General features: G+C 75.1%; 54 protein-coding genes and 1 tRNA gene (2 of these 55 cut by a window edge). 22 read left to right on the top strand and 33 right to left on the bottom strand.

Going from position 1 to position 56,313, the window contains the following annotated elements:
* The 5 genes from B8281_RS10560 to B8281_RS10540 form a co-directional block, all read left to right on the top strand.
* Nucleotides 1-2,477, top strand: partial view of an ATP-dependent DNA ligase gene (locus tag B8281_RS10560; RefSeq protein ID WP_085387687.1) — the 3' portion only. 208 nt of this gene lie to the left of the window's left edge; only the last 2,477 of its 2,685 coding nucleotides appear in the window; its start codon lies beyond the left edge, outside the window; its stop codon occupies nt 2,475-2,477.
* 73 nt (nt 2,478-2,550) lie between these two features.
* Complete coding sequence (locus B8281_RS10555; protein WP_157446614.1) at nt 2,551-3,801, top strand: YncE family protein; 1,251 nt, start codon at nt 2,551-2,553, stop codon at nt 3,799-3,801.
* The gene (locus B8281_RS10550) at nt 3,798-5,015 is read left to right on the top strand and encodes an amidohydrolase (protein ID WP_085387685.1); all 1,218 of its coding nucleotides are present in this window, start codon (nt 3,798-3,800) and stop codon (nt 5,013-5,015) included. The genes B8281_RS10555 and B8281_RS10550 overlap by 4 nt, the downstream gene beginning before the upstream one ends.
* Nucleotides 5,016-5,143: 128 nt before the next feature.
* Complete coding sequence (locus B8281_RS10545; RefSeq protein ID WP_021482782.1) at nt 5,144-5,551, top strand: VOC family protein; 408 nt, start codon at nt 5,144-5,146, stop codon at nt 5,549-5,551.
* Between the two features lie 45 nt (nt 5,552-5,596).
* Nucleotides 5,597-6,532 (top strand): NADP-dependent oxidoreductase, encoded by a 936-nt coding sequence (locus B8281_RS10540; RefSeq protein ID WP_085387684.1) that lies wholly within the window; start codon nt 5,597-5,599, stop codon nt 6,530-6,532.
* An 82-nt stretch (nt 6,533-6,614) separates the two neighbouring features.
* Here the strand turns inward: B8281_RS10540 and B8281_RS10535 are convergent, their stop codons facing one another.
* Nucleotides 6,615-7,007, bottom strand: a complete 393-nt coding sequence (locus B8281_RS10535) for a cupin domain-containing protein (protein WP_085387683.1) — start codon at nt 7,005-7,007, stop codon at nt 6,615-6,617.
* A 146-nt stretch (nt 7,008-7,153) separates the two neighbouring features.
* Between B8281_RS10535 and B8281_RS10530 the strand changes: the two genes are divergently transcribed.
* Nucleotides 7,154-8,332 carry an aminopeptidase P family protein gene (locus tag B8281_RS10530; RefSeq protein WP_085387682.1) on the top strand — a complete coding sequence of 393 codons (1,179 nt, stop codon included), beginning with the start codon at nt 7,154-7,156 and terminating at the stop codon, nt 8,330-8,332.
* 43 nt (nt 8,333-8,375) lie between these two features.
* Here the strand turns inward: B8281_RS10530 and B8281_RS10525 are convergent, their stop codons facing one another.
* Entirely contained in the window at nt 8,376-9,788 is a 1,413-nt protein-coding gene (locus B8281_RS10525) for an MFS transporter (RefSeq protein WP_043656825.1), read from the bottom strand.
* 27 nt (nt 9,789-9,815) lie between these two features.
* Complete coding sequence (gene bioB, locus B8281_RS10520) at nt 9,816-10,889, bottom strand: biotin synthase BioB (protein ID WP_085387681.1); 1,074 nt, start codon at nt 10,887-10,889, stop codon at nt 9,816-9,818.
* Between the two features lie 220 nt (nt 10,890-11,109).
* On the opposite strand from bioB, the gene B8281_RS10515 reads away from it, so the two are divergent.
* From B8281_RS10515 to mqo, 4 genes are all read left to right on the top strand, one after another.
* A complete protein-coding gene (locus tag B8281_RS10515; RefSeq protein ID WP_085387680.1) occupies nt 11,110-11,715 on the top strand; it encodes a TetR/AcrR family transcriptional regulator in 606 nt (201 codons plus the stop codon).
* Complete coding sequence (locus tag B8281_RS10510) at nt 11,712-12,386, top strand: pyridoxal 5'-phosphate synthase (RefSeq protein ID WP_085387679.1); 675 nt, start codon at nt 11,712-11,714, stop codon at nt 12,384-12,386. The genes B8281_RS10515 and B8281_RS10510 overlap by 4 nt, the downstream gene beginning before the upstream one ends.
* The gene (locus B8281_RS10505) at nt 12,377-13,312 is read left to right on the top strand and encodes a maleylpyruvate isomerase family mycothiol-dependent enzyme (protein WP_198163050.1); all 936 of its coding nucleotides are present in this window, start codon (nt 12,377-12,379) and stop codon (nt 13,310-13,312) included. Before B8281_RS10510 ends, B8281_RS10505 begins: the two co-directional genes overlap by 10 nt.
* Before the next feature lie 315 nt (nt 13,313-13,627).
* A complete protein-coding gene (mqo, locus tag B8281_RS10500) occupies nt 13,628-15,148 on the top strand; it encodes a malate dehydrogenase (quinone) (RefSeq protein WP_085387677.1) in 1,521 nt (506 codons plus the stop codon).
* A 166-nt stretch (nt 15,149-15,314) separates the two neighbouring features.
* Here the strand turns inward: mqo and B8281_RS10495 are convergent, their stop codons facing one another.
* A complete protein-coding gene (locus tag B8281_RS10495; RefSeq protein ID WP_085387676.1) occupies nt 15,315-15,737 on the bottom strand; it encodes a hypothetical protein in 423 nt (140 codons plus the stop codon).
* Between the two features lie 90 nt (nt 15,738-15,827).
* Here B8281_RS10495 and B8281_RS10490 point away from each other — a divergent pair, with 90 nt between their 5' ends.
* The gene (locus B8281_RS10490) at nt 15,828-16,781 is read left to right on the top strand and encodes a helix-turn-helix domain-containing protein (RefSeq protein ID WP_085387675.1); all 954 of its coding nucleotides are present in this window, start codon (nt 15,828-15,830) and stop codon (nt 16,779-16,781) included.
* Between the two features lie 153 nt (nt 16,782-16,934).
* Nucleotides 16,935-18,044, top strand: a complete 1,110-nt coding sequence (locus tag B8281_RS10485) for an acyl-CoA desaturase (protein ID WP_085387674.1) — start codon at nt 16,935-16,937, stop codon at nt 18,042-18,044.
* 82 nt (nt 18,045-18,126) lie between these two features.
* Here the strand turns inward: B8281_RS10485 and B8281_RS10480 are convergent, their stop codons facing one another.
* Nucleotides 18,127-18,954 carry a siderophore-interacting protein gene (locus B8281_RS10480; protein ID WP_232322538.1) on the bottom strand — a complete coding sequence of 276 codons (828 nt, stop codon included), beginning with the start codon at nt 18,952-18,954 and terminating at the stop codon, nt 18,127-18,129.
* Nucleotides 18,955-19,126: 172 nt separating this feature from the next.
* On the opposite strand from B8281_RS10480, the gene B8281_RS10475 reads away from it, so the two are divergent.
* Nucleotides 19,127-19,345 (top strand): SCO4848 family membrane protein, encoded by a 219-nt coding sequence (locus B8281_RS10475; RefSeq protein ID WP_085387673.1) that lies wholly within the window; start codon nt 19,127-19,129, stop codon nt 19,343-19,345.
* Between the two features lie 58 nt (nt 19,346-19,403).
* Here B8281_RS10475 and B8281_RS10470 read toward each other — a convergent pair whose 3' ends face one another.
* Complete coding sequence (locus B8281_RS10470) at nt 19,404-20,636, bottom strand: MFS transporter (protein ID WP_085387672.1); 1,233 nt, start codon at nt 20,634-20,636, stop codon at nt 19,404-19,406.
* Nucleotides 20,633-21,598 carry a LysR family transcriptional regulator gene (locus tag B8281_RS10465; protein WP_198163223.1) on the bottom strand — a complete coding sequence of 322 codons (966 nt, stop codon included), beginning with the start codon at nt 21,596-21,598 and terminating at the stop codon, nt 20,633-20,635. The genes B8281_RS10470 and B8281_RS10465 overlap by 4 nt, the downstream gene beginning before the upstream one ends.
* Before the next feature lie 258 nt (nt 21,599-21,856).
* On the opposite strand from B8281_RS10465, the gene B8281_RS10460 reads away from it, so the two are divergent.
* Complete coding sequence (locus B8281_RS10460; protein WP_085387670.1) at nt 21,857-22,789, top strand: aldo/keto reductase family oxidoreductase; 933 nt, start codon at nt 21,857-21,859, stop codon at nt 22,787-22,789.
* A gap of 91 nt (nt 22,790-22,880) precedes the next feature.
* A complete protein-coding gene (locus B8281_RS10455; RefSeq protein ID WP_085387669.1) occupies nt 22,881-23,327 on the top strand; it encodes a hypothetical protein in 447 nt (148 codons plus the stop codon).
* 96 nt (nt 23,328-23,423) lie between these two features.
* Here the strand turns inward: B8281_RS10455 and B8281_RS10450 are convergent, their stop codons facing one another.
* Nucleotides 23,424-24,269, bottom strand: a complete 846-nt coding sequence (locus B8281_RS10450; protein WP_034651123.1) for an aldo/keto reductase — start codon at nt 24,267-24,269, stop codon at nt 23,424-23,426.
* 171 nt (nt 24,270-24,440) lie between these two features.
* Between B8281_RS10450 and B8281_RS10445 the strand changes: the two genes are divergently transcribed.
* Nucleotides 24,441-25,409: an SH3 domain-containing protein gene (locus tag B8281_RS10445; protein ID WP_085387668.1), complete on the top strand. Its 969-nt coding sequence runs from the start codon at nt 24,441-24,443 to the stop codon at nt 25,407-25,409.
* Between the two features lie 63 nt (nt 25,410-25,472).
* Here the strand turns inward: B8281_RS10445 and B8281_RS10440 are convergent, their stop codons facing one another.
* The 13 genes from B8281_RS10440 to B8281_RS10385 all read right to left on the bottom strand — a co-directional run bounded on the left by B8281_RS10440 (nt 25,473) and on the right by B8281_RS10385 (nt 35,067).
* Nucleotides 25,473-26,042, bottom strand: coding sequence for a dihydrofolate reductase family protein (locus tag B8281_RS10440; RefSeq protein ID WP_085387667.1), 570 nt, complete (start codon nt 26,040-26,042; stop codon nt 25,473-25,475).
* Between the two features lie 183 nt (nt 26,043-26,225).
* Nucleotides 26,226-26,298, bottom strand: a tRNA-Ala gene (locus tag B8281_RS10435).
* 68 nt (nt 26,299-26,366) lie between these two features.
* The gene (locus tag B8281_RS10430) at nt 26,367-27,047 is read right to left on the bottom strand and encodes a histidine phosphatase family protein (protein WP_085387666.1); all 681 of its coding nucleotides are present in this window, start codon (nt 27,045-27,047) and stop codon (nt 26,367-26,369) included.
* A complete protein-coding gene (gene rsfS / locus B8281_RS10425; RefSeq protein ID WP_021482244.1) occupies nt 27,044-27,490 on the bottom strand; it encodes a ribosome silencing factor in 447 nt (148 codons plus the stop codon). Before rsfS ends, B8281_RS10430 begins: the two co-directional genes overlap by 4 nt.
* Before the next feature lie 25 nt (nt 27,491-27,515).
* A complete protein-coding gene (locus B8281_RS10420) occupies nt 27,516-28,565 on the bottom strand; it encodes a hypothetical protein (protein ID WP_157446613.1) in 1,050 nt (349 codons plus the stop codon).
* On the bottom strand, nt 28,558-29,163 hold the full coding sequence (gene nadD, locus B8281_RS10415; RefSeq protein ID WP_031316993.1) for a nicotinate-nucleotide adenylyltransferase: 606 nt from the start codon (nt 29,161-29,163) through the stop codon (nt 28,558-28,560). Before nadD ends, B8281_RS10420 begins: the two co-directional genes overlap by 8 nt.
* A 43-nt stretch (nt 29,164-29,206) precedes the next feature.
* On the bottom strand, nt 29,207-29,362 hold the full coding sequence (locus B8281_RS19535) for a hypothetical protein (RefSeq protein ID WP_021483496.1): 156 nt from the start codon (nt 29,360-29,362) through the stop codon (nt 29,207-29,209).
* 190 nt (nt 29,363-29,552) lie between these two features.
* Nucleotides 29,553-30,905, bottom strand: coding sequence for a glutamate-5-semialdehyde dehydrogenase (locus tag B8281_RS10410; RefSeq protein ID WP_085387664.1), 1,353 nt, complete (start codon nt 30,903-30,905; stop codon nt 29,553-29,555).
* A 53-nt stretch (nt 30,906-30,958) separates the two neighbouring features.
* Nucleotides 30,959-32,086: a glutamate 5-kinase gene (gene proB, locus B8281_RS10405; protein ID WP_034651801.1), complete on the bottom strand. Its 1,128-nt coding sequence runs from the start codon at nt 32,084-32,086 to the stop codon at nt 30,959-30,961.
* A gap of 183 nt (nt 32,087-32,269) precedes the next feature.
* Nucleotides 32,270-33,790, bottom strand: coding sequence for a GTPase ObgE (obgE, locus tag B8281_RS10400; RefSeq protein ID WP_043658397.1), 1,521 nt, complete (start codon nt 33,788-33,790; stop codon nt 32,270-32,272).
* Between the two features lie 141 nt (nt 33,791-33,931).
* Nucleotides 33,932-34,189: a 50S ribosomal protein L27 gene (gene rpmA / locus B8281_RS10395; RefSeq protein WP_021482383.1), complete on the bottom strand. Its 258-nt coding sequence runs from the start codon at nt 34,187-34,189 to the stop codon at nt 33,932-33,934.
* A gap of 86 nt (nt 34,190-34,275) precedes the next feature.
* Nucleotides 34,276-34,584, bottom strand: a complete 309-nt coding sequence (gene rplU, locus B8281_RS10390) for a 50S ribosomal protein L21 (protein ID WP_198163222.1) — start codon at nt 34,582-34,584, stop codon at nt 34,276-34,278.
* Nucleotides 34,585-34,860: 276 nt separating this feature from the next.
* Complete coding sequence (locus B8281_RS10385; RefSeq protein ID WP_021482381.1) at nt 34,861-35,067, bottom strand: dodecin family protein; 207 nt, start codon at nt 35,065-35,067, stop codon at nt 34,861-34,863.
* Between the two features lie 169 nt (nt 35,068-35,236).
* Between B8281_RS10385 and B8281_RS10380 the strand changes: the two genes are divergently transcribed.
* The gene (locus tag B8281_RS10380; RefSeq protein WP_085387663.1) at nt 35,237-35,869 is read left to right on the top strand and encodes a protein-L-isoaspartate O-methyltransferase; all 633 of its coding nucleotides are present in this window, start codon (nt 35,237-35,239) and stop codon (nt 35,867-35,869) included.
* Here B8281_RS10380 and B8281_RS10375 read toward each other — a convergent pair.
* From B8281_RS10375 to B8281_RS19975, 4 genes are all read right to left on the bottom strand, one after another.
* Nucleotides 35,812-36,537, bottom strand: a complete 726-nt coding sequence (locus B8281_RS10375; protein ID WP_085387662.1) for a thymidine kinase — start codon at nt 36,535-36,537, stop codon at nt 35,812-35,814. The two genes, B8281_RS10380 and B8281_RS10375, sit on opposite strands and share 58 nt — an antisense overlap.
* 20 nt (nt 36,538-36,557) lie before the next feature.
* Complete coding sequence (locus tag B8281_RS10370; RefSeq protein WP_085387661.1) at nt 36,558-38,057, bottom strand: 5'-nucleotidase; 1,500 nt, start codon at nt 38,055-38,057, stop codon at nt 36,558-36,560.
* 95 nt (nt 38,058-38,152) lie between these two features.
* Nucleotides 38,153-41,821 carry an Rne/Rng family ribonuclease gene (locus tag B8281_RS10365; RefSeq protein ID WP_085387660.1) on the bottom strand — a complete coding sequence of 1,223 codons (3,669 nt, stop codon included), beginning with the start codon at nt 41,819-41,821 and terminating at the stop codon, nt 38,153-38,155.
* Nucleotides 41,818-41,940: a hypothetical protein gene (locus tag B8281_RS19975; protein ID WP_255181389.1), complete on the bottom strand. Its 123-nt coding sequence runs from the start codon at nt 41,938-41,940 to the stop codon at nt 41,818-41,820. The genes B8281_RS10365 and B8281_RS19975 overlap by 4 nt, the downstream gene beginning before the upstream one ends.
* A 409-nt stretch (nt 41,941-42,349) precedes the next feature.
* Here B8281_RS19975 and B8281_RS10360 point away from each other — a divergent pair, with 409 nt between their 5' ends.
* From B8281_RS10360 to cydC, 4 genes are read left to right on the top strand one after another with little or no spacing between them, the layout of a single operon-like run.
* Entirely contained in the window at nt 42,350-43,864 is a 1,515-nt protein-coding gene (locus B8281_RS10360) for a cytochrome ubiquinol oxidase subunit I (RefSeq protein ID WP_061266797.1), read from the top strand.
* A gap of 41 nt (nt 43,865-43,905) precedes the next feature.
* On the top strand, nt 43,906-45,018 hold the full coding sequence (gene cydB / locus B8281_RS10355) for a cytochrome d ubiquinol oxidase subunit II (RefSeq protein ID WP_085387659.1): 1,113 nt from the start codon (nt 43,906-43,908) through the stop codon (nt 45,016-45,018).
* Nucleotides 45,015-46,799 (top strand): thiol reductant ABC exporter subunit CydD, encoded by a 1,785-nt coding sequence (gene cydD, locus B8281_RS10350; protein ID WP_085387658.1) that lies wholly within the window; start codon nt 45,015-45,017, stop codon nt 46,797-46,799. The genes cydB and cydD overlap by 4 nt, the downstream gene beginning before the upstream one ends.
* Nucleotides 46,796-48,610 (top strand): thiol reductant ABC exporter subunit CydC, encoded by a 1,815-nt coding sequence (gene cydC / locus B8281_RS10345; protein ID WP_085387657.1) that lies wholly within the window; start codon nt 46,796-46,798, stop codon nt 48,608-48,610. The genes cydD and cydC overlap by 4 nt, the downstream gene beginning before the upstream one ends.
* Nucleotides 48,611-48,620: 10 nt before the next feature.
* Here cydC and B8281_RS10340 read toward each other — a convergent pair whose 3' ends face one another.
* The 3 genes from B8281_RS10340 to B8281_RS10330 are packed head-to-tail and all read right to left on the bottom strand — an operon-like array spanning nt 48,621 to nt 52,038.
* The gene (locus tag B8281_RS10340; protein WP_085387656.1) at nt 48,621-50,024 is read right to left on the bottom strand and encodes a dipeptidase; all 1,404 of its coding nucleotides are present in this window, start codon (nt 50,022-50,024) and stop codon (nt 48,621-48,623) included.
* The gene (locus B8281_RS10335) at nt 50,021-50,554 is read right to left on the bottom strand and encodes a hypothetical protein (protein WP_051028284.1); all 534 of its coding nucleotides are present in this window, start codon (nt 50,552-50,554) and stop codon (nt 50,021-50,023) included. Before B8281_RS10335 ends, B8281_RS10340 begins: the two co-directional genes overlap by 4 nt.
* On the bottom strand, nt 50,551-52,038 hold the full coding sequence (locus B8281_RS10330; RefSeq protein ID WP_085387655.1) for an APC family permease: 1,488 nt from the start codon (nt 52,036-52,038) through the stop codon (nt 50,551-50,553). The genes B8281_RS10335 and B8281_RS10330 overlap by 4 nt, the downstream gene beginning before the upstream one ends.
* 319 nt (nt 52,039-52,357) lie before the next feature.
* Here B8281_RS10330 and B8281_RS10325 point away from each other — a divergent pair, with 319 nt between their 5' ends.
* The gene (locus tag B8281_RS10325; protein WP_085387654.1) at nt 52,358-53,299 is read left to right on the top strand and encodes an NAD(P)-dependent oxidoreductase; all 942 of its coding nucleotides are present in this window, start codon (nt 52,358-52,360) and stop codon (nt 53,297-53,299) included.
* Between the two features lie 16 nt (nt 53,300-53,315).
* On the opposite strand, the gene mutM is transcribed toward B8281_RS10325, so the two are convergent.
* The 5 genes from mutM to B8281_RS10300 form a co-directional block, all read right to left on the bottom strand.
* Nucleotides 53,316-54,260: a bifunctional DNA-formamidopyrimidine glycosylase/DNA-(apurinic or apyrimidinic site) lyase gene (gene mutM / locus B8281_RS10320; RefSeq protein WP_085387653.1), complete on the bottom strand. Its 945-nt coding sequence runs from the start codon at nt 54,258-54,260 to the stop codon at nt 53,316-53,318.
* Nucleotides 54,253-55,002, bottom strand: a complete 750-nt coding sequence (rnc, locus tag B8281_RS10315; protein ID WP_051028283.1) for a ribonuclease III — start codon at nt 55,000-55,002, stop codon at nt 54,253-54,255. The genes mutM and rnc overlap by 8 nt, the downstream gene beginning before the upstream one ends.
* A 5-nt stretch (nt 55,003-55,007) precedes the next feature.
* Nucleotides 55,008-55,202, bottom strand: coding sequence for a 50S ribosomal protein L32 (gene rpmF / locus B8281_RS10310; protein ID WP_021482203.1), 195 nt, complete (start codon nt 55,200-55,202; stop codon nt 55,008-55,010).
* Between the two features lie 2 nt (nt 55,203-55,204).
* On the bottom strand, nt 55,205-55,723 hold the full coding sequence (locus B8281_RS10305; protein WP_163187270.1) for a DUF177 domain-containing protein: 519 nt from the start codon (nt 55,721-55,723) through the stop codon (nt 55,205-55,207).
* Between the two features lie 280 nt (nt 55,724-56,003).
* Nucleotides 56,004-56,313: the 3' portion of a hypothetical protein gene (locus tag B8281_RS10300; protein WP_081600119.1), read on the bottom strand. Its footprint extends 275 nt past the window's final position; only the last 310 of its 585 coding nucleotides appear in the window; its start codon lies off the right edge, out of view; it ends in the stop codon at nt 56,004-56,006.

The raw sequence follows: 56,313 nt of genomic DNA, 5'->3' as shown, positions 1-56,313 counted from the left end.
GCCAGGTGTTCTTCCAGAAGAACGCGGGCCAGGGCGTCCCGTCCTGGGTGCGCACGCGACGCATCCAGCACAAGAGCAGCGCCAACGACTACGTGCTGGTGAACGACCTCGCGACCCTCACGTGGCTCGGCCAGACGGCGTCGCTCGAGCTCCACGTCCCGCAGTGGCAGTTCGGTCGCACCGGGGCGCACCTCGACCCCGACCGCCTCGTCCTCGACCTCGACCCCGGCCCGGGGGCCGGGCTGGCCGAGTGCGCGGAGGTCGCGCGCCAGGCGCGGCAGATCCTCCAGGGCATGGGCCTCGAACCCCTGCCCGTGACGAGCGGGTCCAAGGGCATCCACCTGTACGCCGCGCTCGACGGCAAGCAGGACGCGGCGGCCGTCTCCGCCGTCGCGCACGAGCTCGCCCGCTACCTCGAGGCCGAGCACCCCGACCTCGTCGTGAGCGACATGAAGAAGTCGCTGCGCGGCGGCAAGGTGCTCGTGGACTGGAGCCAGAACAACGGCAACAAGACGACGATCGCGCCCTACTCGCTGCGCGGGCGCGAGCACCCCACCGTCGCAGCGCCCCGCACCTGGGAGGAGCTCGACGACCCGGACCTGCGCCACCTCGACCTCGACGAGGTCGTCGAGCGCGTGCGCACCCTGGGCGACCCGCTCGCCGCGCTCACGCAGGGGCACCTCTCCGCGCTCGAGCCCACGCCCGCGCGCATGGCGACGTTCGAGCGCAAGGGGGGTGCGGCGTCGGGCGGCGACGCCGCGGACGGCGGGACGGACGACGAGCGGCCCGACCGCCTGCACCGGTACCGCTCCATGCGCGACGCCGGGCGCACGCCCGAGCCCGTCCCGGACGAGGCGCCGCCGCCGAGCGCGGGCAACAGCTTCGTCATCCAGGAGCACCACGCCCGCCGCCTGCACTGGGACTTCCGGCTGGAGCACGACGGCGTGCTCGTGAGCTGGGCGCTCCCGCGCGGCGAGCCGACCGACCCGAAGAAGAACCACCTCGCCGTCCAGACCGAGGACCACCCGCTCGCCTACGGCTCGTTCGAGGGCACGATCCCGAAGGGCGAGTACGGCGCCGGCGAGGTGACCATCTGGGACGCCGGCACGTACGAGCTCGAGAAGTGGCGCGACGGCGAGGAGGTCATCGTCACGCTCCACGGCGAGCAGCACGGCACCCGCCGCCTCGCACTCATCCACACGGGCGGCCGCGACGGCCGCGACGAGGACAACTGGCTGATCCACCTCATGGCGCCGAGGCCGAGCCGTCCGGGCGAGAGCGCGCGGGGTCGGGGCGCCGGGGGTGGGGAGGAGGCGCCGGGTCTACCATCCGCGGCTCGTCCCTCGCCGCTCCCGCCAGACCCGCCACGACCCGGCACCTCCTCCCCACCCCCGGCTTCGCGGTCGGCTCGCGGCGCGTCCTCGCCCGACCACGACGACACGCCGGAGCCACGGCCCGCGCGGACGGACTGGCGGCCGATGCTCGCGTCGCCCGCGTCGGCGGGCGACCTGCACGACGGCGACGCGTGGGCGTTCGAGATGAAGTGGGACGGGTTCCGGACGCTCGCGCACGTGTCCGAGGGGCGCGTGCGGCTCGTGAGCCGCTCGGGCAAGGACATGTCGGTGACGTACCCGGAGCTGCAGGCGCTCGCGGAGCAGGTCCCGGCCGAGGCGCTGCCGGTGGTGCTGGACGGGGAGATCGTCGCGCTCGACGCGCGGGGGCGGCCGAGCTTCCGGCGTCTCCAGCAGCGCGCGAACATCGCCAAGCCGGGGGACGTCGCCGCGGCGCGACGGCGCGTCACGGTCGACCTCATGGTGTTCGACGTCCTGGAGACCGGCGGGCGGTCGCTCGCGAAGCGCCCGTACGACGAGCGGCGCGAGGTGCTGGAGGACGTGCTGCGCGACGCCGTCGCCCCGGTGCACGTGCCGCCGGTCTTCGACGGGGACCTGGAGGCCGCGATGGAGACGTCGAGGCGGCTCGGGCTCGAGGGCGTCGTCGCGAAGCGGCGCGACGGGACGTACTCGTCGGGGCGCCGCTCGGCGCTGTGGCTGAAGCTCAAGCACGCGCAGTCGCAGGAGGTCGTCGTGGTCGGGTGGCGGCCGGGCCACGGCGAGCGGACGCACCTCGTCGGGTCCCTGCTGCTCGCCGTGCCCGACGACGGCCGCCTCGTCTACGTGGGCCGGGTCGGGTCGGGCTTCACGGACGCCGAGCGGCGTGACCTGGTCGCCGAGCTCGACCGGATCGGTCGCACGACGCCGCCCGCGGTGGGCGTGCCGCGCGAGGACGCGCGCGACGCGCACTGGGTGTCGCCGCGGCGGGTCGCGGAGGTCGTCTACGCCGAGTGGACGGGCGCCGGGGAGGGCGACGGCGACGACGTCCCGTTCGGCAAGCTGCGCCACCCCGTGTGGAAGGGGTGGCGCCGGGACAAGTCGCCGGACGACGTCGTGCTGGAGACGCCCGCGACGGTCGAGGGCTGAGCCGGCCGCGGTCCTCGGTCGGTCGCCGCATCATGCCCGCTGAGCGCTCGCACGATTGGTATACCATTTGGCCATGGCTGCCCCTCCCCTCCCGCGCCGCACCGACCGGCCCGGGGACCGCCGGCCGCGCCGCGCGGTGGCGTGGGCCGCGGCGCTCGGCGTCGCCGTCCTCGCCGCGTGCACGCCCGGCGGGGCGGGCGGCGACGCCACGCCCTCTGCACCGCCGAGCCCGGCCGCCACCCCGCAGGCTCCGGCGACGACGCCCGCGGACGGCCCGACGACCCCCGCGCCCGACCCCGTCCCCGCCGTCGAGACCCCGCGGTTCCTGCTCGCGACCGAGGCGGAGTCCGACGGCCTCGCGATCGTCGACCCGACGATCCGGGAGGGCAGCGCCGTCGTCGACCGCATCGAGGTCGGGGCCGCGCCGTGGGGCGTCGCCGTGCACGCCCCGACGATGCGCGCCTACGTCTCGACGGCCCAGGGCGTCGCCGTCGTGGACCTCGCGACGCGCGAGCGGGTCGACCTCCTCCCCTACCGGGACGCGCCCGCGCGGGTCGCGTTCGGCGAGTACCGCCGCGGCGGCATGGGCATCGCCGTCTCGCCCGACGGCGCCCGCGTCCACGTCGCCGTCCACCGCGGCGACTCGTCGACGCTCGAGACGATCGACGTCGCGTCGCGCGAGGTCGTCGCGAGCACGCCCGTGGGGCTGCGACCGTTCGACGTGCTCGTCGCCGCCGACGGCAGCGAGGTCTACACCGTCGACCACGACGCGTTCTCCGTGCACGTCGTCGACACCACGACGTTCGAGGCCCGACGGATCGAGGTCGCGCCGTTCGGCACGGACGGCGGCCTCGCGTCGTTCGAGAAGCCGCACTACGCGGTGCTCGACGACGACGGCTCGCTCCTGCTGCCCTACCAGGGCCGCGTGCTGGTCCGCCTCGACCCGGCCACCGGCACGACGACGACCGTCGCCTCGGTGGCGGACAGCCACCAGCACGGCGTCGCCCGCGCGCCCGACGGCCGCGTCGTCGTCGTGGGCAACGGCCCGTTCGGCAACGCCACGGGCGGGCCGAACGTGACGGTGCTCGACCCGGCGACCCGCGCAGAGCAGGTCGCCCCGCTCACGCGCCGCCACGAGACCGTGACGACGTGGACCGACCCCGCGACGGGCCGCCCGAGCGCCGTGCTCGCCGGCGGGTACACGCAGGCCGAGGCGTGGGACGGCGCGACCGTCGTCGACCTCGGCACGCTCGACACGTACGAGATCCAGATCCCCGGACGGCCCCAGGTCGTCGTCCCGCTGCCGGAAGGACCCGCCGCATGACCACCGCCCGCACCCCCGAGACCGTCACCGTCCTGCGCGACGTCCGCCCCTGGGGCGGCGAGCCGGTCGACCTGCACGTCGCGGACGGCCGCATCGCCGCGGTGACGCCGCACGACCCGGCGGCCGGCACGGTGCCGGAGGCCGGCGTGGTGGACGGCCGCGGCCTGCTCGCGCTCCCGGGCCTCGTCAACGCCCACGCGCACGTCGACAAGAGCTGGTGGGGCCGGCCCTGGGTGAGCTACGGCGGCGAGGCGACGACGCAGGGCCGCATCGCGCACGAGCGCGCGCACCGCGACGAGCTCGGCATCCCGGGCGTCGACGTGACGCTCACGGTGCTGCGCGAGTTCGTGCGGCACGGCACGACGGCGATCCGCACCCACGTCGACGTCGACCTCGGCCTGGGGCTGCGCGGCATCGAGGTCGTGCGCGAGGCGCTCGCCGCGCTGGACGGCGCCGTGCACGCCGAGATCGTCGCGTTCCCGCAGGACGGCGTGCTGCGCCGGCCCGGGGTGCTCGACCTGCTCGACGCGGCCGCCGCCGCGGGCGCCGAGCACGTCGGCGGCCTCGACCCGGCGTCGATCGACCGCGACCCCGTCGGCCAGCTCGACGGGCTGTTCGCGATCGCCGAGCGCCGCGGCGTCGGGATCGACGTGCACCTCCACGACGGCGGGGACCTCGGCGCTTTCCAGGTCGAGCTCATGATCGACCGCACCCTGCGCGCCGGCCTCCAGGGGAAGGTCAACGTGGCGCACGGATTCGCGGTCGGCGACGTCCCGGCGTCGCGCCAGGCGGACCTCGTCGCCGCGATGGGCGAGGCCGGCATCACCATGACCACGGTCGCGCCGATCGGCGCCGCTCCCCTGCCCGTGCACGCGCTGCGCGCGGCGGGCGTCGCCGTCGGGCTCGGCACGGACGGCATCCGCGACCTGTGGTCCCCCTACGGGACGGGCGACCTCCTCGCGCTGACGACCCAGCTCGCCCGCCTCTCGCGCTTCCGGTACGACGAGGAGCTCGTCACCGCGGCGCGCGTCGCGACGTCCGACGCCGCGCGCTTCGTCGGCCGCGACGTCCACGACCTCGTCGTCGGCGCGCCCGCGGACGTGGTGCTCGTCGACGCGGAGAACGTGCCCGACGCCGTCGTGCGCGCCCCGCGCCGCGCGCTCGTCGTCGCGGGCGGCCGGGTCGTGGCCCGCGACGGCGACGTGCTCGTCTGACGTCGCGCCGAGGCAGGGCGTCGTCCGGCCGCGCCACCGCGCGGCCGGGCGATGAGTTCCCGGGCGGGCCGTCGTCTACCCCGACGACACCCGCACCGGGCGACCCGCCCGCCACACCGGAGGACCGCATGAGCACCCAGATCTTCGTCAACCTGCCCGTCCAGGACCTCGACGCCGCGAAGGCGTTCTACACCGCGCTGGGGTACACGGTGAACGAGCAGTTCACGGACGAGAACGCGTCCTCGATCGTCCTCAGCGACACGATCTACGTGATGCTCCTCACCGCGGAGTTCGCGCAGCGGTTCACGAACAAGGCGATCGCCGACGCGACCGCCACGACCGAGGTCATCAACGCCCTGAGCGTCGGCTCCCGCGCCGAGGTCGACCGACTCGTCGACGCCGCGTTCGCCGCCGGCGCGACGGCGGTCAAGGACCCCCAGGAGGAGGGCGGTTTCATGTACTCGCGGAGCTTCGCCGACCTCGACGGGCACCAGTGGGAGGTCCTCCACATGGACCCCACCGCGTTCGAGGGCTGACCGCGCCGCGGGAATCCGTCGGGCGTCCGCGGGGTTGCCGCCCGTATGCGAGCCATCACCTACTCCCGCTACGGCGGCCCCGACGTCCTCGAGACGACCGACCTCCCGACCCCCAAGGTCGGCCCCGACTCCGTCCTCGTGCGCGTGCGCGCCGCGAGCGTGAACCCGGTGGACTGGAAGGTCCGGGAGGGGTACCTCGACCAGGTCATGGACGCCATCTTCCCCGTCGTGCCCGGCTGGGACGTGGCGGGCGTCGTCGAGCGCGTGGGCCTGGACACCCCCGAGCTCCAGGTCGGCGACGAGGTGTACGGGTACGTGCGCAAGGACGTCGTGGGCGGCGAGGTCTCGGGCGGCACGTTCGCCGAGCTCGTCGCGGCGCCCGTCCGGACGCTCGCGCGCAAGCCGGCGGCGTGGTCGTTCGAGGAGGCGGCGGCCGTGCCCCTCGCCGGGCTGACGGCGTACCAGACCATCCGGCGCACCGGCCTCGCGGCGGGCCAGACGGTGCTCGTGCACGCCGCCGCCGGCGGCGTCGGGTCGTTCGCCGTCCAGATCGCGAAGGCGCTCGGGGCGCGCGTCCTCGGGACGGCGTCGGAGCGCAACCACGACTTCCTGCGCTCGCTCGGCGCGGAGCCGGTGACGTACGGCGACGGGCTCGCGGAGCGGGTCCGGGCGCTCGCGCCCGAGGGCGTGGACGTGGTCCTCGACTACGTGGGCGGCGACGCGCTCGACTCGGTCCCGCAGGTGCTGCGCGACGGCGGCACGGTCGCCTCGATCACGGACGCACGGGCACGCGACGAGCTGGGCGGGCACTACGTGTGGGTGCGCCCCGACGCAGCCGACCTCACCGAGCTCGCGCGGCTCGGCGACGAGGGCCTGCTGCGCCCGGAGGTCGCCGAGGTCTTCGACCTCGCCGACGCCGCCGACGCGCACCGCGCGAGCCAGTCCGGGCACGTGCGCGGCAAGGTCGTCGTGCGGGTCTGACCCTCCGAGACCGGCCCGGGCGGCGCCCGATCGACCCGCGGCGGGCCGGTCCGGCACGTCCGGGCCGGTCGGGCTCCGACCGTCAGGCGGTCGGCGGCTCGCCCGGCAGCTCCCGCAGCGGCGACGTCAGGTCGCCGCCCGCGTCGCCCGTGTTGACCGTCCCCTGCCGCTCGACGAGCACCGCGGAGGTCTCGACGGCGGCACGCGGCCGGTGCTCGACGCCCCGCGGCACCACGAACAGGTCGTGCGGGCCCAGCACGACCGCGCGCTCGACGCCGCTGTCGCGCAGGTCGATCGTCAGCTCGCCGTCGAGGACGAGGAACAGCTCGTCGGTCTCGGGGTGCGTGTGCCAGACGAACTCGCCCAGCACCTTCACCACCTTGACGTCGGCGTCGTTGAGGCTCGCCACGCGGTGCGGCTGCCAGTGCCCGTCGAACGTGTCGAGGGCGGCGAGGAGGTTGCGCACGTCGGTCATGCGAGCAGCCTGCCACTCCAGGACCCGAGCCGGACCGCCCAAGCCGCGACGACCGGGACGGACCCGGCCGCCCGAGCGGACCTGCGGAGGGCCGTCGCCGGGCCGCTCGGGTCGATCTCGGCGGCGAGCGGTGCCACGCTGGGCTCATGTCGAGCACCGATGCCGCACGTCCGGGGGCCGCGTTCGGTCCCGAGGTCTACGCCGCGCGTCGCGAGCGCGCCGCCGCGCACGCGCGCGAGGCCGGTCTCACGGGGCTGCTCGTCTCGCCCGGCCCCGACCTCGCGTACTTCACCGGGTACGCGCCGCCGGAGACGGAGCGGCTGACGCTGCTCACGATCCCCGCCGAGGGGACCGGGACGACCAGTGGGGCGTCCGTCGTCGTGCCGCTGCTGGAGCGGGGCGACCTGGCCTCCGCCCCGGGCACGGAGGGCCTCGACGTCGTGACGTGGCGCGACGGCGACGACGAGCACGACGCCGCGGCGCGACTCCTCGCCGCGGACGGCACCTACGCCGTCTCGGACGCCACGTGGGCGCTGCACGTGCTCGGGCTCCAGCGCGCGCTGCCCGGCGCCCGCCTGACCGCGTTCTCCGACGCCGTCCCGACGCTGCGGGCCGTCAAGGACGCTGCGGAGGTGGAGCGCCTCGCCGCGGCGGGCGCGGCCGCCGACGCCGCGTTCGCGGACGTCCTGGGCGTCGCGTTCGCGGGCCGGCACGAGCGGGACGTCGCGGCCGACCTCGACCGGTTCCTGCGCGAGCACGGGCACGAGCAGGTCGACTTCACGCTCGTGTGCTCCGGCCCGAACGGCGCCGACCCCCACCACGACGGGGGCGACCGCGTCATCGAGCCCGGCGACCTCGTCGTGCTCGACTTCGGCGGGCTGCGCGACGGGTACGGGTCGGACACCTCGCGGACGGTGCTCGTCGCGGGCGGCACGGACGACGCCCTCGCCGACCAGCAGCGCGAGGTCTACGACGTCGTCCGGCGCGCGCAGCAGGCCGGGGTCGACGCGGTGCGCCCGGGCGCGACGTGCCAGGACGTCGACCGCGCCGCGCGCGCCGTCATCGTCGACGCGGGCTACGGCGAGCAGTTCGTGCACCGCACCGGCCACGGCATCGGCACGACGACGCACGAGCCGCCGTACATGGTGGAGGGCGAGGACCGCCCGATCGAGCCCGGCATGTGCTTCTCCGTCGAGCCGGGGGTCTACCTGCCCGGCCGCTTCGGCGTCCGGATCGAGGACATCGTCGTCGCGTTCCCGCCGGACGTGCCCGACGGCGCACGCCGCCTCAACACCTCGACCCACGACCTGCAGACGGTGCGCTAGCCGTCGGCACGGCGGGCGCGGGACCTCGAGCCGGCACTCCGCCTCAGCCGCTCTGGGCCTCTCCGGCGTCGGCGGCGCGCACACGGTCGTTGCGGATGCCGACCCAGCTGAGCACGCCGCCGAGGACGAGCAGGGCCGCCGTGACGAGGAGCGAGCGGTGGAAGCCGTCGAGGTCGAGCACGCCGCCGACGATCACCCCCGCGAACGCGATGACGACCAGCCCCGCGACGCGCGACACCGCGTTGTTCACCGCGGAGCCGATGCCGGCGTCGGCCGCGGGGATCGAGCCGAGGATCGCCGACGTCAGCGGCGCGACCGTCATCGCGAGGCCCAGGCCGAAGAGCACGAGACCCGGCAGGACCTGGGTGACGTAGACGGCGTCGTCGGTCGTCGTGAGCAGGAGCAGGTAGCCGGCCCCGCCGACGATCGGGCCGAGCGTCATGAACAGGCGCGGGCCGTAGCGGCCCGCGAGCGCCCCGAACCGCGTCGACAGGGCGAGGAGCACGAGCGTGACGGGGAGCTGGGCGAGACCGGCGGCGGTCGCGCTGTACCCGCCGACCTGCTGGAGGAAGAGCGTGACGACGAACCCGCCGAAGTACAGCGCGCCGTAGATCGCCGCGGTCGCGAGGTTGCCCCACGCGAAGTTGCGCACCCGGAACAGGCGCGGCGGCAGCATCGGGTCCGGGGCGCGGCGCTCCCACCCCACGAACGCGGCGAGGCACACGACCCCCACGGCGAACGGCCCCCACACCACGGGGCTCGCCCACCCGAAGCGGCCCTGCTCGATGAGCGCGAACACCGTGCCCGCGAGCCCGACGGCGGCGAGCGTCGCCCCGAGCGTGTCGATGCGCCGTCGCCCACCCGGGCCCGCCGCGGCGCCCGGCTCCTCCGCCGCGGACCGGGGCACGCCGCGCAGCAGCCACAGCGTGACGGCGACGGGGAGCACGTTGATCCAGAAGACCCAGCGCCACGAGATCGCGTCGATGAGGATGCCGCCGAGCAGCGGCCCGACGAGCGACGCGGTGCTGGTCCACGCGGTCCAGGAGCCGATCGCGCGGGCCTGCCGCTCGCCGTCGAACGTGGAGATGATCATGGCGAGCGAGCTGGGCACGAGCAGGGCGCCCGCGACGCCCTGGAGGCCGCGCGCGACGACGAGGACGAGGCCGTCGGGCGCGAGCGCGCACGCGACCGACGTCACGGCGAACCCGACGAGCCCGATCGCCATAATGCGGCGGCGCCCGTGGACGTCCGACAGCGACCCGGCCAGGAGGATGAGCGCGCCGAGCGTGATCATGTACGCGTCGACGACCCACTGCTGCAGCGCGAGACCGGTGACCGGCCCGGTGGTGAGCTCGGCGGAGATCGCGGGCAGCGCGACGTTGACCACCGAGCCGTCCAGGAACGACACGAACGACGCGAGGACCGCGACCACCAGCACCCGCTGCTGCACCGTCACGCCCTCACGCTACGACGGTCGCGGCGATCAGGCGTTGGGAGCGACGTCCGTCCCCGCCCCGCGGCGGCGCGGCACGACGCGCGACGGCGCCGTCCGCCCGGCGGGTCCGGGCACCTCCTCGACCTCGAGGCCGGCGTCCGCGATCATCGCGAGGTCCGCGGCGGCGTCCTGCCCCTCCGCCGTGAGGTAGTCGCCGAGGAACAGCGAGCTGGCGACGTGCAGGGCGAGCGGCTGGAGGGCTCGCAGGTGGAGCTCCCGCCCGGCGCCCAGGCGCAGCTCGGCCCGGGGCAGCGCGAACCGCGCGGCGGCGAGGATCCGCAGGCACCGTTGCGGCGTGAGCTCGTGCCGGCCGGCGAGCGGCGTCCCCTCGAAGGGCACGAGGAAGTTGACCGGGGCGGAGTCCGGGTCGAGCGCCCGCAGCTCCAGGAGCACGTCGACCAGCTGCTCGGGGGTCTCCCCCGCCCCCGCGATGAGCCCCGAGCAGGCCGACAGCCCGGCGCCCTGGACGCGCCGGACGGTCGCGACGCGGTCCGCGTGGTCGTGGGTCGTGCAGATCTCGGGGTAGGCGTCCTCCGACGCGTTGAGGTTGTGGTTGTAGGCGTAGGCGCCCGCGTCGCGCAGGCGCTCGGCCTGGCCGTCGGACAGCAGCCCGAGGCACGCGCAGACCTCGACGCCGGGGTGCTCCTCGACGATCTGGGAGACGACCCCGCAGACGCGGGTCACGTCGCGCTCCGTGGGGCCGCGCCCGCTCGCCACGAGGCACACGCGCGACGCCCCGGCGTCGATGCCCGCGCGCGCCGCACCGAGCGCCTCGGGCGCCCGGAGCCACGTGTACCGCAGGATCTCCGCCGCGGACCCGAGGCGTTGGGAGCAGTACGTGCAGTCCTCGGGGCACAGCCCGGACTTGAGGTTGACGAGGTAGGCGAGCTGCACGCGCCGGCCGAACCACCGGCGTCGGACCCGGGCGGCGGCCGCGACGACGTCCAGGAGGTCGTCGTCGTCGGTCGCGAGGACGGCGAGGAGGCTGTCCGCAGAGGGCACCGCCTCGCGCGTCGTGGCGGTGACGAGGTCGTCGAGCAGTGCGGCGAGGTCCTGGTCCATGGGTCGATCGTGGCGACGCGCACCGCGCGGGCCCGTGCACGATCTCTCCAGCGTCCGGCCGCACGGACGGGAGAGCCCGACGACGCGTTGGTGACGGCCCACAGCACCGGTGCGGCGGGACCGTCGCTCTCCCCCAGGTGCAGGCCGCACCACGCCCGCCGCCGCGGCTCATCCGCGACATACCTAGCGGTAGGTATGGTCGCCCGCTAGGCTGCGGACCATGCCGTCCGACACGCGACCCGAGTCACGCGCGGAGGCGCCCGGCTCGAACCGGGACCGCCTCGTCGCCGCCGCGCAAGAACTGTTCTGGGCCCAGGGCGTCGGCGCGACGAGCCCCCGCCAGGTCCTCGCCGCGAGCGGCGTCGGGCAGGGCAGCCTCTACCACCACTTCCCCACGAAGCACGACCTCGCCGCCGCGGCCGTGCACGCCACGACGACCGCGGGCCTCGACGCCGCGCGCCGCGACCTGGGCGCGCAGGGCTCCGCCGTCGAGCGCCTCGTCCGCTATCTCGAACGCCCGCGGCCCGCGCTCGCCGGCTGCAAGGTCGGGCGCCTCGTGAGCGACCAGGCCGTCATGGACGACGCCGCGCTCGCCGCTGAGGTGCGCGCCTACTTCCGCGGGCTCGTCGACCTGGCCGCCGCCGTCCTCGTCGAGGGCGGGCTGCCCGACGACGCGGCGCGCGACCGCGCGCACGCCGCCGTCGCCGTCGTGCAGGGCGGGTACGTCCTCGCGCGCGCCCTCGACGACCCAGACGCGATGTCCGCCGCCGCGCGGGGCTTCGTCGCCCTGCTCGACCCGCTCCCGACCACCTCGGAGGACGCATGACCGACGCCGACCGCCCGTCCCTGCGCGAGCGCCTGCGCGCCCTGCCCGTCTTCGGCCCCGACCTCCCCGGTCTCGACGTCGACGCCGCACCCGACGACCCGGGCACGCTCTTCGTCCGCTGGCTCGACGACGCGATCGACGCCGGGCTGCCCGCACCGCACGCCGCCACCCTCTCGACCGCCGACGCGAGTGGCCGCGTGGACGCGCGGACGCTCATCCTCAAGGACGTCGACGGCGACGGGTGGGTCTTCGCGACGCGCGCCGACTCCCCCAAGGGCGTCGCGCTCGCGCAGAACCCGAACGCCGCCCTGACGTTCTTCTGGCGCGAGCACGGTCGGCAGGTCCGCGTGCGGGGACCCGTCGTGCCGCTGGACGCCGAGACGTCCGCCGCCGACTTCCTGGACCGGTCCGACTTCTCCCGCGCGACCGCCCTCGCCGGGTCGCAGAGCGCCCCGCTCGCGTCCCGCGCCGCCTACCGCGAGGCGTGGGACGCCGCCCTCGACCGCGTACGGGCGGAGCCCGGGCTCGTCCTCGACGCCTGGACCGCGTACGCGCTCGAGCCGACGAGCGTGGAGTTCTGGGCGTCGTCGGGCGCGGGCCAGACCCGCCTGCGCTACACCGCGGCGTCCGGCGCGCCGACCACCTGGACGAAGGAGCTGCTGTGGCCCTGACCGACGCCCCCGCCCTCACCCCGCCCGACGTCGAGGAGGTCCGGCGCGACGCGCGCGCCGCCCTCGACGCGGTGACCGACGCGGCGCGCGGGCTCGACGCCGCCAGGCTCGACGCGCCGTCGGCACTGCCCGGGTGGTCGCGCAGCCACGTGCTCGCGCACGTCACCGCCATCGGCGAGGCCATGGCGCGCCAGGCCGAGTTCGCCGCGCGCGGCGAGCTCGTCGAGGTGTACGACGGCGGCGCGGCCGGGCGCGAGGACGGCATCCGGACGGGCGCGCTGCGCTCGGTCGCGCAGCACGTCGCGGCGCTCCACGCGCTGGCCGACCGCCTCGACGCCGCGTGGCCCGCCGCCGGGTCCGCCGGGTGGTCCGCGCCGGTGACGTACCGCGACGGCACGGTCGCGGACGCGCTCGTGGCCTGGTGGCGCGAGGTGCGGATCCACGCGGTCGACCTCGACGCGGGCGTCGGCCTCGACTCCTGGCCTCCCGCGCTCGGGCTGCACCTCCTCGACTTCCTCGGGGTCCGGCTCGCGGACGACGTCGTGGTCGAGCTCGACGGGGAACCAGGAGACCTCGTCGTGGGCGCCGGCGGCGTCCACGTCGGGCGGGGCGTTCTCCGCGTCGGACCGGGCGCCCTTCGCGTCGGACCGGGCGGCCTCCGCGTCGGACCGGGCGGCCTCCGCGTGGCTGCCGGACCTGAGCCCGCGGCCGAAGCCGAACCCACGCCCGGGGCCGCAGCCACGCCCGGCCGGGGTGCCGTCGTCGTCCACGGCCGCCTCACCGACGTCGCCGCCTGGCTCGCGGGCCGCACCCCCGGCGCCGAGCCCACCGCCCGCCTCGCGGGTGAGCCCGTGAGCCTTCCCGAGATCGGCCCGTGGCCGTCCCCGTACTCCCCGCCGCAGGAGAACCCCACCCCCGCGAGGTAGAGCCCCGGTCGGCCCAGGTAGAGCCCAGGTCCGCCCAGGTAGAGGCATGGTCGGCTCGTGCACGCGGACCACGGCTCTACCCCGCGAGACCACGGCTCTACCTCGGGAGACCACGGCTCTACCTCGCAGGAGGACGGCTCGGGACCCGTGCTCTCCCTCGCGAGATCGTGGTGCGACCCGGGCGAACGCGGCCGGATCGCGCGGTACGCGACGTCCGACCTGCCCGGCTCGGGACCGAGGTCCCGCGAAAGTGTGACGCACGCCCGTGACGCACCGCACAGTTAGTGCACTCTTTCACAAGCGTAGGATCGACATGTGTCGAGTCGAGCGAGCAACCCCGCAAGCAGCGCAGACCAGATCGACGTAGCCCTCATCGGCGGTGGCATCATGAGCGCCACGCTCGGGGCACTCCTGAAGGTCTTGGAGCCCACCTGGACGGTGCGCATCTACGAGCGCCTGGACGCCGTGGCGCAGGAGTCGTCGAACCCGTGGAACAACGCCGGGACGGGTCACGCCGCCCTGTGCGAGCTGAACTACACGCCGGAGAAGCCGGACGGCTCGATCGACATCACCAAGGCGGTGAAGATCAACGAGCAGTTCGAGGTGTCGCGCGAGTTCTGGCACCACCTGCTCACGACGGGCGCGCTGCCGCAGCCCGCGAGCTTCATCTCCCGCACCCCCCACATGACCTTCGTGCGCGGCGCGGGGAACGTCGACTACCTGCGTCGCCGCTTCGAGACGCTGCGCCGCCACCCGCTGTTCAGCGAGCTCGAGTTCACGGACGACCCGGCGGTCATCGCCGAGTGGGCCCCGCTCCTGGTCGCCGAGCGCGACGGCGACGAGCCGGTCGCGGCCACGCGCGCGACGAGCGGGACGGACGTCGACTTCGGCGCCCTCACCGAGCAGCTCGTCGACTACCTCGTCTCGGAGGGCACGCAGCTCTACCTCGAGCACGAGGTGAAGAACCTCAGGAAGACGAAGGACGGCCGCTGGCGCCTGACGGTCAAGGACCGCTCGTGGAACGCCCCGAAGCGCCGCTCGACCGTCGAGGCCCGGTTCGTGTTCGTCGGCGCCGGCGGCGGCGCGCTGCCGCTGCTCCAGGCGGCCGGCGTCCCGGAGGCGAAGGGCTACGGCGGCTTCCCGATCAGCGGTGAGTTCCTCCGCACGGACGACCCGGAGCTCGTGGCCCAGCACCAGGCGAAGGTCTACGGCAAGGCCGACGTCGGCTCGCCGCCCATGTCGGTCCCGCACCTGGACACGCGCGTCGTCGACGGCAAGACGTACCTGATGTTCGGCCCCTACGCCGGGTTCAGCCCCAAGTACCTCAAGAAGGGCAAGTACCTCGGGCTCTTCACGTCGCTGCGCCTGCACAACCTCGGCTCTATGGTCGGCGCGGGCCTGAAGAACCTCGACCTCACCCAGTACCTGGTGGGCCAGCTCCTCGCGAGCCCGGAGACCAAGTTCACCGCGCTCCAGGGCTTCATGCCCACCGCGCACCCCAAGCACTGGGAGACCATCACCGCAGGCCAGCGCGTCCAGGTGATCAAGAAGGACAAGGACGGCAAGGGCGTCCTCGAGTTCGGCACCGAGGTCATCGCGGCGTCCGACGGCTCGATCGCCGGCCTGCTCGGCGCCTCGCCGGGCGCCTCGACGGCCGTTCCCGCGATGATCGACCTGCTCGAGCGCTGCTTCCCCGCCCGCTTCACCAAGTGGCGCCCGGAGCTCGCGACGATGATCCCGAGCCTCGGCCACGCCCCGTGGGAGGCGCACGAGCTCGAGGGCCTCGACCAGCTCACGGGCGACGCGGACGTCGACGCGGTCGGCTCGCGCGCCTGACCCGAGCGACACCGCTCCCCCGCGAACGGCCCGGACCTCCACGAGGTCCGGGCCGTTCGTGCGTCCGGAGACGCCGCACGCGGTCGAGCGGCGCGTGGCCGGGCGGCTCCGCACGCAAGGGCTCAGCGCGCGAGCGGCGTGGCCGGGCGGCTCCGCACGCGAGGGCTCAGTGCGCGAGCGGCGTGCCCCGGGTCCCCGGCCGCCGCGGCGCGACGGGCGCGTTCGCCCCGGGGCGCCCGCCCGGCACGGCAGGAGCGGCGCGCACGCCGTCGCGCACGGCCGGGTTCGGCACGACGCGCCGCAGCACGAGCTCGGCCGCGACCTCGTGCGGGTCGACGACGGCGCCCGGCTCGACCGGGCGCGACGCCGCGGCGCGCAGGTCGGCGTCCAGGCGCTGCGCGTCACGGTCCCAGCGCTCGCCGTGCACCGACCGGTCCCCGCGCGCGTCCCACGCGGCGCCGTCGGGCCACGCGCCGTCGGACCCGGCGGGGAACCACGGACGGGCCGGGTCCTCGCGCCGGACCGCGAGGGCCGCGACCGTCGGGCCGACGACGAGGAGAAGAACCACCACACCCCAGAAGATGTCCATGGCTCCACCCTCCCGGGGCAGGAGCCGCGCCACGAGTGGCAGCACTGACACCTCTCGACAAGATCCTGCCAGCGGCGTAGCGTGCCGAGCATGGTGCGATCCGTCGCGGCCGTCGTGTGCGACGGCCTGGCCCCGTTCGAGTTCGGCGTCGTGTGCGAGGTCTTCGGCCTCGACCGCAGCGACGACGGCGTCCCGTCGTTCGACTTCCGCGTGTGCGGCCCGGTCGCGGGCCGTGCCGTCCGCACGTCGGTGGGCGCGCACGTCGTGCCCGACCACGACCTCTCCGCGACGGACGACGCGGACCTGGTCGTCGTGCCGGCGATCCGCATCGGGACCGACTACCCGCCCGAGGTGCTCGACGCCGTCCGCCGCGCGTCCGACCGCGGCGCCCTGCTGCTCAGCGTGTGCTCGGGCGTGTTCGTGCTCGCGGCCGCGGGCGTCATCGAGGGGCGGCGGGTGACGACGCACTGGATGCACGCCGACGAGCTGCGCCGTCGCTACCCGAGCCTCGACATCGACCCCGACGTGCTCTTCGTCGACGACGGCAACCTCATCACGAGCGCCGGCACGGCGGCGGGCATCGACGCGTGCCTGCACCTCGTGCGCCGCGAGCTCGGGGCGCGGGTGGCGAACACGATCGCCCGGCGCATGGTCGTGCCGCCCCAGCGCGACGGCGGGCAGCGCCAGTTCATCGAGCGCCCGGTGCCCGAGTGCGAGGAGGACTCGTTCGGGGAGCTGCTGGAGTGGATGACCGACCACCTCGACGAGCCGCTCACCGTGCGCGACCTCGCCCGCCGGGCCCACACCTCCGAGCGCACGTTCGCGCGCGCTTTCGTCGCGCAGACCGGCACGACCCCGCTCGCGTGGCTGACGTCGCAACGCGTCGCGCACGCGCAGTCGCTGCTCGAGGAGTCCTCGCTGGACCTGGAGGAGGTCGCGCGCCGCAGCGGTTTCGGGTCGGCCGCGCTCCTGCGGCACCACTTCCGGCGGGCGGTCGGGATCACGCCGACGGAGTACCGGCAGACCTTCCGGTTCGCCGCCTGACCCCTCCGGGCGAGGTGTCGCTCCTTCGCGACTCCTTCACCCGGCCCCCTCGCGCGCGCAACCTACGGTCCCGTAGGGTGGGGCCATCTGCACGACGAGCACCTGCTCACCTCCGCGGCTGGGAAGTCGACACCGACACCCCTGCGAGGACACATGACCTCTGCCGCAGTGCGCCCGGGCTTCCGGGCCACCCGCCCTCGGACCGACGAGCCCGGCGCCGTCACCAGTACCTACAGCTCACTGTCGCGCACGGTGCGCGACGCGGGCCTGCTCCACCGCACGCACGCCTACTACCTGTGGACCCTCGGGGTCCTCACGCTCGCGCTCGGCGGCGCGGTCGCCGGGTTCGTGCTCCTGGGCGACTCGTGGTTCCAGCTTCTCATCGCCGGGGCGCTCGGCCTGATCCTCACCCAGTTCGCGTTCGTCGCGCACGAGGCCTCGCACCGGCAGGTGTTCGCGTCCGGCCCGGCGAACGACCGCCTCGGGAAGGTGCTGGCCAACGGCGTCGTCGGCATCAGCCACTCGTGGTGGATGAACAAGCACACGCGCCACCACGCGAACCCGAACCGCCGCGGCAAGGACCCGGACATCGCTCCCGACGTCGTCGTGTTCCTCGAGGAGGACGCGGAGGTCGCGAAGGGCTTCCGGGCGGTCATCAACCGCTACCAGGGCTGGCTGTTCTTCCCGCTCCTCACGCTCGAGGGCGTGAACCTGCACGTGCAGGCGTTCCGCTCGCTCCTCGCCGGCGGCCGCGCGCGCGGCGACGTCCGCACGCGCGTCATCGAGATCGTCACCATCACGCTGCGCCTGTCGCTCTACGTCGGCGCGGTCGTCTGGTTCCTGCCGCTCGGCCTCGCGGCCGCCTTCCTGGGCGTCCAGCTCGCCGTCTTCGGCGTCTACATGGGGGCGTCGTTCGCCCCCAACCACAAGGGCATGGCGATCATCCCCGCCGACAGCAAGATCGACTTCCTGTCCAAGCAGGTCCTCACCTCGCGGAACATCCGCGGCGGCTGGTGGATGAACATCCTCATGGGCGGGCTCAACTTCCAGATCGAGCACCACCTGTTCCCGAGCATGCCGCGCCCGCACCTCGCGCGGGCCCGCGAGATCGTGCGCGAGCACTGCGCGCACCTCGGCCTGCCGTACACGGAGACGAGCCTCGTGCAGTCCTACGCGATCGTCGTCCGGTACCTCAACCGCGTGGGGCTCTCGGCGCGCGACCCGTTCGACTGCCCGATGTTCCGCCAGCTCCGCCGGGTCTGACCGACCCCCCTGCTGCACGACGACCCGCTGCACGACGACCCGCTGCACGACGCCCCGCGCCCGACGGCGCGCGCGGGGCACGTCAGGCGGACGCCGCGTGCCCGTGGCGCCAGTACCCGACGAAGTCGACGTGCGCCTTCGGCACGCCCCGGTCGTTGACCAGGTGGCGGCGCACGCCCGTCGCGAGCGCCGACTCCCCGACCGCGTACGCGTAGACGGGGCCGGCGGGCAGGTCGGCCGACCGTACGGCGTCGAGCGCGAGGTGGCCCGGCTGCAGGTCGAGGCCGCCGCCGCCCGCCGGCCGCGCGCCGTCGCGCGCCAGCCAGCGCAGCTCGACGCCCGCGGGCACGCGGAATTCCTGGGCGTCCGCCGCCTCGGGGACCTCGACCACCGCGAGGCCGCGCGCGTCGTCGGGCAGGGACTCGCAGATCCCCGCGACGGCGGGCAGCCCGGTCTCGTCGGCGACGAGGAGCGTCCAGTCGTGCGGGACGCGCGGGTGGTAGCCGATCCCCTGGTCGAGCAGGCCCACGCGGTCCCCCGGCTCGGCGGACAGCGCGAACGAGGACGCGGGCCCCGCGTCGCCGTGCACGACGAAGTCCACGTCCAGCTCGCGCAGGTCCGGGCGCACGGCCCGCACGGTGTAGTTCCGCACCCACGGCCGGCGCGCCTTGGGCGTGGCGAGGTACTGGACGTACCAGAGGCCCGACGCGCGGGTCGGCAGCCGCAGCGCGTCCTGGTCCTCGCGTGGGAGGAAGAGCCGGAACCACTGGTCGAACCCCAGCGGGGTGAAGAGGTCCAGCTCGTCTCCCCCGAGCGTGACCCGCACGACGTTGGGACTGACCCGCTCGCGCCCGACGACGCTCAGCGTGACGACGTGCGCGTCCTGGGGCTTGACGGTCTTGACGGACACCGGCTGCTCCTCGTGCGACGCCCGGCTCCCCGGGCGGAACGGCGGCCCCGCGAGCGCGTCGACCACGAGAGAGGTTAGCCTCACCTCACGCCCTCGTCGATGTGCTGGATCCCACACTCTGCCCGCGGCCGCCTCGCCCGAGGCACCCGACGCCTCCTGGCATGCTCGGGACGTGGAGATCCCCGTCGTCTGGTCCGTGGTCCTGCTCGTCACGGCTGCCTGGAACCTGCTCATCTGGCCGCGCTTCCTCCAGCGCGTCGCCAAGGACCCCCGCTCGCGCGACGCCGACGGCCGCGCGACGCGCTTCCTCACCGTGCACGTCGTGCTCATCGCCGTCTCGCTCGTGCTCGCCCTCGCCGTCGGGGTGCTGGGCGTCCTCACGCTCGTCTGAGCCGGGCCGTCGCGCGGCCCGGCCCGACGCCCCACCCCGCGCCCGAGCGCGGCCCGGACTAGCGACGTCGGACGAGGTTCGCGAGCGGTAAGTGCCGCGGCACCCACCGCGCGAGGGCGGCCGCCGAGCCGGCGCCGAGCGCCGCCGTCGCCCAGACGCCCGCGGCGAGCGACCCCAGCGCCGCACCGGCCGACAGCACGAGCGGGCCGAGCGCGTCGCCGGTGTCCTGGAACAGGCGCCACACGCTGAGGAAGGTCGGGCGCACGTCCGCGGGCGCGACGTCGGCACCGAGCGTCATGACGATGCCCGAGCCCATGCCGTTCCCGACCCCGAGCACCGCCGCGACGACCGCGAGCGCGGGGGCGGTGTGCGCGAGCGGCAGCACCGCGAGACCGACGGCCATCGTGAGCATGGACGGCACGGCGACCCACAGGCGCCCGAACCGGTCCATGACCTTGCCCGCCGGGTAGAAGAGCAGCATGTCGAGCGCGCCGGAGACGCCGAAGATCAGCGACGTCACCTCGGCGTCCAGCCCCAGGTGCTCGCCCCACAGGGGGATGACGGTCTGCCGGGCCCCGCGGACGGCGCTGACCAGGAGGATCGCCACGCCGAGCGTCGCGAACAGGTGGCGGTGGTCGCGCGCCACGCGGGCGATGCCGACCCGCGGCACGGCCCGCGCTCCGCGCAGTCGCACACGCCCGGCCTCCGCGGGGTCCGGCCGCACGACGGCGAGCACCACCACCGCGGTGAGGGCGGCGCCCGTCCCGAGCCAGTAGGCGCCGCGCACGTCGGTCGCGGCGATGACCGCCGCGCCCGCGAACGGGCCGAGGAACAGCCCGATCCGGTGCACGCCCGCGAGCGTCGACAGGACGCGCGCCCGGCGCAGCGGGGGCGTGATCTCGGTGAGGTACGCCTGGCGGGCGAGGTTGAAGACGGCGGTCGACGCACCGAGCGCGAGGACCCCCGCCGCGAGGCCCCACAGGGTGGGGGTGAGCGCGATCGTCGCGAAGGCGACCGCCGCGACGCCTCCGGCGAGCAGCATGGCCGCACGGTCGCCGAGGCGCTGGGCGAGCGCTCCGGCGGGCAGGTCGAAGAGGATCTTGCCGATCGGCACGAGCGCGGCCACGAGCCCCGCGACCGTGAGGCTCGCGCCCCGGCCCGTGGCCGTGACCGCGACGACCGGCAGCATGGCCCCCACGCCGATCTCGAGGACGAGCGTGGGGAGGAACGCGCCGAGGACGACGCTGCGCAGCGGGAAGAGCGGTGCGTCGGTGCCCGCGGGGGCGGTCACCGGGCCTCCGCCACGGCCTCGACAGCAGGGCTCGGCACCGCGACACCCGTACGCGACGCCGCGGCGCCCGTCCGGGCGACCTCGACGCCGCGGCACGCGGGGGCGTCGGCGAGGAGCTCCAGGAGCTGCGGCGCGGCCGAGGCGCCGCGGTCCCAGCGCCCCGTGACGACGGAGACGACCCAGCTCGGCGCACCGCCCTCCGGCAGCGCGAGCGTCACGAGACGCTCGGCCTCCGGCTTGCCCGCGACGTGGCGCGGCACGAGCGCGATGCCGAGCCCGCGGTCGACGAGCTCGAGGAGCGTGTGCACGTCGTTGACGGAGCACCGCACGCGCCGGTGGACGCCGTGCGCGGCGCACGTCGCGTCGTTGACCGGCCGCGCGCCCCACGAGGGGTCGAAGTCGACGAACTCCTGGCCCGAGAGGTCGGACCACTCGACCCGACCCCTCCCGGCGAGCGGGTGCTCCGGCGCGCACACGAGCACGAGCGGCTCGCTGCCCAGGACCGTCTGGGACAGCGGCCCCAGATGCTCGGTGGTCGCGACGAACGCGACGTCGAGGTCGCCCTCACGGACGCGCGCGAGGAGGTCGTGCGAGCCCGCCTGTGCGAAGTGGATCTCCACCTGCGGGTAGCGCCGGTGGAAGCGCTCGAGCAGGGCGGTCACGTCGAGGACGCCCAGGCACTGCTCCGAGCCGACGCGCAGCGAGCCGGACAGCGCGTGCGTCGCCCGCACGACCGCGTCGCGAGCGGCCGCCGCCTGCGCGAGCATGGAGCGTGCGTACGGGAGCAGCGCGAGACCGGCCTCGGTGGGCTCGACGCGCCGCGTCGTCCGCGTGAACAGGCTCGCGCCGAGCTCCTCCTCCAGGCTGCGGACCGCGGCGGAGAGCCCCGACTGCGAGACGCCGACGAGCTGGGCGGCGCGGGTGAACTGGCGTTCGTCCGCGAGCGCGACGAGGTACTCCATCTGACGAAGATCCATTGACCACTCACAGTTCTCTATTTGACAAATACTAGTTGTTGGACTTCTAGGTTATCGCTTCCTAGGCTCGAGCAGCCGCGGCCGACCGGGCTCGCTCGGGTCGTCCGGCACCCCGCCCCCGGGCGGACGACGTCCCTTCCTACCGCTGACCCGCGAGAACGACCCCCTGGGGCAGCGCACTCTCGGATCCCGGACACCGCCGTCGCGCACCCGACCCGCCCACCCCGCGAAGGAGCTCCACCGATGAAGACCTTCACCCTGACCGGCACCGACATCGTCGTCCCGGACGTCGTGCTCGGCCTCATGCGCATCCAGGACAAGACCGACGACGAGGTCCGCACCCTCGTGCGCACCGCACGGGACGCCGGCATCACGTTCCTCGACCACGCCGACGTGTACGGCTCCGAGCTCCACGGCTGCGAGCGTCGCTTCGCCGAGGCGCTCGACCTCTCCCCCGCCGAGCGCGCGGAGTGGGTCATCCAGTCCAAGGCCGGCATCGTGCCCGAGGGCCCGTACTTCGACTTCTCGTACGAGCACCTCGTCGCGTCCGTCGAGGGCTCGCTCGAGGCCCTGCGCACCGACTACCTCGACATCCTGCTGCTGCACCGCCCCGACGCCCTTGTCGAACCCGAGGAGGTCGCGCGCGCGTTCTCCGACCTGCACGCCGCGGGCAAGGTGCGGGCGTTCGGGGTCTCGAACCACACGCCGGGCCAGATCGAGCTGCTGCGCCGGTACGTCGAGCAGCCGATCGTCGCGAACCAGCTCCAGCTCTCCGTCACGCACGCCCCGCTCGTCGCGCAGGGCGTCGCCGCGAACATGCAGGCCCTCGACCAGTCGATCAGTCGCGACGACGGCATCCTCGACTACTGCCGTCTCCACGACATCACGATCCAGGCCTGGTCCCCGTTCCAGGCGGGGTTCTTCACGGGCGTGTTCCTGGGGTCCGAGAAGTACCCCGAGCTCAACGCCGTGATCGACCGCCTCGCCGCCCGGTACGACGTGCCGCCCATCGCGATCGCGACCGCGTGGATCACGCGCCACCCGGCGCGGATGCAGGTCGTGCTCGGCACGACGAGCCCCGACCGGGTCGCCGGCGCCGCGCTCGGTTCGGAGGTCCCGCTCACCCGTGCGGAGTGGTACGAGATGTTCCGCGCCGCGAGGTACACCGTCCCCTGATCCACGGGCGTCCAGGGCCCGGCACGAGCGCGTGCGGAAGGTCACGCGCTCGTCGTCCGAGGGGTCCCGCGGGGCGGTCTAGGCTCGTGCCGTGGCAACCTTCTCGGCAGTGACCCGGCAGCACATCCTCCAGGCCCTCGCGGACTGGGACGACCGGGGCCGGGACGCGTTCCTCGGGGTCTACGGGTTCACCGCGTCCCCCGGCACCCCGCTCGTCCACGAGGACCGCGTCTACGACGCGCAGGCGATCCTCGGCGTCGCGCACCGGTACGCGACCGGCCGCGTCGCGACCGCCGAGGAGTTCCGCAGCAGCCCCGTCGGCGTCGCGGACCTGCTGCGCAAGCGCGGGTTCGACGTGCCCGGTGCCGCCCCCGCGGCGCCCGCACCCGCACGTCGGGCCACGGCGAAGGCCGCGCCCGCGACGCGCACACCGCGCCGCACGACGGCCCGCTCCGCGGAGCCGGAGAAGCCGCCGGCCGTGTGCCCCACGTGCTTCACGGTCCTGCCCGCCACGGGCATCTGCGACGAGTGCGGCTGAGCCGACCTCCCACCTGCGCACGACGAGGGGCGCCGTCCGACCGGACGGCGCCCCTCGTCGTGCGTGCTGCCTCGCGGGAGGCCGCGGGCGACCGGGTCAGTTGACCTCGGACGGGTGGGCGCTCACGCGACCCGAGCCGTCACCCGTGTCGAGGGCGTCGATCGCGGCGACCTCGTCGGCGGTGAGCTCGAACCCGAAGAGGTCGAAGTTCTCCACCATGCGCTCCTTGCGGGACGACTTCGGGAAGACGATGAAGCCGCGCTGCAGGTGCCAGCGCAGCACCGCCTGGGCGGGCGTCACGCCGTGGGCGGCCGCGGCGTCGACGACGGCCTGCTTCTCGAAGAGCGGGTACTTGCCCTGGCCGAGCGGACCCCAGGCCTCGATCTTCGTGCCGTTCGCGTCGGCCCAGGCGAGCACGTCGCGCTGCTGGTAGGCCGGGTGCAGCTCGATCTGGTCGACGGCGGGGACGACGCCCGTGTCGGCGACGATCCGGTCGAGGTGCTCGGGCAGGTGGTTGGAGACGCCGATCGAGCGCGCGAGGCCCGCGTCGCGGATCTCGACGAGCTTCGCCCACGCGTTCGTGTACTGGTCCTGCTCGGGCGCGGGCCAGTGCGTGAGGTACAGGTCGACGTGGTCGAGGCCGAGCTTGTCGAGGCTCTCGCGGATCGCGTCGTGCGGCTGCTCGCCCGACTGGCGGTCGTTCCAGAGCTTCGTGGTGACGAAGAGCTCGTCGCGGGGGATGCCGCTCTTCGCGATGGCGGCGCCGACGCCCTCCTCGTTGCGATAGATCGCCGCGGTGTCGATGTGGCGGTAGCCGACCTCGAGGGCCTCGCTCACGGCCTTCTCGGCCTCGTCCGGCGGCACGAGGAAGACGCCGAAGCCGAGCTGCGGGATGGTGTGACCGGAGTTGAGCGTCACGGTCGGTACAGAGGGAACGGTCATGCTTCCAGCGTAGGAACCCGCCTTCCACCCGTCCAACGACTGCGGCGCATACGACTCAGCGCTGCCGCTCATGAGTCGAACGGGAGCGCTGCGCGGAATGTCCGACTGGACTTCTCAGATCACGGTTTGGTTACATTGGCGCGTCCTACCCACGAAGAACCGGAGCGCACCATGTCCCGAGGCCGCCACAGCGCAGCCCCCGCCACCGCGCGCTCCTTCCGGCTCCCGGCCCTGCCGACGCTGCCGGTCCGGTCGCTCAAGCTCCCCGCGCTGGCGCTCGTCACGCTGCTCGGCGCGGGTGCCGTGGGCGCGGGCCCCCAGCCTGCGGAGGGCAACCCCGACCTCGCTCCGCTGAGCGTCGAGCCCACCGCCGGCGCGAGCGTGGAGCGCGGCACGGGAGCCGCCAGCCGCTCGTCCGAGCGCGTCGCGCCGCCCACGGCGCCGCAGGAGCCCCCGGTCGTCGAGACCGCGGCGGAGATCGCTGTCGTGCCGGCCGCCCAGGCCGCCCCGACGCCCCCGCCCCTGCCGCCCGTGACCGGCCAACTCTGGACCACCGAGGCCGTCAACGTGCGCTCCGCGCCGTCCCCGGACGCCGAGCGCGTCGCGACCACCGAGTTCGGCGCCGCCGTCGACGTCACCGGCGTCACCGAGGGCGACTGGAGCCAGATCGTCTGGGACGGCGCGGCCGCCTGGATCAAGTCGAGCTTCCTCGCGCAGTCGCAGCCCGAGGCGCCCCAGGTCGCCGCCGCCGCGGCCGGGGGGTCGAGCGCCGGCGGCGTCTCGGACGCCGCGTGCTCGGTCAGCACCGGGATCGAGTCGTCGCTGCGCGCCAACGCGCGCGCCGTCTACCGCTCCGTGTGCGCCAACTTCCCCCAGGTCACCACCTTCGGCGGCATCCGCCCCGGCGACGACGGCGACCACGGCACGGGCCGCGCCGTCGACATCATGATCAGCGGCGAGACCGGCTGGGACATCGCGCGCTACCTGCAGGCCAACGCGGGCTCGCTCGGCATCACGTACCTCATCTACCAGCAGAAGATCTGGATGGCCGGCGACCCGGCGAGCGCGTGGTCCGGCATGGAGGACCGCGGCGGCGCGACCGCGAACCACTACGACCACGTGCACGTCAGCACGTCGTAGTCCCGCTCCCCCTCGCACGCACGCCCGGCCGGCACCTGCCGCGCCGGGCGTCGTCGTCCCGGCTCACGGCACGGCCGTCACGGGCCGGAACCGCACCGCGACGGCGCCCGAGCGCAGCTCCTGCCGGTCCACCAGCTCGAGCGTGATGCGCTCGCGCAACCCCGACAGCAGCGTCGGCCCGTGCCCTGCCAGGACCGGCTGCACGAGGAACGCGTACTCGTCGATCAGCCCGAGATTCGCGAGCGCGAGCGGCAGCGTCACGCCGCCGACGAACAGCGGCCCGCCCGGCTGCTCCTTGAGCCGCCGCACCGCGTCCCCCAGGTCGCCCTCGACGAGCTCGGCGTTCCAGTCGACCTCGCGCAGCGTGCTCGACACCACGTGCTTCCTCGCCCCGTCGATCGCCTCGGCGAACGGGACGTCGCGCTCCCCCATCCAGTCCGGCCACGCGCCCGACGCCGGACGGCGCCACGCCGCCTCCATCATCTGGTAGGTGACCCGCCCGAACAGCAGCGCGTCCGCGCGCTCCGTCTCCTCGGTCCAGAACCGCATCGACTCCTCGTCGGGCGGCAGTCCCGCCTCGTGGTGGCAGCAGCCGTCGAGCGTGACGTTGATCGCGTAGCGCAGTGGCCTCATCGCGTGCCCTCCCCCGGGTACCCGCGCGACGGGCGGAGCGCCGTCGCACCGCACCAGCGTGGCAGGCCGCGCCAAGACCCGCGGCCTCCACCGGCGAGCACCGGGCGGCGCGCAGGACGCAGAAAAGCCGGACGGGAGCCCGCCCATCGCTCGATGATGCGTGCTCCCGTCCGGCTCTACGGGTGGAGCTGAGGGGACTCGAACCCCTGACCCCCTGCATGCCATGCAGGTGCGCTACCAGCTGCGCCACAGCCCCGTGGATCCGTGAAGATCCAGGTCATGCACTCCTCCGGCCGGTTTCCCGTCCTGCGGAGCGTCGCTAGTCTACGCAGAAACTGGCTCCAGATTCCAATCCGGTCCCGCGTTCCACTCGTCGAGCGGGAACCCGGCCCCGACGTTGTGCGCCACGAGGCGCCACGCGGGCGTCGCGGCGGGCGCCGAGCGGTGCAGGTGGGACCAGTGGACGTTGTGCAGCCCGGAGATCCCGCGCCAGCCCTCCGGGTCCAGGCCGAGCAGCGCGGTGACCGCGAGCGTGATCGCGGCGCCGTGCGAGACGACGACGAGCGTGTCGTCCCGCTCCAGGGACTCCACGTGCTCGGTCAAGGACGCGACGAGGCGCGCCGCGACGTCGGCCTTGGACTCCGCGCCCGCGCGCACGGGCTCCTCGCCCTGGCGCCACGCCGCGTACTCCTCGGGCCAGCGCTCGGCGATCTCCGGGCCCGTGAGGCCCTCCCACTCCCCGAAGCCGCGCTCGCGCAGCCGGGGGTCGTACGCGACGTCCGCGCCGATCGCCGCCGCGTACGCGCGCGCGGTGTCGGCGGCGCGCACGAGGTCGGACGCGACGACGCGCGTCGCGCGGTGCGCGCTCGCGAGGGCCTTCGCGCCCTGCTCCGCCTGCCACCGCCCGACGGCGTCGAGCGGGATGTCGACCTGCCCCTGCAGGCGCATCGACGCGTTGTACGCGGTGCGACCGTGGCGCAGGAGGACGAGCGTGCCGGCGGTCACGCCAGGGGCTCCCCCGAGAGGCGGATGGCGCCGTCGCCGCGCGTGGTGTCGTCGGTGTCGTCGGCCGTGCCGTCGCCGCCGCGCGCGTCCTCCGGCAGCTCGACGACCGGGCAGTCCTTCCACAGCCGCTCGAGCGCGTAGTACACGCGGTCCTCGGCGTGCTGCACGTGCACGACGACGTCCCCGAAGTCGAGCAGGACCCAGCGGGCCTCCTGCTTGCCCTCGCGGCGGATCGGCTTGGACCCGGCCTTGTGCATGGCCTCCTCGACGGCGTCGACGATCGCCGAGACCTGGCGCTCGCTCGACCCCGAGGCGATGAGGAACACGTCGGTCAGAACGAGCTGCTCGCTCACGTCGAGCGCGATGATCTCCTCGGCCTTGCGGTCGGACGCCGCCCGGGCGGCGATGACGGCGAGCTCGAGGGCTCGGTCGGTGGCGGTCACGTGTCTCCGTTCGTGGTGCGGCCGCTCAGCGGCCGGTGTCGAGGGTGCCGGGGTCGTCCCACGTCCGCACGGCGGCGGCCGAGGCGCTCGCGTCCTCCACAGCCAGGCCCGGGTCGTCGCGGGACACGAGCGTCCAGACGAGCAGGCCGAGGACGAAGGCGACGGCGACGAGGATCAGGTAGTGCAGCCACGTGTACGACGGGCCGCGCCGCTCGTCCTCGAGGTCGTCGTCGTCCGACTCCTCGGGCTTGGCGGCACGACCGCGCACGCGGGGGAAGAGCGCGTCCGAACCGCCGGCGGGAGCAGGTGCGGACTCCCGCACGCCGCCGAAGGGCGAGGACTGCTCGCGGTCCGCGCTCGCGGGCTCGGGCGCGGAGCCTGCCGTGATCGCGGACCACGGCAGGGCCGCGCCGCCTGCCTCGGCGGGCGGTGCCGGGGCGGGCGCGCGCTCGGGAGCGGGCGCGCGCGTCCCCGCCCAGGGGGAGGTCGCCGGTGCCGGCGCGGGCGTGCCGGGCGGGGCAGTGCTGGTGGGCGGGGCCGCGAACGCCGAGAGGCGCGGCGGCTGCGTCGTCTCGGGACGCGCGGGGCCCGAGCCCGCGGCGAGACCGCCGACCGGAGCCGACGGCGTCGCGGGGCGCACGGGGCCGGACGCACCCGGCACCGGGGGCCGCGGAGTCGCGGCGGGCGGACGCGAGGACGTGCGCGTGGGCACGACGGGCGTCGGGGCCGGGGGGCGGATCGCGACGCGCTCGGCCGTCTCCTGGACCGGCGTGAGGCGGCCGGTCTCGTCCAGGCCGCGCATGCCGCCCGATGCGGCCGGGGGTCGAACGACCGAGGGCTGTGCCGGGTGCTCGGCCGGGCCGGTCGTCTCGCGCAGGGTGCGGCGCGACGGCGGCGGGCCGGACGGCGCGGCCGGGCGCGCCGGCTGCTGCCAGCCGCCCGCACCCGGTGCCGGGGCAGGCGGGGGCGCGGCGCTCTGCGCGGACCGCTCGGCGGCGGCCGCCTGCTCGCGCTCGCGCATCTCGCGCCGGGTGAGCGGGCGGACGGGCTGCATGTTGCTGCCGTTGTCACTCATCGTGCTGACCTCGATACAAACCGTGCTTGGCGATGTACTGGACCACGCCGTCCGGAACCAGGTACCACACCGGCTGCCCGGCCTCCGCGCGCCGACGGCAGTCCGTCGACGAGATCGCGAGGGCGGGGACCTCGAGCGTCGTGACCACGCCCGGAGGCAGGCCCTCGACGCTCAGCTGGTGACCCGGGCGGGAGACAGCCACGAAGTGTGCCATCTTCCAGAGCTCGTCGGCATCCTTCCAGGTGAGGATCTGCTCGACGGCGTCCGCACCCGTGATGAAGAACAGCTCGGCGTCCGGTCGCGCGGCCCGCAGGTCGCGCAGCGTGTCGACCGTGTAGGTCAGCCCGGGCCGGTCCACGTCCACACGGCTCACCGTGAACCGCGGGTTCGACGCGGTCGCGATGACGGTCATGAGGTAGCGGTGCTCGGCCGGGCTGACGGTCTGGTGCTGCTTGAACGACGGCTTGCCCGTGGGGACGAAGACGACCTCGTCGAGGTCGAACCGCGCCGCAGCCTCGCTCGCGGCGACCAGGTGGCCGTGGTGGATGGGGTCGAACGTGCCACCCATCACCCCCAGGCGGGGCCGGCGCGGGCTCATCGACGCGTCATCGGTCGCGGGCGCTTCCGTCGTCCGGGGCGGGTCAGTGCCGCGTGCCGACGCTGCGGAACGCGTAGGTCACGAGCAGCAGGGCCACGAGCCCGCCGAACCCGAGCAGCCCGTACGCGAGCGGCGGGATGGGCAGGTGCGACGCGGCCTCGGCGCCTTCCTCGGCGGCCAGCACGACGGCAGAGATCACGACGTCCTCCTCGAAGGTCGTCCCCGGGCCGGACGGGCACGTGCCGCGGGCCGGGGTGGTGCGATGGAACGGTACGCCCGCCGGGACCGGCCCGACGGCGGACCGGACGGGCGCCGGTCGCCGACCAGTCTCTCACGACCGTCCGGGGACCTCGTCCGGCGGGTATCAGGTACCCGCCGGGGGCCGTGCGTCAGGGGCGGACGTGGCCGTCCCCGTGCACGACCCACTTCGTCGTCGTGAGCTCCGCGAGGCCCATGGGGCCGCGCGCGTGGAGCTTCTGGGTCGAGATGCCGATCTCCGCCCCGAGGCCGAACTGGCCGCCGTCGGTGAAGCGGGTCGAGGCGTTGACCATGATGGCGGCGGAGTCGAGCTCGGCGACGAAGCGCTCGGACGCCGCGAGGTCGCGCGTGACGATGGCCTCGGTGTGGCCCGACGTCCAGGTCCGCACGTGCTCGATGGCGGCGTCGAGGTCGTCGACGACGCGCACGGCGATCTCGGGCGCGAGGTACTCGGTCGCCCAGTCCTCGTCGGTCGCGGGGAGCACCTCGGTGCCCGCGGGCGCGAGGCGGGCCGTGCGGTCGTCGCCGTGCACGACGACGTCCGCCTCGGTGAGCGCGGCGAGCGCGGCCGGGAGGAACTCGGGTGCGGCGTCCGCGTGGACGAGGAGCGTCTCCGCGGCGTTGCAGACGCCCACGCGCTGCGTCTTGGCGTTGAGGAGGATCTCGAGCGCCATGGCCCGGTCCGCGCTCGCGTCGACGTACACGTGGACGTTGCCGACCCCGGTCTCGATGACGGGGACGGTCGACTCGCGCACGACGGTGCGGATGAGGTCCGCCCCGCCGCGCGGGACGAGGACGTCGACGAGACCCCGCGCGTGCATGAGCGCGACGGCGCCCGGGCGCCCGTACCGGTCGATCGACTGCACGAGGTCGCCGGGCAGCCCCTGCGCCTCGAGCGCACGGGCCAGCACGCCGACGATCACCTCGTTGGAGCTCGCCGCCGCGGACCCGCCGCGCAGGATCACCGCGTTGCCGCTCTTGAGCGCGAGGCCTGCGGCGTCGACCGTCACGTTGGGGCGCGCCTCGTAGATCATGCCGACGACGCCCATGGGCACGCGCAGCTGGCGCAGGCGCAGGCCGTTCGGCAGGGTCGAGCCGCGCACGACCTCCCCCACCGGGTCCGGCAGGCCCGCGAGCGCGCGCAGCGCGTCGGCGATCGCGGCGACGCGCGGCGCGTCGAGCGCGAGCCGGTCGAGCAGCCCCTCGCTCATGCCGTTCGCGCGCTCACGCTCCAGGTCGACGGCGTTCGCGGCCACGATCTCGTCGGTCGCCGCGACGAGCGCGTCGGCGAGCGCGAGGAGCGCGGCGTCCTTCGTCGCGCGGGTCGCCGTCGCGAGCGTGCGCGACGCGACCTTGGCGCGGCGCGCGACGTCCTCGACGGCCGCCGCGACGTCGGTCGGAGTGTCGGTCGCGGCTGCGGCAGGACCGGCGGTCCCGGGCTCGGCGGCGCCCGCGACGACGGGCGCGTCCTCGGTGGTGGTCATGGTCCGAGCCTACGTCGGCGGCCGTCGCGCCGGGAGCGTCGTCCGGCCCGCGGTCAGCGCGCGCGCCGCCGCACGAGGACGAGGTCGTCGCGGTGCACGACCTCGCGGTCGTAGCCCTGGCCGAGCTCGGCCCGCAGCTCCGTGGTCGACCGGCCGAGGAGGTCCGGGATGTCGCGCGACTCGAACGCGACCAGGCCGCGGGCGACCACGCGCCCGTCGGACGTGACGAGCTCGACCGGGTCGCCGGCGTCGAACTCGCCCTCGACCGCGGTGATCCCCGCGGGCAGCAGCGAGGCGCGCCCGCCCTGCACGGCCCGCACCGCGCCGTCGTCGAGCACGAGGCGGCCGCGCGTGCGCGCCGCGTGCGCGAGCCAGAGCCGACGGCGCGTCGTCCGCCTGCCCGTCGCGGCGAACCAGGTCCCGACCGGCTCGCCGGCGAGCGCCGCGGCGGCGTGCTGCGCCTTGGTGAGCACCACGGGGATGCCCGTGCCGGTCGCGATGGAGACCGACTCGAGCTTGGTGAGCATGCCGCCCGTGCCGACCGCGCTCCCCCGTCCCGTCACCTCGACGCCCTCGATGTCGGCCGGCGAGCGCACCTCGGCGATCCTGCGCGCGCCCGGGCGCGACGGCGGGCCGTCGTACAGGCCGTCGACGTCCGTGAGCAGGACCATGGCGTCGGCCCGCACGAGGTGGGAGACGAGCGCGGCGAGCCGGTCGTTGTCGCCGAAGCGGATCTCGTCGGTCGCGACGGCGTCGTTCTCGTTGACGACGGGCACGACGCCGAGGTCGAGCAGGCGCTCGAGCGAGCGCTGGGCGTTGCGGTAGTGCCCGCGACGCACCGTGTCCTCCGCGGTGAGCAGCACCTGCCCGACGCGCAGCCCGTGCGCCGCGAACGCCTCGGCGTACCGGGCGACGAGCATGCCCTGCCCGACCGACGCCGCGGCCTGCGCCGTCGCGAGGTCGCGCGGTCGGGTCGCGAGACCGAGAGGGCCGATCCCGGCGGCGATGGCGCCCGACGTGACCAGCACGACCTGGCCGCCGTCCGCGCGTCGGGCCGCGAGGACGTCGACGAGCGCCCGCAGGGCCGCGAGGTCGAGGTGGCCGTCGGCGCCCGTGAGCGACGACGAGCCGATCTTCACGACCACGCGGCGGGCGGAGGCGATCTCGGAGCGGGAGGACAGCGCGTTCACGCGCCCATCATCGCCGCCGGAGGGCCGCCGCCGCGCACGATTTCACGGACCAGGACGCCTGCGCCCGCTCCCGGGCCGCGCCGAGGACGACCCGGGCACGGCCGAGGGCCCGGTCCCCCACGGGGAACCGGGCCCTCGGCGGCGCGGACGACTCCGGGTCGGTCGGCCTCCAGGTCAGTCGGACTCGGGGTCCGTCCAGGTGCCGGCCTGGCGCTCGGTCCACAGCTCGCGCCGCGCCTCCGCCTTGGCGTCCATGCGCTCGTGGTGCTCGCGCCGCTTCTCCGAGCGGGTCGGGCGCAGGCTCTCGTCGAGGCGGTTGTCGGAGCCGCGCGGGCCGCCGAGCAGCTCGGAGCCCGACATGAGCGTCGGCTCCCAGTCGAAGACGACCGCGTTGACGTCGCTGCCGATGCGCACCTCGTCGCCCGCGACGGCGCCCGCCTCGAACAGCTTGTCCTCGACGCCCAGACGCGCGAGGCGGTCCGCGAGGTAGCCCACGGCCTCGTCGTTGGAGAAGTCCGTCTGGCGGACCCAGCGCTCCGGCTTGGCGCCGCGCACCTCGAACCAGTAGTCGGTCGCCCCGCCCTTGCGCTTGACCGTGAACCCGGCCTCGTCGACCGCGCGCGGCCGCAGCACGACGCGCGTCGGCTCGGGCGCGGGCGCCTCGGCGCGCGCCTTCTCCACGAGCTCGGCGAGCGCGTACGTCAGCGGGCGCAGGCCCTCGTGGCTCGCGGTCGAGATCTCGAACACCCGCAGGCCGCGCGCCTCGAGGTCAGGCTTGACGAGCTCGGCCAGGTCGCGCGCCTCGGGGACGTCGATCTTGTTGAGGACGACGAGGCGCGGACGCTCGGTGAGCGGCACCCGCCCGCCCTCGATCTCGAGGTCCTGCGCGTAGGCGGCGAGCTCGGCCTCGATGACGTCGAGGTCGCTGATCGGGTCCCGGCCGGGCTCGAGCGTCGCGCAGTCGAGCACGTGCACGATCACCGCGGTGCGCTCGATGTGGCGCAGGAACTCCAGACCGAGGCCCTTGCCCTCGCTCGCGCCCGGGATGAGGCCCGGGACGTCCGCGACGGTGAAGCGCGCCGAGCCGGCCTGCACGACGCCCAGGTTGGGCACGAGCGTCGTGAACGGGTAGTCGGCGATCTTGGGCCGCGCCGCGGAGATGGCGGCGACGAGCGACGACTTGCCCGCGCTCGGGTACCCGACGAGCGCGACGTCCGCGATGGTCTTCAGCTCGAGGACGACGTCCCGCTCCTCGCCCGGCTCGCCGAGCAGGGCGAAGCCCGGCGCCTTGCGGCGCGGGGACGAGAGCGCCGCGTTGCCGAGACCGCCCCGGCCGCCCTCGGCCACGACGTACTCGGCGCCCTCGCCGACGAGGTCGGCGAGCACCGTGCCGTCGGGCGACTTGACGACCGTGCCGTCCGGGACGCGCAGGACGAGGTCCTCGCCGTTGGCGCCGTCGCGGTCGTCGCCCATGCCCTGGGTGCCCGACGTCGCGTGGCGGTGCGGCGAGTGGTGGTACTCGAGGAGCGTCGTGGTCTGGGAGTCGACGACGAGGCGGACGGTGCCGCCGTCACCGCCGTTGCCGCCGTCGGGGCCGGCGAGCGGCTTGAACTTCTCGCGCCGGACCGAGGCGCACCCGTTCCCCCCGTCGCCGCCGGAGACGTGCAGGACGACACGGTCGACGAAGCTGGCCATGGAGGGATCCTCTCAGAGGTGGGTCGTGCGGTGCCGCGGTCGCGGCGGGTGGTGCGGCCCGCGGGGACGGGCGCCGGAAACGGCAGGAGGGGCGCACCGCGTCGGTGCGCCCCTCCTGCTCGAAGCCTCTGTGGCTGTCGCTCAGCCCTCGGCGGAGACGATGTCGACGACCTTGCGGCCGCGACGGGTGCCGAACTGGACCGCGCCGGCGGCCAGGGCGAACAGCGTGTCGTCCTTGCCGCGGCCGACGTTCTCACCGGGGTGGAAGTGGGTGCCGCGTTGACGGACGATGATCTCGCCCGACTTGACGACCTGCCCACCGAAGCGCTTCACGCCGAGGCGCTGGGCGTTCGAGTCGCGACCGTTGCGCGAGGAGCTCGCGCCCTTCTTGTGTGCCATGACGAACCTGCTTTCGTGCTGGTCTGCTGAGGGAGGGTGCCGTCGGCGCGGCGCGGCGCGGGGCCGCTAGCTCGCGCCGGGCGAGATCACTTGATGCCGGTGACCTTGAGGCGGGTCAGCTGCTGACGGTGACCCTGGCGACGGCGGTAACCGGTCTTGTTCTTGTACCGCAGGATCGTGATCTTCGGACCCTTCTCGTCCCGCACGACCTCGGCGGTGACCTTGACCTTCGCGAGCTTCGCCGCGTCGGTGGTCACCTTCTCCCCGTCCACCAGCAGGAGAGCGGGCAGCTCGAGGGACTCACCGGCCTTGGCGGACACCCGGTCCACCACGAGGATGTCGCCGACGGAAACCTTCTCCTGACGGCCACCGGCCTTGACGATCGCGTACACCACGTTGCTGCTCATCTCTCCTAGTCTTGGCGTGCTCGTCACGGCGAGTTCGTCTTGGAGACTCCGACCACGCCGCGGCGTGCGAGTGCGAGTCGTCCGTGGGCACACGGGACCGGCGCGCCTGGGCGCGCCGACGTCCAAGATTACGGACCGCAGGGCGTCCTGGTCAAATGGCGCGCACCGACCCCGGCGCGGGCGACCGCTCCGGGGCTCCTACCAGGCGTCGCACCCAGGACCGCGGACGGCGGCGCCTCCGCACGACGAGGCCGCCGGCCGACCCTACTCGAGGACGAACGTGACCTCCAGCACGACCTGCCAGGCCGTGATGCGGCCGTCGGCCACGTCGACCTTCTGCTCCTTGACCCACGCGCCCGAGACGTTGCGCAGCGTGCTCGCGGCGCGCTCGACGCCGATCCGCACGGCGTCCTCGAAGCTCGTGTCCGACCGCGCGCTGATGTGCGTGATCCGTGCCACCGTTCCGCTCATGCCGGCTCCCCGGTCCAGGGCGGGCGCACCGATGCGCCCGCGCACCCGTCGAGCATCCCGCCGTCCCCGCGGCCGCGCCACCGGGCGCCTCCCGCTCGGGGCTCCCGGCTCGGCTCACCCGGGCGCGCGGGTAGGCCGTCGTGCCTACGCTGGCCGTGGAGGTGGTCGCATGCGCCCCGCGGTCCCGCCCGACGCCGAGCGCCGGGACGACGCCGTCGCCGCGGCGATGCGCACGGTCGACCGCCGCGGCTTCCTCCCCCGCGCGCAGCGGCGCTGGGCCGCGCAGGACCGACCGCTCGCCATCGGCCACGGCCAGACCAGCTCGCAGCCGTCGACGGTCGCCGCGATGCTGCGCCTGCTCGACGTCGTCCCGGGCGCCCGGGTGCTCGACGTCGGCGCCGGGTCGGGCTGGACGACGGCGCTGCTCGCACGGCTCGTCGGCCCGACGGGACGCGTGCTGGGCGTCGAGCGCCACGCCGACCTCGCCGCGTGGGGCGCGGCGAACCTCGCCGCGGTGCGCGCGCCGTGGGCGCGCCTCGTCCTCGCGACGCCCGGCGTCCTCGGCACGCCGGGCGAGCAGTACGACCGGGTGCTCGTGTCCGCCGCCGCCGAGGCCCTCCCCCGCGCCCTCGTCGACCAGCTCGTGCCCGGCGGGCGCCTGGTCGTCCCCGTGCGGCACACGATGCTCGTCGTCGTGCGCGACCCCGACGCCCCGGACGGGGTGCGGGTGAGCGAGCACGGCTCCTACTCGTTCGTCCCGCTCGTCGAGGACCCGGCGGGACCGGCCTCGCCACAGTCCTGACGGCGCCACGGGGCTCCTGGCAGGTGCGCCCGGCAGCGCGCCTCGTAGCTCTCGGCGCCGCCCACGTGCGCGGCGACCGGCGCGAGCGGGTCGCCGGCCCCGCGGCCGTCGGGCTCCGGCTCCCGGACGACGCGCACGTGGAACGCGGCGTCCTCGCCGCACACGGCGCACACCGCCGTGAGCTTGTCGACCCGCTCGGCGAGCGCGGCGAGCGCGGGCAGGGGTTCGAAGGGCCGCGCGTCGAACGTGACGTCGAGCCCGGCGACGACCACGACGAGCCCGTCGTCGGCGAGCCGCTGGACGACGTCGACGAGCTCCGGCCCGAAGAAGTGCGCCTCGTCGACGGCGACCAGGTCGAGCGGCCCGGCGCCGCGGACGATCCGCTCGAGGTCGTGCGCGTCGCGGGCGGTGCGCGAGGGGATCGCGAGACCCGAGTGCGAGCTCACCGTGCCAGTGCCGCGCCGGGTGTCGAGGACGTGCCCGACCACCTCGACGCGGCGCCCCGCGACCTCCGCGCGCCGGACCCGGCGCAGGAGCTCCTCCGTCTTGCCGGCGAACATCGGGCCGCACACGACCTCGACGCGCCCGCCGGGGCGGGGCGTCCGGAGCGCTGCGTCAGCGCCCCCGGGAACGGTCCCGGGGACGCCCGGGCGTGCCGCGTCGCTCATGCGAGCAGTGAACCACCGGCTCAGTGGTGGCGCGCGCCGCCGTTCGACGACGGCCGGACGGGCAGCGGCTTCGGCTCCCCGGCGGGGCCGAGGACGGAGACGCGGTCGGGGGCGCCGGGCCGCGCGTCCCGGCGGCTGAGGAGCGTCGTGCCGGACGGGGCGGGGGTACCCGCGTCGGTCGGTGCGTCGACCTGCTCGTCGCCGGGCGCCGCCGGGGACGCGGCGTCGGCCCGGGGGTCGGGAGCGGGTGCCGTCTTCTCCCCCTCGGGCGCGGGCGTCGGCTCGGCCGTCGGCACCCCCGCCGCGATCCCGGCGAGCCCGGGCCCGCCGATCCCCGGGACGGACCGGACGAGCGGGAGCTCGCGCGTCCCGGTGCCTGACGCACGGCCGCCCTCCGCGGTGCGTTCGCCCGCCGGGTCGAGCGTCGGCCGCTCCCCCGCCGGGTCGTGGGCCGGCCGCTCGTCGTCCGCGTCGCGCTCCGCCGACGCGCCGGGCGCGGGCGGGGTGGCCGCCTCGCGGCGACCGGGCGCGGGCGGCGCGACGTCGGCCGCGCGCGTCGGCCGCGGGTCGAGGGCCGGGTCGGCCGGCAGGACGCCGCGGTTCAGCTCGCCGTACGGCACGTGGACCGACGGCGCGACCCGGCGCGCCGCCTCGACCACGGCGCGCTGGTCGTCGAAGAAGATGTGCGGCCGCAGCACCTCGAGCACGCCACCCTTGTCCACGCCCCCGAGGAAGAACGCGTCGTCGACCGTCACGCCCCACGAGGAGAGCGTCGCGACCGCGCGCTCGTGCGCCGGGGCCGAGCGGGCCGTGACGAGCGAGACGTGCACGCGCGGCCGGTAGGACGGGTCGGTCGCGTGCCGCTCGCGCTCGACGACCTGCACGCGGTGGATGCCGACGAGGAGCTCGCGCAGCGGCCCCCGGCCGAGCGGCACGTCGGCGTTGAGCACCTCGTGCTCGCGGAACGACGCGAGCCCGCCGTCCTGGTAGCGGCGCTCCGAGGAGTCGTCGGCGAGGACGCCGTCGAAGTCGAACGCGATGCGCAGCTCGTCGCCCTCCTCGTCGGCGAACGTCGGGTCGAGCACGTACCCCGCGGGCAGGCCCAGGTCGACGGCGTCGCGCACGGAGCGCTCGTCGGCCGAGAGGAAGAGGTCCACGTGCAGGGGACGGATGAACTCGTGCGGGCTGCGCCCCTGGCGGAAGACGGCGCGCGTGATGTCGAGGTCGTGGTGCCGCACGGAGCGCATGACGCGCAGGCCGGTCTCCGGGGAGTTGCGGGACATGACGATGACCTCGACGAGCGGGTCGTCGGCGGAGGGAGCGAGGTCGTTGAGCGCGAGCAGGCGGCGCACGAACCCGAAGGCGACGCCGGGGGCCAGCGCGTCGTCGCGGTGGCGCTCCTGGAAGTCGCGGTACGCCGCCTCCCCCTGCGTGCGGAACACGCGGTCGGACTCGGTGAGGTCGAACAGTGCGGACGAGGCGACGCCGACGACGAGGCGGCCCGAGAGGTCGTAACCCATGCGCGCATGATGCCAGGTGCGGGTGACGTGCACGAAGACGGCCCGGGGACGCGGCAGGGGCGAGGGTCCGCAGACCCCCGCCCCTGCCGCACCGCTCAGCTCTCGGTGGGCTCCGACCCGCTGTCGTCGCCCGCCGTGGGCGCCGAGCCGTCCGCCGGTGCTTCGGCGCCGTCGTGCTCGTGGGCGTGCGCCGCGGCCGCCGCGATCGTCGCGAGCGTGGCCTTGACCGCGGCCCGCGCCTCCGACGTGACCTCCGGCAGGACCGGGACGGCGGGCTGCGGGAGGGTGATCCCGGTGTCCTTCGGCGCCGAGGCGCCCGAGCCGGAACCGCGCTTGCGGCGCGACCGCGAGCGGCCGCCCTCGGCGGGCTCGTCGGCGGCGGCGCCGCCCCCGTTGCCCCCGGCGTTCCCGTTGCCGTTGCCGTGGTTGCCGTGGTCGTGGCCGCCGCGGTTGCCGCCCGACTTCTCGATCGGGTCGGTGTGCACGATGAACCCGCGCCCGTGGCAGTGCTCGCACGTCTCGCTGAACGCCTCGACGAGGCCCTGGCCCACACGCTTGCGCGTCATCTGGACGAGGCCCAGCGACGTGACCTCCGCGACCTGGTGCTTGGTCCGGTCCCGGCCCAGGCACTCGACGAGGCGGCGCAGCACGAGGTCGCGGTTCGACTCGAGCACCATGTCGATGAAGTCGATGACGATGATGCCGCCGATGTCGCGCAGCCGGAGCTGGCGGACGATCTCCTCGGCCGCCTCCAGGTTGTTGCGTGTCACCGTCTCCTCGAGCGTGCCGCCCGAGCCGGTGAACTTGCCGGTGTTGACGTCGACGACGGTCATCGCCTCGGTGCGGTCGATGACCAGCGACCCGCCCGAGGGCAGCCAGACCTTGCGGTCCATGCCCTTGGCGAGCTGCTCGTCGACGCGGTGCACCGTGAAGACGTCCTGCGTGCCCGTCCACTTCGAGACGCGCTCGCGCAGGTCGGGCGCGAGCTCCTCGACGTACGTCGAGATCTCCGACCACGCCCCGTCGCCCTCGACGACGAGCGAGCTGAAGTCGTCGTTGAAGATGTCGCGGACGACGCGGATCGCGAGGTCCGGCTCGCCCTGGAGCAGGGCGGGTGCCGACGCGCTCTTCGACTTCTTCTCGATGGCCTCCCACTGGCCGCGCAGGCGCTCGACGTCGGCGCGCAGCTCCTCCTCGCTCGCACCCTCGGCGGCGGTGCGCACGATGACGCCCGCGCCGTCGGGCACGACCTCCTTGAGGATCTTCTTCAGGCGGTTGCGCTCGGTGTCGGGGAGCTTGCGGCTGATGCCGGTCATGCCGCCGCCGGGGACGAACACGAGGTAGCGGCCCGCGAGCGTGATCTGCGACGTGAGGCGTGCGCCCTTGTGCCCGATCGGGTCCTTGGTGACCTGCACGAGGACGGAGTCGCCCGACTTGAGCGCCTGCTCGATGCGGCGCGGCTGGCCCTCGAGCCCGGCCGCGTCCCAGTTCACCTCGCCCGCGTACAGGACGGCGTTGCGTCCCTTGCCGACGTCGATGAACGCGGCCTCCATGCTGGGCAGCACGTTCTGGACACGGCCCAGGTACACGTTGCCCGCCATCGACGCCTGCGACTGCTGCGAGACGTAGTGCTCGACGAGCACGCCGTCCTCGAGCACGGCGATCTGCGTGCGGCCGCCGCGCTCGCGCACGACCATCGACCGCTCGACCGACTCGCGGCGCGCGAGGAACTCTGCCTCGGTGATGATCTGGCGACGACGACCCGCGTCGCGGCCCTCGCGGCGGCGCTGGCGCTTCGCCTCGAGCCGCGTGGAGCCCTTGAGGGCGGTGACCTCGTCGGCCAGGCTGCGCTCGCGCGGGCGGGAGCGCGTCGTGGTCGTCTCGCCCTCGCCCCGGCTCCCGCGGCGGCGGCGGCGACGGCGGCGGCTGCCGCCCGCCTCGTCCTCGCCCTGCTCGTCCCCGGCCTCGTGGTCGGTCTGCTCGGCGTCGGCCGGCGCGGCCGCGTCGGCCGGCTCGTCGTCCTGCGCCGACGGCGTGGCGTCGTCCTCGTCCTCGTCGCGGTCCTGCTCGCGGTCCTGGTCACGTCCCCCGTCCGGGCGACCACGACGCCCGCGGCCACCACGACGGCGGCGGCGGCGCGGGCCGGCGTCGGAGTCGGAGTCGGCGTCGTCGGCCGCAGGCTGCTCGTCGGGCTCCTCCGCCTCGTCGAGCTCGACGAAGTCCTCCGGCCCGAACGCGTCCTCGGGCACCTCGACGCCCTCGGCGACGAGCTCGGACTCGATGGCCTCGATCTCCTCGACCGCGGCCGCGTCCTCGCCCGTGAGGACGAGCTCGGCGGCGGCGGGCTCCTCGACGGGGGTCGACGGCTCAGCCGTCTGCGACTCGGGCGTGCGCGGCTCGGCCGTGCGGGACGCGGGCCCCGACGCCCTCCGGCCGCGACGGCCGCGGGTCCCGGTGGTGGGCTCGGGCGTCGCCGTCGGCTCCGTCGTGGCGACCGGCTCCGTCGTGGCGACCGGCTCCGTCGTGGCGGCTGCCGGGGCTGCGGGCTCGACGTGGCGCGGCGGCCCGGCCGGGCTCTGCGCGCGACGCGGACGGCGCGGCGCCGCGGCCGGGTCGGGCGCCTGGAAGAGCAGGGCGGTCGTCGCCAGGCGCGGGGTGCTGGTCCCCGCTCCCGTCGCGGCGGGCGACGCCGGGCCGCCGGCCGGGGCCGACGACGCGGCAGCGGCCGGGGCCTCGGGCGCGGCCGTGCTGTCGGCCGCGGCGGTCGCCTCCGGTGCCGCCTCGGCGGGCTTCGAGGTGGCGCGGCGCGAGCGGCGCGCCGGCTTCTTCGCGGGCTCCGCGGACGCCGGCGTCTCTGCCTCGGCGGGCGTCGGCTCGGCGGCGGACGGCGCGTCGGCCACCGCCGGGGCAGCAACCTCGGCGGCCGGGGCCGCGGTCTCGGCGGTCGGGGCCGCGGTCTCGGCGGCCGGGGCCGCTGCCGCGGAGGTCGCGCGGCGCGACCGGCGCGCGGGCTTCTTCGCGGCGGGTGCCTCGACGGGCTCGGCCGTCGTCGGCGCGCCGGACGGCGCGGTGTCTGCGGCCGGGGCGTCCGGCTCGGCGACCGGCGCGGCCTCGACGGCCGGAGCCTGCGCGGTCGTGCGCGTCGCCCGGGTGCGCTTCGCGCGGCGCGGGGCGTCGGCGGCTCCCAGCAGGGCGTCGGCGTCGGGCGCCACCGTGGCGGCCGGGGCCTGCTCGGCGGCGGGCGGTGCGCTGAGGCCGAACTCGGAGAGGACGTCGAGCGGCGCGTCGCCGGCCGGGGCCTTCGCCTTCTTGCCGCCACCCTGGGCGCGGCGCGGCGCGCGGGCGCGCGGGGCGGGCTCTGCCGCCGGCGGCTCCGCCGCGGCGTCGGCGGCCGCGGGGCTCGCGTCCGCCGGGACGTCGGCCGGGGCGGACGCAGCGGGAGCCGCGTCTGCCGCCGGAGCGGCGACGGACGGCGTGGTGCGCGTCGCGCGACGCGAGCGGCGCGCGGGCGGGGTCGTGGCCTCGGCCACGGGTGCGGTCACGGGCGCCTCGGGCGCCGGGGTCGCGTCCGCGATGGCCGCCGCGGACGCGGCGACGTCGGAAGCAGCGGTCACCGCGGGGGGCGTCTGCGGCGGTGCCGCGCTGCGCGTCGCGCGGCGGCGGGCGGGCTTGCGCGCCGGGGTCGTCGGGCTCTCGGCCCGGTCCGCGGCGGCGTCCGCCGTCGACTCTGAGGGGATGCTGTCGGAGGTGCTGTCGAGCGTCACGCGTCGTGCTCCTGCTGCCACAGGGACCGCCCCGCACCGTGCGGCCCGTCGGGCGGTCGGTCGTCGCTCGGGACGAGCGCACCGGAGCGCGTCGTCCGGCGACGGAAGTCGTCGGTCACGGCCGCGGTCCGCGTGCGCGGCGCGGGCGCCTGCCACCGGGCCCTTCGCCCCGGTCGGCGCGCCGACTGCCGCGGTCCGCTGGTGCCGCGATCTCGTGCTCGCCGGGTGAGCGATGCGGAGCCCGCCCGGCTCCGCCCAGTATCGCACAGGGGTGCGGACGAACCCGGGCGACACGCACCGCGCCCCGGGCCGCCCGTCCCGCCCGTCCGGGACCAACGTCCCGGGACCTTGTGAACATAGTCACAAGCGGCGTGTTTTCAGTACTCCTCGTCATTTCCGGCCCTGCTGATACGGCAGATTGGAACTACCGTCGGAGGAGGCGACCGGTCGCCCGGCCGTCTGCTCCGGCAACACTCCCCTACGCCGTTGTCCCTTCCCCGACCCGGTCGGGCCCCCCGAGGAGCGCACGTGGATGCCCTAGCCCTGGCGCGGTGGCAGTTCGCCATCACGACCGTCTACCACTTCATCTTCGTCCCGCTGACGATCGGCCTGTCGCCCCTCGTCGCGATCATGCAGACGGCGTGGGTCCGCACCGGCAACGAGCGCTGGCTGCGCCTGACGAAGTTCTTCGGCAAGCTGCTGCTCATCAACTTCGCGCTCGGCGTCGTGACCGGCATCGTGCAGGAGTTCCAGTTCGGCATGAACTGGAGCGAGTACTCGCGCTTCGTCGGCGACGTGTTCGGCGCGCCGCTCGCCATGGAGGCGCTCGCCGCGTTCTTCATCGAGTCGACGTTCCTCGGCCTGTGGATCTTCGGGTGGGACCGCCTCAACAAGAAGGTGCACCTCGCGTGCATCTGGGCCGTCGCGATCGCGACCAACCTCTCCGCGTTCTTCATCCTCGCCGCGAACTCGTGGATGCAGCACCCGGTCGGCGCGATCTTCAACCCGGAGACCGGGCGCGCCGAGATGAACGACATCGGCGCCGTCCTCACGAACAACACCCTCTGGGCCGCGTTCCCGCACCAGATCACGGCGACCTTCCTCACCGCGGGCACGTTCGTCACGGGCATCGCGGCCTGGTGGATGGTCCGTCTCGTGCGCACCCGCAAGGCGGAGAACGTCGAGCTCGCGCGCGACGTCTACCGCCCGGCCGTCACGCTCGGCGTCATCGCCATGCTCGTCGGCGGGCTCGGCGTCGCCGTCTCCGGCGACATCCAGGGCAAGATCATGTACGAGCAGCAGCCCGGCAAGATGTCGTCGGCCGAGGCGCTCTGCCAGGGCTCGGAGGGCGCCGCGTTCTCCATCCTCACGATCGGCGACCTGTCGAACTCGTGCGAGAACGTCAGGCACCTCATCGAGATCCCCGGTCTCGCGTCCTACCTCGGCACGGGCCACTTCTCCGGGCCGGAGAGCTACCTGCCCGGCGTCGAGGACGTCCAGGAGCAGATGACCGAGCGCTACGGGGACGTCACCGCCTCCGGCGACCCCGTCACGTACACGCCGAACCTCGCGATGACCTACTGGTCCTTCCGGCTCATGATCGGCATGGCCGCCGGCTCCGTGCTCCTCGCGCTCATGGCGCTGTGGCTCACCCGCAAGGGCCGGGTCACGGACAACAAGTGGTTCGCGCGCGTCGGCCTCATCGCCATCCCCATGCCGTTCCTCGCGAACTCGTTCGGCTGGATCTTCACGGAGATGGGCCGCCAGCCCTGGGTCGTCGCGCCGAACCCGACGGGCATCGACCAGATCCGGCTGCTCACCGAGCGCGGCGTGTCCACCGTGGTGAGCCCCGGCGTGGTGCTGACCTCGATGATCGTCTTCACGCTCGTCTACGGGGCGCTGGCCGCGGTCTGGTTCACGCTCATGCGGCGCTACGCGATCGAGGGCGTCCCGCTCACGGTCCGCGACGAGTCCCCGGAGGCCCAGGAGCCGCCGGACGAGGACTCCGAGTCCGCCGACCGTCCGTTGTCCTTCGCGTACTGACACGACGCGCCTGAACCCGCCCAGAAAACTCAGGAGACACCGTGGATCTCGCCGTCGTCTGGTTCGTGCTCATCGCGGTCCTGTGGACCGGCTACCTCGTGCTCGAGGGCTTCGACTTCGGGGTCGGCATGCTGCTGTCGATCCTCCCGCGCGGTGACAAGGAGCACCGCGAGAAGGAGCGCCGCGTCCTCATCAACACCATCGGCCCCGTCTGGGACGGGAACGAGGTGTGGCTGCTCACCGCGGGCGGCGCGACGTTCGCCGCCTTCCCCGAGTGGTACGCGACGCTCTTCTCCGGCTTCTACCTGCCGCTCCTGCTCATCCTCGTCGCGCTCATCGTGCGCGGCGTCGCGTTCGAGTACCGCGGCAAGATCCGCGACGAGGGCTGGGCGCGCCGCTGCGACGTCGCGATCCAGGTCGGGTCGTGGGTCCCCGCCGTGCTGTGGGGCGTCGCGTTCGCCAACCTCGTGCGCGGCGTGCAGCTCGACGCCGACCACCAGTTCGTCGGCGGCTTCTTCTCGCTCCTGTCGCCGTTCGCGCTCCTCGGCGGTCTCGTCACGCTGAGCCTGTTCCTGCTGCACGGCTCGGTCTTCGTCGCGCTCAAGACCGACGGCGAGATCCGCGCCCGCGCCCGTCAGCACGCCTCGGTCTTCGGCGTGGCCGCGCTCGTGCTCGCCGGCGGCTGGGCCGTCTGGGCCCAGGTCGCGTACTCGGTGCCCTGGACGTGGGCCGCCGTCGTGCTCGCCGCGGCCGGGCTCGTGACGACGCTCCTCGCGAACCGCAAGGGCTCCGAGGGGCGCGCGTTCACGGCGTCGGCCCTGACGATCGTCGCCGCCGTCGTGCTGATCTTCGGCTCGATGTACCCCGACGTGATGCCCGCCGTCGACCCGGCGAACTCGCTGACGGTGCACAACGCGTCGTCGACCGACTACACGCTCACCGTGATGACGTGGGTCGCCGTGATCCTCACGCCGCTCGTCATCGCCTACCAGTCGTGGACGTACTGGGTGTTCCGCCGCCGCCTGTCGACGAAGGACATCCCCGCGCCCGCCGGCCTGTCGCTCAAGAAGGTCCGCGAGGCGGCGTTCGGCGGGGCGTCCTCGGGCGGCTCGACCGGCCGCGGCCTGACCGACGGCGGGGGCTCCGGCTCGTGAAGCCGCTCGACCCGCGGCTCCTGCGCCACGCGCGGGCCGCGCGAGGGTACGTCGTCCTGACGGCGGTGCTCGGGTTCGCCACGGCGGCCCTGGTCGTCGCCCAGGCCCTCGTCCTCGCGTCGGTCCTCGCGCCGGCCGTCCAGGGGACGGCCGACCTGGCCGACCTGGGACCGCGGGTCGGGCTGCTCGCCGCCGTCGTCGCCGCGCGCGCCGGCACGTCGTGGGCGCAGGAGCGCTTCGCGCTGCGTGCCGCGACGCGGACCGTCGCCGAGCTGCGCGAGCAGGTCGTCACGCACGCCGTGGCGCTCGGCCCGCGGTGGCTGGCCTCGGGGCGCGGCCCCGAGGTCGCGACGCTCGCGACGCGCGGGCTCGACCAGCTCGAGCCCTACATGGTGCGGTACCTGCCCCAGCTCCTGCTCGCCGCCACCGTCACGCCCGCGACGCTCGCCGTCGTGCTGGGCCTGGACTGGGTCTCGGCCGTGATCATCGCCGTGACCATCCCCCTCGTCCCGATCTTCATGACGCTCGTCGGGCGCCTCACCGCGGGGACGTCGGAGCGGCGCCTCGTCGTCATGCAGCGGCTCGGCGCGCAGGTGCTCGACCTGCTCGCCGGTCTGCCGACGCTCCTCGCGTTCGGTCGCGCGCGCGGCCCCGAGCGGCGCGTGCGCGCGCTGGGCGAGGCCAACCGCCGCGCGACCATGGGCACGCTGCGCGTCGCGTTCCTCTCCGGCATGGTGCTCGAGCTCCTCACGACCCTGTCCGTGGCCGTCGTGGCCGTGGGCGTGGGCCTGCGCCTCGTGCACGGCGGCATGGAGCTCGAGCCGGCGCTCGCCGTCCTCGTGCTCGCCCCCGAGGTCTACCTCCCGCTGCGCCAGGTCGGCCTGCACTTCCACGCCTCGACCGACGGCATCGCCGCGGCCGAGCAGGCGTTCGCCGTCCTCGACGAGGACGCGCCCGCGCCGGGCACCGCGCCCGCACCCGCGCTCGCCGGGACGACGCTCGCCCTGCGCGGCGTGAGCGTGCGGGCCGGGGAGCGCGACGTGCTCGCGCCCGCCGACCTCGACCTCGAGCTCCGGCTCGGGACGTCGAGCGGCCGCGTCGTGGCCCTCACCGGGCCGAGCGGCGCGGGCAAGACGACGACGGCGATGGTCCTGCTCGGCCTCGTACGGCCCGACCGCGGCACCGCGACACTCACCGGGCCCGACGGCGACCGTCTCGACCTGGCCGACGTCGACCCCCAGACGTACTGGCCCCAGGTCGCGTGGCTCCCCCAGCGCCCCGTGCTCGCGCCGGGGCGGCTGCGCGACGTCGTCGCCGGCGGCCTGGACGTCACCGACGCCGACCTCGACCGCGCGGCGCGCACCGCCGGCCTCGACACGGTGCTCGCCTTGCTGCCCGCGGGCTGGGACACCGAGGTCGGGCGCGGCGGCGTCGGGCTGAGCGTCGGCCAGCGCCAGCGCGTCGCGCTCGCCGCGGCGCTGCTCGGCGACCCGGCGCGCGTCCCGCTCGTCGTGCTCGACGAGCCGACTGCGCACCTGGACGCGCGCGGCGAGCAGGTGGTGCTCGACGCCGTGCGCGCGTTCCGCGACCAGGGGCGCACCGTCGTCGTGGTCGCGCACCGCGCCTCGCTCGTGCGCGCGGCGGACGACGTGGTCGAGGTCCGCTCCGCACGGCTCGAGCCATCCCCGGCGAGCCCGGGCGCCGACCCGGCCGACCCCCAGGGCACCGCCCTGGCGGTCGGCGCCGCCACCTCCACGACCCCCGAGGGGAGCGTCCCGTGACCGGACCTCGCGCCCGCCTCGCCGCCGACCCGCTGTGGCGGGCGGTCGGGCTGCTCGACGTGCGCTGGCGCCGCGTCGTGTGGGCGGTCGTGCTCGGCACGCTCTCGCTCGGGAGCGCCGTCGGCCTCGCGGCCGCCGCGGCGTGGCTCATCGCGCGCGCCTCGCAGATGCCGCCGGTCCTCACGCTGTCCGTCGCGGTCGTCGGCGTGCGCGCGTTCGGCATCTCGCGCGGCGTCTTCCGGTACCTGGAGCGGCTCGCGTCGCACGACGTCGCGCTGCGCGGCATGGCGTCCCTGCGCGCCAACCTCTACACCGCGCTCGCGCAGGGCTCGCCCGCCGCGCTCGTCGGGCTGCGGCGCGGCGACCTGCTCGCGCGCGTCGGCGCGGACGTCGACGCGGTCGGCGACGTGGTCGTGCGCGCGTTCGTTCCCGCCGGGGTCGCGCTCGCCGTGTCGGTGGGGTCCGTCGTGCTCGTGGGCGCCTTCCTGCCCGCGGCCGGGGTCGCGCTCGGGCTGTGCCTGCTGCTCGCCGCCGTCGTCGCGCCGTGGCTCTCCGCCCGGTCGGCGCGCGAGGTCGAGGCACGCGGCGCCACGACGCGCGCGGCGATGACCGCCACGACGCTGGAGATCCTCGAGGAGTCCGGGCCGCTCGCCGTGTCCGGACGCCTCGGCACGCGCCTCGACGACCTGCGCGCGACCGACCGGGCGCTGGCCCGCGTGACCGACGACGGCGCCCGCCCCGCCGGGGTCGCCGCCGGGATCGCCGCGCTCGCCGTCGGCCTCGCCGTGCTCGCGTCGCTCCTGCTCGGCATCCCGGCCGTCACCGCCGGCACGCTCGCGCCCGTCGAGCTGTCCGTCATCGTCCTCACGCCCCTCGCGGTGTTCGAGGCGGCGAACACGCTGCCCGCCGCCGCCGTCCAGCTCCACCGCTCGCGGCAGGCCGCCGCGCGCGTGGTCGGGCTCCTCGACGGGCCGGCGCCCGCGGCCGGCCGCGCGCCGGCCCCCGCGCCCGGCGAGGCGGGCCGCGCCCCGGACCCGCGCACGTCCCTCGTGCTCGACGACGTCGCGGCCGGCTGGCCGGGCACCGGACGCACCGTCGTCGAGGGCGTGGATCTCGCGCTCGCTCCGGGCCGTGCGGTCGCCGTCGTCGGGCCGTCGGGCGTCGGCAAGACGACGCTGCTCGCGACCGCCGCCGGGCTCGTCCCGGAGGTCGCGGGGCGGGTGCTCCTCGATGGCGTCCCGACGGCCGACCTCGCGCGCGAGGACGTGGCGCACCACGTCGTGCTCGTCGCGGAGGACGGGCACGTGTTCGACACGACCGTGCTGGAGAACCTGCGCGTCGCGCGCGGCGACGTCACGACCGAGGAGGCCGAGGCCGCTCTGCGTGCCGTCGGCCTCGACCCGTGGCTCGCCGCGCTGCCCGACGGCCTGGAGACGTTGCTCGGCCCCGACGCCACCACGGTCTCGGGCGGCGAGCGCCGCCGTCTGCTCGTGGCGCGCGCGCTCCTGTCCCCCGCGCAGCTGCTGCTGCTCGACGAGCCCGCGGAGCACCTCGACGCCGCGGGTGCCGACGCGCTCGTGCGGCACCTCGTCGCGACGACGCGCGCCGCGCAGGACCGGCGCGGCGTCGTCCTCGCGACGCACCGGCTGAGCGCGCTCGAGGCGGTCGACGAGGTGCTGCTGCTCGGCGTCCCCGACGACGCGCCGGACGGCGCCCCCGCACGCGTCGTCGCGCGCGGGACGCACGCCGAGCTGCTCGCGCTCCCCGCCTACCGCTGGGCGCTCGACCAGGAGGCCCCCGCGGTGCGGTGAGCCCGCAGGGTCAGCCCTCGCCGAGGCGCGCGAGGAACAGCGCCTCGCCGACCGCGAGGTTCTCGATCTCGCTGGGCGCGACCGACTCGTTCGGCGCGTGGATGAGGCACGCGGGCTCCTCGACCCCGAGGAGCACGATCTCCGCGTCCGGGTACTGGCCCGCGAGCACGTTGCACAGCGGGATCGAGCCGCCCTGGCCCGCGGTGACCGTCTCGCGCCCGTAGGCGTCCGCGAGCGCCCCCGTGAGCGTGTCGAACACGTGCCCGCTCGTGCGGGCCGCGAACGGCTGCCCGACGGCGTCGCGCTCGACCCGTACGCGCACCCCCCAGGGCGCGTGGGCCTCGAGGTGCGCGACGAGCTTGTCCTGCAGGTCCTGGGCGTCCGCACCGGGCGGCACCCGCAGGTTGAGCCGGGCGGCCGCACGCGGCTGGATCGCGGCCGCGGAGCCGACGACGCTCGGCGCGTCGATCCCGAGGATCGTCACGACGGGCCGCGCCCACAGCCGGTCGGCGACGCTGCCGGTCCCGACGAGCCCGACGCCGTCGAGCACGCCCGCGTCGCGGCGGAACTGGTCCTCGTCGTACGCGACCCCGTCCCACGTGCCGTGCGCGACGGCGGGCGGCACGCCGTCGATGGTCGTGTCGCCGTGCTCGTCGCGCAGGCTCGCGAGGATCGCGACGAGAGCCGCGAGCGCGTCGGGCGCGGCGCCGCCGAACATGCCGGAGTGGATCTCGCCCTCGAGCGCCTCGACGTGCACGACGACGTTCGCCGCGCCGCGCAGGGTGACGGTGAGCGTCGGGAGGCCGAGCTCGGCGTTGCCGGTGTCCTGGACGAGCATCGCGTCGGCCGCGAGCGCCCCGGGGTTCTCCTCGACCCACCGGTCGAGACCGCCCGTCCCCTGCTCCTCGGAGCCCTCGACGACGAGCCGGACCCCGACGGGGAGGTCGTCGCCGCCGAGCGCGCGCAGGGCCCGCAGCGCGGTGAGGTGCGTGACGACGTTCCCCTTGCAGTCCGCGGCGCCGCGCCCGTAGAGGCGACCGTCGCGCTCGGTGAGCTCGAAGGGCGGGCTGGTCCACGCGGCGTCGTCGAGGGGCGGCTGAACGTCGTAGTGCGCGTAGAGCAGGACGGTGGGCGCGCCGTCGGGCCCGGGACGGTGGCCCAGGACGACCTGCGACCCGTCGGGCGTGACCTCCAGGCGCGTGTCGATCCCCTCCGCGCGGAACGCGTCGGCCACCCAGCGGGCGGCGCGCTCGCACTCGGCGCGGGGGTAGAGGCGCTCGTCGGCGACGGACGGGATGGCGACGAGCGTGCGCAGGTCGTCGAGCGCGCGCGGCAGGAGGCCCTGCACGGCGGCCCGCACCTCCTCGACGTGCCCGGTGGCGTCGGGTCGTGCTCCGGTGCTCGGCTGGCTCACGCGTCCTCCTCGGTCGTGGTTCCGGTGGTGGCGTCGGTGCCCTCGCCGCCCTGCTCGGTGGTGCGGCCGGGGTCGAGGTCGAGCGAGTCCACGTACGCGTCGAACGCGGCGAGCTGGTCGGGGCAGTAGACCTCGATGACGAGCCGGTCGCCGGCGAGGCGGCGCTCGTCGAGCACGGACGGCCGCAGGCCCGGGCCGGCGGCCCCGTTCGCCGCGCCGAGGTCGGCGGTCGCCTCGACGAGGGCGGCCGGGTCGGCACAGAAGCCGCCGCCGTCGTCGCCGAGGACGTCGGCGATCGTCTCCTCGCTGAAGGCGGTGATCCCGATCGCGGCGAACTGCTCGTGCAGCTCGGCCGCCTTCTGCTCGGCCTCGCGCGCGTCGCGGTTCGACCGCACGTCGTCGAAGACGATCAGCATGACGGCGCCGAGGGCGACGAGGAGCAGCGCGGCGGCGGTGTACGTGACCCACCGCTTCGACGAGACCGGCTCGGGCTCGTGCTCGGGGACGTGGGAGGGACGGGTCGTGGTCATGCCGCGTCGCCCTCCCCCGCCTCGTCCGCCGCCGCGAGCGCCGCGGCCTCGGGGTCCCTCCAGGACGGCTTGCGCAGCAGGTAGAAGAGCGCCGGGACGAGGATGCCGATGATCCCGAGGCCGCCACCGACGATCAGCACGTAGACGCCCACGTTCCCGCTGGAGAACTGCGCGGGCGGCACGAACCCGATGATCATCGCGGCCACCGAGGCGCAGAACCCGACGACGCACAGGAGCGTCAGCGCGGGCGCGCGGTAGCCGCGCGGGTGGTCGGGTGCCCGACGGCGCAGCCGCACCGCCGCGACGAACAGCAGCAGGTACATGACGAGGTACACCTGCGTCGTGATGACGGACAGGATCCAGTAGGCGCTCGAGACGTCGGGGATGAAGGCGTACAGGAGCGCGATGCCGGTCGTGATGACGCCCTGCGTGACGAGGATGTTCTGCTGCACGCCGTGCTTGTTGAGCCGCTGCAGGAACGGCGGGAGGTAGCCCTCCTCGCGCGCGACGGTGAGCAGGCCCTTGGACGGCCCGGCGAGCCACGTGAGCATGCCGCCGAGCGACGCCGCGATGAGCATGAGGCCGAGGATCGGCGTCAGCCAGCTCACGCCGAAGTTGGCGAAGAACGCGTCGAACGCCTGCATCACCCCGGCGGTCAGGCTGAGCTGGTCGGCCGGGATCACCCAGCTGATCGCGACGGCCGGGAGGATGAAGATCACGAGGACGAGCCCGATCGCGAGGAACATCGACCGCGGGAACTCCGTCGCCGGCCTGCGCAGGCTCGTCACGTGCACCGCGTTCATCTCCATGCCCGCGTACGACAGGAAGTTGTTGACGATGAGCACCAGCGACGCGAGCCCGGTCCAGGCCGGCAGCAGGTGCTGCGCGTCCATCGGCGCGGCCGACGGGTTGCCCTGGGCCAGGAAGACGACGCCGAGCACGACGAGGATCGCGGCCGGGACGAGCGTCCCGATGACGAGGCCCCAGCTCGACAGCCCCGCGACCGTCTTGGTGCCCTGGGAGGAGAGCCACACGCCCGTCCAGAAGAGCACGACGATGACGATCGCGACGTAGAGCCCGTTGCTCGCGAGGCTCGGGTTGATGACGTAGGCGAACGTGCTCGCGACGTACCCGAGCAGGCTCGGGTAGTAGAAGATCGTCATCGCGAACTGGCACCAGATCGCGAGGAACCCGAGCGGCTTCGACACGCCGTCCGCGACCCAGCGGTACACGCCGCCCGACCATCCCGACGCGAGCTCGGCCGACACCAACGACGTCGGGAGCAGGAACACGAGCGCCGGAACCACGTAGAGGAACACGGCCGCGAGGCCGTAGACCGCCATGGTCGGCGCGGCGCGCAGGCTCGCGACCGACGACGTGATCATGAACGCGAGCGTGAGCCACGTGATGTAGTTCTTCGGTGTCCGTGCCGTGATCGCCGCGCGCACCTCAGCGTGCGTCGGCGCGCCCGTGGACGTGCCCATCCCCCACCCCCGAAGCCGTGACCCCGCCAGGGCCGACCGGGACGGCGCGCGGACGGCGCGTCGTCGGAACACCGCGAACATATCGCCGCAACGCAGGTCGCGCCTGGGGAGTCGTCCGGGGCTCTGCCGGGGGCGCGGACCGGGCGCCGCACCCGCGCGGGTCGGCGCCGGGCCTGCTCAGAGGTGGCGCGAGGGCGGCTCGGTGGCGGCTCGGTGGCGGCTCGGTGGCGGCTCGGACGCGGTGATACGTTCGCGAGGCGGCCCGTCCCGCGCAGCGCGAGGGCCGTGACGACACCACGGACGACCCTCAGGAGCAGCGGTGAAGATCCTCGTGCCCGGCACCATCGCCCTCGACGTGCACGCGGGCCCGGACGACGAGGTCGTCGTGTACGACGGCGCGGCCCCGATCCGCCCCGAGGACGCCGACGCCGAGGTGCTCGTGGTGTGGGGCAGCTCCGCGGAGAACCTCGCCGACGCCGCGGCGCGGCTCCCGCGCCTGCGCTGGGTCCAGACGCTCGCCGCGGGCCCCGACGCCGTGCTCGCGGCCGGGTTCGGGCCGGACGTGACGATCACCTCGGGCCGGTCCCTGCACGACGGCCCCGTCGCCGAGCACGCGCTCGCGCTGGTCCTCGCCGTCGTGCGCCGGCTCGACGTGCTCGGGGCGGCGCAGCGCGAGCACCGGTGGGACACCGCGGTGAACCAGGCGCAGGCGGACCCGGCGACGGCCGCGCGCTACACGCTCGACGGCGCACGCGTGACCGTGTGGGGCTTCGGCTCGATCGCCGCCCGGCTCGCGCCGCTGCTCGCGGCGCTCGGCGCCGACGTGACGGGCGTCGCGAGCCGCCGCGGCGAGCGGGACGGCTTTCCCGTCGTGACCGACGACGACCTCCCCGACGTGCTCGCCTCGACCGACGTGCTCGTCTCGCTCCTGCCCGCCCTCGACACGACGCGGCACGCGTTCGACGCCGCGCGGATCGACCAGCTCCCCGACCACGCGGTCTTCGTCAACGTCGGCCGCGGCGCCACGGTCGACGAGGACGCGCTCGTCGCCGCGCTGCACGACGGGCGCCTCGGCGGCGCCGCGCTCGACGTCACCGGGTCCGAGCCCCTGCCCGCGGAGTCACCCCTGTGGGACGCGCCGCGCCTGGTCCTCACGCCGCACGTCGCGGGCAACCGGCCCCAGCGCGCGTCCGAGCTCGTCAACGCCAACCTCGACGCGCTCCGCGCGGGCCGCGAGCTCCGCAACGTCGTCCCCCGCTGAGGGGCGCTTCCGGGGTCTACCAGCGGCCGTTGCGGGGGCGCGGCTGGCACCGCGGGCACGTGTACGACGAGCGGTTCATGAACTCGTCGCGCCGGACGGGCGTGCCGCACCGGGGGCACGGCTCGCCCTCCTGCCCGTACACGGCGAGCGACCGCGAGAAGTAGCCGGACTGCCCGTTCACGTTGACGTACAGCGCGTCGAAGCTCGTGCCGCCCTGCGCGAGGGCCTCGGTCATGACCTCGGCCGCCGCGTCGAGCAGACGGTGCGCCTCGGGACGGCGCAGCGTGTCCGTCGCGCGGGCGTAGTGCAGCCGGGCGCGCCACAGCGCCTCGTCCGCGTAGATGTTGCCGACCCCGGACACGACGGTCTGGTCGAGCAGCGCGCGCTTGACGCCCGTCCGACGACGCCGGATCGCGTCCACCACGTCGTCGCGCCGCAGCGACGGGTCGAGCAGGTCCCGGCCGATGTGCGCGACCGGCGCCGGGACCGCGGCGAGGTCGGAACCGAGGCCGCCGGGGGCTCCGTCGGGCGTCGGGACGAGGTCCTGGACGGACAGGTGCCCAAACGTGCGCTGGTCGACGAAGTCGAGCGCCTGCGCACCGTAGGCGGTGCGGTCGTCGTGCTCCAGCACGACGCGCACCCGCAGGTGCGGCGAGCGGTCGGCGAGCGCGACGCCGGAGCGGACGAGGAGCTGGCCCGACATCCCGAGGTGGGCCAGCAGGGCGGCGGCGGGGCCGTCGACGGACCCGGCGGCGGGCTCGAGCGGGAGCCAGAGGAACTTGCCGCGGCGCACCGCGGCACCGAGCCTCTGGCCGAGCAGCTCGTCGCGGAAGCCCGCCGGCCCGCCCTCGTGGCGCCGCACGCTGTAGTCGCGCAGCACCTCCACGTCGACGACGCGGGCGCCCACGACGTGGCGGGCGAGACCGTCACGGACGGTCTCGACCTCGGGCAGCTCAGGCACCGGCGTCCTCGGCCGCGACCGGCGAGGCCGCGGACGCCGCCTCGCGCTCGGCCTGCTCCGCCGCGAGCGCGCGGTACGCACGCTCCGCGGCCTCCTGCTCGGCGTACTTCTTCGCCGTCCCGCTGCCCGTGCCGTAGAGGCGGCCGTCGAGGTGCACGTACGACGTGAAGACCCGCGCGTGGTCCGGTCCGACGGCGTCGCTCGAGTACGACGGCGCGCTCAGCCCGGCCGCGGCCGCGGCCTCCTGGAGCGACGTCTTCCAGTCGAGCCCGGCACCCAGACCCGCCGCCGCCGACAGCGTCGGCTCGACGAGCCCGAGCACGAGCCCGCGGGCCGGCTCCAGGCCGTGGCTCAGGTAGACCGCGCCGATGATCGCCTCGACCGTGTCGGAGAGGATCGAGTCCTTGTCGTTGCCGCGCGTGCGGATCTCGCCCTTGCCGAGCAGCACGTACTGCCCCAGGCCGAGCCGGCGCGCGATCGCGGCGAGCGACTTCTGCGAGACGGTCGCGGCCCGCATCTTGGCGAGCTCGCCCTCGGACAGGTCGGGGTGGCGGCGGTAGAGGGTCTCCGTGACGACGAGGCCCAGGACGGTGTCACCGAGGAACTCGAGACGCTCGTTCGTGGGGATGCCGCCGTTCTCGTGCGCGAACGACCGGTGCGTGAGCGCAAGCACGAGAAGCTCGGGGTCCAGATGGACCCCGAGCTTCTCGAGAAGACCGGATGCCGGTGCAGCCGGTGCCACGCGCCTCAGCCTGCGTGCTCGGTGCGCAGCGCCTCGGCGTACTGGCGGCCCTTGTAGGTACCGCACGTCGGGCACGCCGCGTGCGACAGCTTGTCGCCCTTGCACTGCGGGCAGGTGGTGAGGTTCGCGGCGGTCGTCTTCCACTGCGAACGACGCGCACGGGTGTTGCTGCGCGACATCTTGCGCTTCGGAACAGCCACGGCTAGCTCTCTTTCGTCTCGTCGGACACGTTCGAGGTGTCGAACATGCTCTCCAGCGCCGACCACCGAGGGTCGACAAGTTCGTGGGTGTGGCCCGGGTCGTCCGCCAGGCGCGCACCGCACTCGGAGCACAGCCCCGGGCAGTCCGCTCGGCACACCGGACTGAATGGTAGTGCAGTGACGACCGAATCCCGTAGCGCGGGCTCGATGTCCGCGAGGTCGCCGTCCAGCTCGTAGACGTCCTCGGCGTCCTCCAGGTCGTCGCCCGACTCCTCGGCGGCCTTCGCGCGCTCCGGGTAGGCGAACAGCTCGCCGAGCTCGACCGAGACGTCCTCGTGCACCGTGTCGAGGCAGCGCACGCACTCCCCGACCGCGCGCCCCGTCACCGTCCCGGAGACGAGCACGCCCTCCATGACGGCCTCGAGACGCAGGTCGAGCTCGAGCTCGCTGCCCTCGGGGATGCCGATGACGGCGGTCCCGAGGTCGGCCGGCGCGGGGACGGTCCGGCGGACCGTCAGCATGCTCCCGGGTCGCCGACCGAGCTCGTGCGTGTCGAGCACGAGCGGCGACGTCTTCTCGGCGGTGATGGTGCGCTCCAGGATCGGAGCCCGCAGGCGTGGGCGCCCGCGGACGGTGGTCAACGATGGTCGGGGGCCGGCGACCGCTCGACGGCGGCTGCCAGGCACGGGTCGACGCGTGACGCGACGAGCCAAACATCGATCTTACGTCACCCGACGCTGTGGTCGCCACCTTCGCGGTGGCGACCACGACGGTGGTCGCGCCCGGCGACCGGCACGCCCGTCAGCGGGCCGCGCGCTCCCCGCCGCGCTCGCGCATCGTCGCCGGGAACGGCGACTCGTCGGCGTCGCCGAAGCGGTCGCCGAGCCGGTCCGCGAGCTTCGCCCGGCCTGCCTGGACCTGCGCGAGGAGCTTGCCGAGGTCGACCTCGAAGTCCGCGAGCCGCCGGTCGCAGTAGTCGTCGGCGTCGCGCTGCAGCACGGCAGCCGCCTCCTGCGCCTCGTCGACGATGTCGCGGGCGCGCGCCTCCGCCTGGACCACCACCTGCTCCGTCTGCACGAGCTCGATCGCCCGGGCGCGCGCCGTCGTGAGG

Source organism: Cellulosimicrobium sp. TH-20, from assembly GCF_002105775.1.
Classification (GTDB): domain Bacteria; phylum Actinomycetota; class Actinomycetes; order Actinomycetales; family Cellulomonadaceae; genus Cellulosimicrobium; species Cellulosimicrobium funkei.
This window is presented reverse-complemented; position numbering and strand designations above follow the sequence as displayed.

Bases quoted from the DNA above. Each gene is read 5' to 3' on its own strand.
- B8281_RS10495 (WP_085387676.1), bottom strand. From the start codon at position 15,737: ATGGACATCTTCTGGGGTGTGGTGGTTCTTCTCCTCGTCGTCGGCCCG.
- B8281_RS10380 (WP_085387663.1), top strand. From the start codon at position 35,237: ATGCGCCCCGCGGTCCCGCCCGACGCCGAGCGCCGGGACGACGCCGTC.
- bioB (WP_085387681.1), bottom strand. From the start codon at position 10,889: ATGGACCAGGACCTCGCCGCACTGCTCGACGACCTCGTCACCGCCACG.
- B8281_RS10335 (WP_051028284.1), bottom strand. From the start codon at position 50,554: ATGACCACGACCCGTCCCTCCCACGTCCCCGAGCACGAGCCCGAGCCG.
- B8281_RS10555 (WP_157446614.1), top strand. From the start codon at position 2,551: ATGGCTGCCCCTCCCCTCCCGCGCCGCACCGACCGGCCCGGGGACCGC.
- B8281_RS10420 (WP_157446613.1), bottom strand. From the start codon at position 28,565: ATGAGTGACAACGGCAGCAACATGCAGCCCGTCCGCCCGCTCACCCGG.
- B8281_RS10410 (WP_085387664.1), bottom strand. From the start codon at position 30,905: ATGACCACCACCGAGGACGCGCCCGTCGTCGCGGGCGCCGCCGAGCCC.
- nadD (WP_031316993.1), bottom strand. From the start codon at position 29,163: ATGAGCCCGCGCCGGCCCCGCCTGGGGGTGATGGGTGGCACGTTCGAC.
- B8281_RS10510 (WP_085387679.1), top strand. From the start codon at position 11,712: ATGACCGACGCCGACCGCCCGTCCCTGCGCGAGCGCCTGCGCGCCCTG.
- B8281_RS10460 (WP_085387670.1), top strand. From the start codon at position 21,857: ATGAAGACCTTCACCCTGACCGGCACCGACATCGTCGTCCCGGACGTC.
- B8281_RS10465 (WP_198163223.1), bottom strand. From the start codon at position 21,598: ATGGAGTACCTCGTCGCGCTCGCGGACGAACGCCAGTTCACCCGCGCC.
- B8281_RS10440 (WP_085387667.1), bottom strand. From the start codon at position 26,042: ATGAGGCCACTGCGCTACGCGATCAACGTCACGCTCGACGGCTGCTGC.
- obgE (WP_043658397.1), bottom strand. From the start codon at position 33,790: ATGGCCAGCTTCGTCGACCGTGTCGTCCTGCACGTCTCCGGCGGCGAC.
- B8281_RS10370 (WP_085387661.1), bottom strand. From the start codon at position 38,057: ATGGGTTACGACCTCTCGGGCCGCCTCGTCGTCGGCGTCGCCTCGTCC.
- B8281_RS10485 (WP_085387674.1), top strand. From the start codon at position 16,935: ATGACCTCTGCCGCAGTGCGCCCGGGCTTCCGGGCCACCCGCCCTCGG.
- B8281_RS10490 (WP_085387675.1), top strand. From the start codon at position 15,828: ATGGTGCGATCCGTCGCGGCCGTCGTGTGCGACGGCCTGGCCCCGTTC.
- B8281_RS10330 (WP_085387655.1), bottom strand. From the start codon at position 52,038: ATGGGCACGTCCACGGGCGCGCCGACGCACGCTGAGGTGCGCGCGGCG.
- B8281_RS10530 (WP_085387682.1), top strand. From the start codon at position 7,154: ATGTCGAGCACCGATGCCGCACGTCCGGGGGCCGCGTTCGGTCCCGAG.
- B8281_RS10540 (WP_085387684.1), top strand. From the start codon at position 5,597: ATGCGAGCCATCACCTACTCCCGCTACGGCGGCCCCGACGTCCTCGAG.
- B8281_RS10545 (WP_021482782.1), top strand. From the start codon at position 5,144: ATGAGCACCCAGATCTTCGTCAACCTGCCCGTCCAGGACCTCGACGCC.
- B8281_RS10445 (WP_085387668.1), top strand. From the start codon at position 24,441: ATGTCCCGAGGCCGCCACAGCGCAGCCCCCGCCACCGCGCGCTCCTTC.
- B8281_RS10450 (WP_034651123.1), bottom strand. From the start codon at position 24,269: ATGACCGTTCCCTCTGTACCGACCGTGACGCTCAACTCCGGTCACACC.
- B8281_RS10305 (WP_163187270.1), bottom strand. From the start codon at position 55,723: ATGCTGACGGTCCGCCGGACCGTCCCCGCGCCGGCCGACCTCGGGACC.
- B8281_RS10535 (WP_085387683.1), bottom strand. From the start codon at position 7,007: ATGACCGACGTGCGCAACCTCCTCGCCGCCCTCGACACGTTCGACGGG.
- B8281_RS10550 (WP_085387685.1), top strand. From the start codon at position 3,798: ATGACCACCGCCCGCACCCCCGAGACCGTCACCGTCCTGCGCGACGTC.
- B8281_RS10515 (WP_085387680.1), top strand. From the start codon at position 11,110: ATGCCGTCCGACACGCGACCCGAGTCACGCGCGGAGGCGCCCGGCTCG.
- rpmA (WP_021482383.1), bottom strand. From the start codon at position 34,189: ATGGCACACAAGAAGGGCGCGAGCTCCTCGCGCAACGGTCGCGACTCG.
- B8281_RS10385 (WP_021482381.1), bottom strand. From the start codon at position 35,067: ATGAGCGGAACGGTGGCACGGATCACGCACATCAGCGCGCGGTCGGAC.
- B8281_RS10375 (WP_085387662.1), bottom strand. From the start codon at position 36,537: ATGAGCGACGCGGCACGCCCGGGCGTCCCCGGGACCGTTCCCGGGGGC.